At 72.9% G+C, this 56,869-nt stretch carries 51 protein-coding genes and 1 tRNA gene (1 of these 52 cut by a window edge); 34 read left to right on the forward strand and 18 right to left on the reverse strand.

All coding sequences use genetic code 11. The annotated features are described in order from the left end of the window. Positions 1-116 precede the first annotated feature (116 nt). Both ABD385_RS33010 and ABD385_RS33015 read right to left on the reverse strand, forming a co-directional pair. Complete coding sequence (locus ABD385_RS33010; RefSeq protein WP_344582909.1) at positions 117-1,301, reverse strand: hypothetical protein; 1,185 nt, start codon at positions 1,299-1,301, stop codon at positions 117-119. 10 nt (positions 1,302-1,311) lie between these two features. Further along, entirely contained in the window at positions 1,312-1,557 is a 246-nt protein-coding gene (locus tag ABD385_RS33015) for a MoaD/ThiS family protein (RefSeq protein ID WP_344583004.1), read from the reverse strand. Between the two features lie 186 nt (positions 1,558-1,743). Here ABD385_RS33015 and ABD385_RS33020 point away from each other — a divergent pair, with 186 nt between their 5' ends. The 7 genes from ABD385_RS33020 (at position 1,744) to ABD385_RS33050 (ending at position 12,150) form a co-directional block, all read left to right on the forward strand. Continuing rightward, positions 1,744-3,477: an ABC transporter ATP-binding protein gene (locus ABD385_RS33020; RefSeq protein WP_344582911.1), complete on the forward strand. Its 1,734-nt coding sequence runs from the start codon at positions 1,744-1,746 to the stop codon at positions 3,475-3,477. Next, on the forward strand, positions 3,474-5,507 hold the full coding sequence (locus ABD385_RS33025; protein ID WP_425585532.1) for an ABC transporter ATP-binding protein: 2,034 nt from the start codon (positions 3,474-3,476) through the stop codon (positions 5,505-5,507). Before ABD385_RS33020 ends, ABD385_RS33025 begins: the two co-directional genes overlap by 4 nt. An 887-nt stretch (positions 5,508-6,394) precedes the next feature. Then, positions 6,395-7,204 carry a response regulator transcription factor gene (locus tag ABD385_RS33030; RefSeq protein ID WP_344582913.1) on the forward strand — a complete coding sequence of 270 codons (810 nt, stop codon included), beginning with the start codon at positions 6,395-6,397 and terminating at the stop codon, positions 7,202-7,204. Between the two features lie 39 nt (positions 7,205-7,243). Next, complete coding sequence (locus ABD385_RS33035) at positions 7,244-8,269, forward strand: LacI family DNA-binding transcriptional regulator (protein WP_344582915.1); 1,026 nt, start codon at positions 7,244-7,246, stop codon at positions 8,267-8,269. Positions 8,270-8,433: 164 nt separating this feature from the next. Beyond that, on the forward strand, positions 8,434-9,561 hold the full coding sequence (locus tag ABD385_RS33040) for a S1C family serine protease (protein ID WP_344582917.1): 1,128 nt from the start codon (positions 8,434-8,436) through the stop codon (positions 9,559-9,561). A gap of 250 nt (positions 9,562-9,811) precedes the next feature. Further along, a complete protein-coding gene (locus tag ABD385_RS33045; protein WP_344582919.1) occupies positions 9,812-10,552 on the forward strand; it encodes a response regulator transcription factor in 741 nt (246 codons plus the stop codon). Continuing rightward, on the forward strand, positions 10,549-12,150 hold the full coding sequence (locus tag ABD385_RS33050; RefSeq protein WP_344582921.1) for a HAMP domain-containing sensor histidine kinase: 1,602 nt from the start codon (positions 10,549-10,551) through the stop codon (positions 12,148-12,150). Before ABD385_RS33045 ends, ABD385_RS33050 begins: the two co-directional genes overlap by 4 nt. Positions 12,151-12,217: 67 nt before the next feature. Here ABD385_RS33050 and ABD385_RS33055 read toward each other — a convergent pair whose 3' ends face one another. Together ABD385_RS33055 and ABD385_RS33060 are read right to left on the reverse strand one after the other, a co-directional pair. Continuing rightward, complete coding sequence (locus ABD385_RS33055) at positions 12,218-13,627, reverse strand: LmeA family phospholipid-binding protein (RefSeq protein WP_344582923.1); 1,410 nt, start codon at positions 13,625-13,627, stop codon at positions 12,218-12,220. A 266-nt stretch (positions 13,628-13,893) separates the two neighbouring features. Beyond that, complete coding sequence (locus ABD385_RS33060; RefSeq protein ID WP_344582925.1) at positions 13,894-15,705, reverse strand: bifunctional metallophosphatase/5'-nucleotidase; 1,812 nt, start codon at positions 15,703-15,705, stop codon at positions 13,894-13,896. A gap of 186 nt (positions 15,706-15,891) precedes the next feature. Here ABD385_RS33060 and mshD point away from each other — a divergent pair, with 186 nt between their 5' ends. Next, entirely contained in the window at positions 15,892-16,809 is a 918-nt protein-coding gene (mshD, locus tag ABD385_RS33065) for a mycothiol synthase (protein WP_425585534.1), read from the forward strand. Between the two features lie 77 nt (positions 16,810-16,886). Here mshD and ABD385_RS33070 read toward each other — a convergent pair whose 3' ends face one another. Continuing rightward, complete coding sequence (locus ABD385_RS33070; RefSeq protein ID WP_344582929.1) at positions 16,887-17,510, reverse strand: GNAT family N-acetyltransferase; 624 nt, start codon at positions 17,508-17,510, stop codon at positions 16,887-16,889. A gap of 318 nt (positions 17,511-17,828) precedes the next feature. On the opposite strand from ABD385_RS33070, the gene ABD385_RS33075 reads away from it, so the two are divergent. From ABD385_RS33075 to ABD385_RS33090, 4 genes are all read left to right on the forward strand, one after another. After that, positions 17,829-20,126 (forward strand): RNA degradosome polyphosphate kinase, encoded by a 2,298-nt coding sequence (locus ABD385_RS33075; protein WP_344582931.1) that lies wholly within the window; start codon positions 17,829-17,831, stop codon positions 20,124-20,126. A 73-nt stretch (positions 20,127-20,199) separates the two neighbouring features. Next, the gene (locus tag ABD385_RS33080) at positions 20,200-21,507 is read left to right on the forward strand and encodes a CHAD domain-containing protein (protein WP_344582932.1); all 1,308 of its coding nucleotides are present in this window, start codon (positions 20,200-20,202) and stop codon (positions 21,505-21,507) included. Positions 21,508-21,522: 15 nt separating this feature from the next. Then, positions 21,523-22,008 (forward strand): NUDIX hydrolase, encoded by a 486-nt coding sequence (locus ABD385_RS33085; RefSeq protein ID WP_344582933.1) that lies wholly within the window; start codon positions 21,523-21,525, stop codon positions 22,006-22,008. Positions 22,009-22,053: 45 nt separating this feature from the next. Next, on the forward strand, positions 22,054-22,929 hold the full coding sequence (locus ABD385_RS33090) for a helix-turn-helix transcriptional regulator (RefSeq protein ID WP_344582934.1): 876 nt from the start codon (positions 22,054-22,056) through the stop codon (positions 22,927-22,929). 52 nt (positions 22,930-22,981) lie between these two features. On the opposite strand, the gene ABD385_RS33095 is transcribed toward ABD385_RS33090, so the two are convergent. Next, the gene (locus ABD385_RS33095; RefSeq protein WP_344582935.1) at positions 22,982-23,833 is read right to left on the reverse strand and encodes a class I SAM-dependent methyltransferase; all 852 of its coding nucleotides are present in this window, start codon (positions 23,831-23,833) and stop codon (positions 22,982-22,984) included. Between the two features lie 242 nt (positions 23,834-24,075). Here ABD385_RS33095 and mshA point away from each other — a divergent pair, with 242 nt between their 5' ends. Both mshA and ABD385_RS33105 read left to right on the forward strand, forming a co-directional pair. Beyond that, positions 24,076-25,473, forward strand: a complete 1,398-nt coding sequence (gene mshA, locus ABD385_RS33100) for a D-inositol-3-phosphate glycosyltransferase (RefSeq protein ID WP_344582936.1) — start codon at positions 24,076-24,078, stop codon at positions 25,471-25,473. Further along, complete coding sequence (locus ABD385_RS33105; RefSeq protein WP_344582937.1) at positions 25,466-25,996, forward strand: type III secretion system chaperone family protein; 531 nt, start codon at positions 25,466-25,468, stop codon at positions 25,994-25,996. Before mshA ends, ABD385_RS33105 begins: the two co-directional genes overlap by 8 nt. Before the next feature lie 160 nt (positions 25,997-26,156). On the opposite strand, the gene ABD385_RS33110 is transcribed toward ABD385_RS33105, so the two are convergent. Then, complete coding sequence (locus ABD385_RS33110; protein WP_344582938.1) at positions 26,157-27,542, reverse strand: MDR family MFS transporter; 1,386 nt, start codon at positions 27,540-27,542, stop codon at positions 26,157-26,159. A gap of 245 nt (positions 27,543-27,787) precedes the next feature. On the opposite strand from ABD385_RS33110, the gene ABD385_RS33115 reads away from it, so the two are divergent. Continuing rightward, positions 27,788-28,549, forward strand: coding sequence for a phosphoglyceromutase (locus ABD385_RS33115; protein WP_344582939.1), 762 nt, complete (start codon positions 27,788-27,790; stop codon positions 28,547-28,549). 99 nt (positions 28,550-28,648) lie between these two features. Here ABD385_RS33115 and ABD385_RS33120 read toward each other — a convergent pair whose 3' ends face one another. Next, entirely contained in the window at positions 28,649-28,807 is a 159-nt protein-coding gene (locus tag ABD385_RS33120) for a hypothetical protein (RefSeq protein ID WP_344582940.1), read from the reverse strand. A 78-nt stretch (positions 28,808-28,885) separates the two neighbouring features. Then, positions 28,886-29,563 (reverse strand): phosphate signaling complex protein PhoU, encoded by a 678-nt coding sequence (gene phoU / locus ABD385_RS33125; protein WP_344582941.1) that lies wholly within the window; start codon positions 29,561-29,563, stop codon positions 28,886-28,888. A gap of 378 nt (positions 29,564-29,941) precedes the next feature. Between phoU and phoR the strand changes: the two genes are divergently transcribed. Both phoR and phoP read left to right on the forward strand, forming a co-directional pair. Further along, positions 29,942-31,210, forward strand: coding sequence for a two-component system sensor histidine kinase PhoR (gene phoR, locus ABD385_RS33130; RefSeq protein ID WP_344582943.1), 1,269 nt, complete (start codon positions 29,942-29,944; stop codon positions 31,208-31,210). Between the two features lie 5 nt (positions 31,211-31,215). Then, positions 31,216-31,887: a two-component system response regulator PhoP gene (gene phoP / locus ABD385_RS33135; RefSeq protein WP_466869767.1), complete on the forward strand. Its 672-nt coding sequence runs from the start codon at positions 31,216-31,218 to the stop codon at positions 31,885-31,887. Between the two features lie 82 nt (positions 31,888-31,969). Here the strand turns inward: phoP and ABD385_RS33140 are convergent, their stop codons facing one another. Further along, a complete protein-coding gene (locus ABD385_RS33140) occupies positions 31,970-32,578 on the reverse strand; it encodes a copper chaperone PCu(A)C domain-containing protein (protein ID WP_344582945.1) in 609 nt (202 codons plus the stop codon). Positions 32,579-33,324: 746 nt separating this feature from the next. Here ABD385_RS33140 and ABD385_RS33145 point away from each other — a divergent pair. The 7 genes from ABD385_RS33145 to ABD385_RS33175 all read left to right on the forward strand — a co-directional run bounded on the left by ABD385_RS33145 (position 33,325) and on the right by ABD385_RS33175 (position 40,382). After that, complete coding sequence (locus ABD385_RS33145) at positions 33,325-33,807, forward strand: CarD family transcriptional regulator (protein ID WP_003953493.1); 483 nt, start codon at positions 33,325-33,327, stop codon at positions 33,805-33,807. A gap of 363 nt (positions 33,808-34,170) precedes the next feature. Then, positions 34,171-34,917, forward strand: a complete 747-nt coding sequence (ispD, locus tag ABD385_RS33150; protein WP_344582947.1) for a 2-C-methyl-D-erythritol 4-phosphate cytidylyltransferase — start codon at positions 34,171-34,173, stop codon at positions 34,915-34,917. After that, on the forward strand, positions 34,904-35,431 hold the full coding sequence (ispF, locus tag ABD385_RS33155) for a 2-C-methyl-D-erythritol 2,4-cyclodiphosphate synthase (protein ID WP_344582949.1): 528 nt from the start codon (positions 34,904-34,906) through the stop codon (positions 35,429-35,431). Before ispD ends, ispF begins: the two co-directional genes overlap by 14 nt. Before the next feature lie 146 nt (positions 35,432-35,577). Beyond that, complete coding sequence (locus ABD385_RS33160; RefSeq protein WP_344582951.1) at positions 35,578-35,982, forward strand: PPOX class F420-dependent oxidoreductase; 405 nt, start codon at positions 35,578-35,580, stop codon at positions 35,980-35,982. A gap of 140 nt (positions 35,983-36,122) precedes the next feature. Further along, on the forward strand, positions 36,123-37,517 hold the full coding sequence (gene cysS, locus ABD385_RS33165; protein WP_344582953.1) for a cysteine--tRNA ligase: 1,395 nt from the start codon (positions 36,123-36,125) through the stop codon (positions 37,515-37,517). 152 nt (positions 37,518-37,669) lie between these two features. After that, complete coding sequence (gene rlmB / locus ABD385_RS33170; protein WP_344582955.1) at positions 37,670-38,623, forward strand: 23S rRNA (guanosine(2251)-2'-O)-methyltransferase RlmB; 954 nt, start codon at positions 37,670-37,672, stop codon at positions 38,621-38,623. A 178-nt stretch (positions 38,624-38,801) separates the two neighbouring features. Then, positions 38,802-40,382 carry a DoxX family protein gene (locus tag ABD385_RS33175; protein WP_344582957.1) on the forward strand — a complete coding sequence of 527 codons (1,581 nt, stop codon included), beginning with the start codon at positions 38,802-38,804 and terminating at the stop codon, positions 40,380-40,382. 182 nt (positions 40,383-40,564) lie between these two features. On the opposite strand, the gene ABD385_RS33180 is transcribed toward ABD385_RS33175, so the two are convergent. From ABD385_RS33180 to ABD385_RS33190, 3 genes are all read right to left on the reverse strand, one after another. Beyond that, positions 40,565-41,293, reverse strand: a complete 729-nt coding sequence (locus ABD385_RS33180; RefSeq protein WP_344582959.1) for a nucleotidyltransferase family protein — start codon at positions 41,291-41,293, stop codon at positions 40,565-40,567. Between the two features lie 30 nt (positions 41,294-41,323). Next, positions 41,324-41,740 carry a hypothetical protein gene (locus ABD385_RS33185; protein ID WP_344582961.1) on the reverse strand — a complete coding sequence of 139 codons (417 nt, stop codon included), beginning with the start codon at positions 41,738-41,740 and terminating at the stop codon, positions 41,324-41,326. Between the two features lie 327 nt (positions 41,741-42,067). After that, positions 42,068-43,198, reverse strand: coding sequence for an ABC transporter ATP-binding protein (locus ABD385_RS33190; RefSeq protein ID WP_344582962.1), 1,131 nt, complete (start codon positions 43,196-43,198; stop codon positions 42,068-42,070). 260 nt (positions 43,199-43,458) lie between these two features. Here ABD385_RS33190 and ABD385_RS33195 point away from each other — a divergent pair. From ABD385_RS33195 to ABD385_RS33215, 5 genes are all read left to right on the forward strand, one after another. Next, positions 43,459-43,532 (forward strand) — tRNA-Thr (locus tag ABD385_RS33195). 823 nt (positions 43,533-44,355) lie between these two features. Continuing rightward, positions 44,356-44,997 carry a GNAT family N-acetyltransferase gene (locus ABD385_RS33200; protein WP_344582963.1) on the forward strand — a complete coding sequence of 214 codons (642 nt, stop codon included), beginning with the start codon at positions 44,356-44,358 and terminating at the stop codon, positions 44,995-44,997. A 277-nt stretch (positions 44,998-45,274) separates the two neighbouring features. Further along, on the forward strand, positions 45,275-45,544 hold the full coding sequence (locus ABD385_RS33205; RefSeq protein WP_344582965.1) for a hypothetical protein: 270 nt from the start codon (positions 45,275-45,277) through the stop codon (positions 45,542-45,544). A 268-nt stretch (positions 45,545-45,812) separates the two neighbouring features. After that, positions 45,813-46,811 carry a cytochrome P450 gene (locus ABD385_RS33210; RefSeq protein ID WP_344582967.1) on the forward strand — a complete coding sequence of 333 codons (999 nt, stop codon included), beginning with the start codon at positions 45,813-45,815 and terminating at the stop codon, positions 46,809-46,811. A gap of 237 nt (positions 46,812-47,048) precedes the next feature. Beyond that, on the forward strand, positions 47,049-48,152 hold the full coding sequence (locus ABD385_RS33215; RefSeq protein WP_344582969.1) for a M24 family metallopeptidase: 1,104 nt from the start codon (positions 47,049-47,051) through the stop codon (positions 48,150-48,152). 223 nt (positions 48,153-48,375) lie between these two features. Here ABD385_RS33215 and ABD385_RS33220 read toward each other — a convergent pair whose 3' ends face one another. Next, the gene (locus ABD385_RS33220; RefSeq protein WP_344582970.1) at positions 48,376-49,389 is read right to left on the reverse strand and encodes a zinc-binding dehydrogenase; all 1,014 of its coding nucleotides are present in this window, start codon (positions 49,387-49,389) and stop codon (positions 48,376-48,378) included. 446 nt (positions 49,390-49,835) lie between these two features. On the opposite strand from ABD385_RS33220, the gene ABD385_RS33225 reads away from it, so the two are divergent. Further along, the gene (locus tag ABD385_RS33225; protein ID WP_344583008.1) at positions 49,836-50,480 is read left to right on the forward strand and encodes a pentapeptide repeat-containing protein; all 645 of its coding nucleotides are present in this window, start codon (positions 49,836-49,838) and stop codon (positions 50,478-50,480) included. A gap of 10 nt (positions 50,481-50,490) precedes the next feature. On the opposite strand, the gene ABD385_RS33230 is transcribed toward ABD385_RS33225, so the two are convergent. After that, positions 50,491-50,988 carry a hypothetical protein gene (locus tag ABD385_RS33230; RefSeq protein ID WP_344582971.1) on the reverse strand — a complete coding sequence of 166 codons (498 nt, stop codon included), beginning with the start codon at positions 50,986-50,988 and terminating at the stop codon, positions 50,491-50,493. A 210-nt stretch (positions 50,989-51,198) separates the two neighbouring features. Here ABD385_RS33230 and ABD385_RS33235 point away from each other — a divergent pair, with 210 nt between their 5' ends. Next, positions 51,199-52,539, forward strand: coding sequence for an SGNH/GDSL hydrolase family protein (locus ABD385_RS33235; protein ID WP_344583010.1), 1,341 nt, complete (start codon positions 51,199-51,201; stop codon positions 52,537-52,539). Between the two features lie 42 nt (positions 52,540-52,581). Here the strand turns inward: ABD385_RS33235 and map are convergent, their stop codons facing one another. Continuing rightward, complete coding sequence (map, locus tag ABD385_RS33240; RefSeq protein ID WP_344582973.1) at positions 52,582-53,349, reverse strand: type I methionyl aminopeptidase; 768 nt, start codon at positions 53,347-53,349, stop codon at positions 52,582-52,584. Between the two features lie 143 nt (positions 53,350-53,492). On the opposite strand from map, the gene ABD385_RS33245 reads away from it, so the two are divergent. After that, positions 53,493-53,780: a helix-turn-helix domain-containing protein gene (locus tag ABD385_RS33245; protein WP_344582975.1), complete on the forward strand. Its 288-nt coding sequence runs from the start codon at positions 53,493-53,495 to the stop codon at positions 53,778-53,780. A 94-nt stretch (positions 53,781-53,874) separates the two neighbouring features. Here ABD385_RS33245 and ABD385_RS33250 read toward each other — a convergent pair whose 3' ends face one another. After that, positions 53,875-54,450, reverse strand: a complete 576-nt coding sequence (locus ABD385_RS33250) for a TerD family protein (protein WP_344582976.1) — start codon at positions 54,448-54,450, stop codon at positions 53,875-53,877. 276 nt (positions 54,451-54,726) lie between these two features. Here ABD385_RS33250 and arfB point away from each other — a divergent pair, with 276 nt between their 5' ends. Next, positions 54,727-55,155 carry an alternative ribosome rescue aminoacyl-tRNA hydrolase ArfB gene (arfB, locus tag ABD385_RS33255; RefSeq protein WP_344582977.1) on the forward strand — a complete coding sequence of 143 codons (429 nt, stop codon included), beginning with the start codon at positions 54,727-54,729 and terminating at the stop codon, positions 55,153-55,155. A gap of 36 nt (positions 55,156-55,191) precedes the next feature. On the opposite strand, the gene ABD385_RS33260 is transcribed toward arfB, so the two are convergent. Next, a complete protein-coding gene (locus ABD385_RS33260) occupies positions 55,192-55,806 on the reverse strand; it encodes a flavin reductase family protein (protein ID WP_344582978.1) in 615 nt (204 codons plus the stop codon). A gap of 365 nt (positions 55,807-56,171) precedes the next feature. Between ABD385_RS33260 and cdgB the strand changes: the two genes are divergently transcribed. Next, a protein-coding gene (gene cdgB / locus ABD385_RS33265) for a diguanylate cyclase CdgB (RefSeq protein ID WP_344582980.1) crosses the window boundary here: on the forward strand, positions 56,172-56,869 show its 5' portion. 994 nt of this gene lie beyond the right edge of the window; 698 of the gene's 1,692 nt are visible here — the first part of the coding sequence; its start codon is at positions 56,172-56,174; the stop codon falls past the right edge of the window.

Below are 56,869 nucleotides of genomic sequence, written 5' to 3' on the forward strand. Positions count from 1 at the left end.
AGGATCCGCTCGCCCCAGTAGTGCGGATCGCCGGCGGCTGGTGCCCCGAGTGCCTGCAGAAGGCGTTCGGGGTCGGTACGGCCGCCGCCGCTGCGTGCCGGACCCGTGGGCCGGGGCTACCCCAGGGCCCGGCCCAGGACGTAGACGGCCGGGGCGGCCAGGGCCAGCGGCAGGGCGACGCCCGCCGTCAGGTGCACGAAGCGGGAGGGGTAGTCGTAGCTGGCCACCCGCAGGCCGATCAGGGCGCAGCCGCCGGCGACCAGGCCGAGCAGTGCGCCGGTGGTCCCCATGCCGGTCAGCTGGCCGGCCGCGATGCCGGCGCCGGCGCCGGCCAGCAGGCCGAGCACCAGCGAGAGCGGGCCGGGCAGCGGCAGCGCGCGGGCCAGCGTCGCCAGCGCGACCGCGGCCGCGCCGACCACCACCGCGTCCGGGTCGGCGGCCAGGTGCCCGGCGGCGAGCACCGCCAGCGCGGACGAGGTCAGCCCCGCGGTCAGCGCGTACATCCGCTCGTCGGCGCTGCTGCGGTTGCGCAGCTGGAGGACGATCACCAGCAGGCACCACACGCCCAGCGTGCCGATGGCGACCAGCGGCGCGTCCTCGTGCGGGGTGGCGAGCAGCCCGGCGTCGGTGGCCAGGCCGCCCAGGAAGGCCAGGGCGATGCCCTGACGGGCCGGCCACATCCCGTTCAGCCGGAACCAGCCGGCGGCGGTGACGGCCTGGAGCAGCACCACCGGGACCACCAGGAGCGGGCGGGCGACCGGCGCGGCCAGCGCCAGCAACAGGGCGAGCAACGCGGTCAGCGCGGCCGGCTGGAGGCCGGGCGGGATGATCGGCGAACGGCCCTCGGCGCGGGCGAGCTGGTTCGGCTTGAGGGGCGCGGCGGGGGCCGCGGCGGTGTCGGCGCTGGTATCGGCGGGGGCCGCGGCGACCGGGTCGACCGGCACCGGCTCGGCGGTGGCGGTGGTGCCGTGCGCGGGCCCGTAGGAGCCCTGCTGGCCGCCCTGGTGGCCGTCGTAAGGGTGGTGGGCGTCCTGGTGCGGCGCGGGGGCCGGGTAGCCGTCCGGCGCGTAGGGGGCGGCGGCCGGGGGCTGCGGCTGCTGCTGCCCGTACGCGTCGTACTCGTACCCGTAGGGCTGCTGCGGGTGCTGCGCGTGCGACGGCTGTTGCTGGTGGGGCTGCTGCTGCATATAGGGGTCGTAGGGCTGCTGCCCGTACGGGGTGCCGTAGGCCGCCTGCTGGTCGGGCGACGGGTCGGGGTACGCGTCGTACGGGTGGTGGTGCTGCGGCTGGTTGTCGCTCATGACCCTCTGCTCATCCTCCGGCGAACGGCGGCAGGACCTCGACGGTGCCGCCCTGGGTCAGCGGCACCCCCGCGTGGTCGCGGGAGCCGACCTGGACGCCGTCCACCAGGAAGGAGGAGCGCAGCAGGACGCGGGCGAACTCCGGGTTCGCGGCGTGCGCGGTGCGTGCCGCTTCCAGTGCCTCGGCGAGCGTCGCCGCCGCGTACGGCTCCTCTGCCGCGCCGGCGGCGGCCTTGGCCGCGGCCCAGTAGCGCACGGTGCCAGTTGTTGTCACGGCGGCCTCTTCGTCTCGGGGGCTCTTGCCGCCTCCATGATGGCGTACGCGGCGGCCGGTCCGAATCCGGGCAAGTCTGGGTAAAGACTTGTGGTGATCCGGGATGATTCCTGCACCGTTCGAAGAAATTCGATTGCCGGAGGCAAGCAGTCGCATAGGCTCCGGCCTGTGTTGGTCCGACTCGCGCGGGCGCATCTGCGGCCCTATAGGCGCTCCATATCCCTGATCGTCCTGCTCCAGTTGATCCAGACGCTGGCGACCCTCTACCTCCCGACCCTCAACGCGGACATCATCGACAACGGTGTCGTGAAGGGGGACAGCGGCTACATCTTCGGCGTCGGCGGCTTCATGGTCGCGGTGACGCTGCTCCAGATCGTCTGCGCGATCGGCGCGGTCTACTTCGGTGCCCGCACGGCCATGGCGCTCGGTCGGGACGTCCGGGCCGCGGTCTTCGACCGGGTCCAGTCGTTCTCCGCCCGGGAGATGGGCGGCTTCGGCGCGCCGTCGCTGATCACCCGGACCACCAACGACGTCCAGCAGGTCCAGATGCTGGTCCTGATGACGTTCACGATGATGGTCTCGGCGCCGATCATGTGCATCGGCGGCGTCATCATGGCGCTCAACCAGGACGTGCCGCTCTCGGCGCTCCTGCTGGTCATCGTCCCGGTCCTCGGGATCCTCGTCTCCCTCATCGTGCGCCGGATGCGGCCGCTGTTCCGCGGGGTGCAGGAGCGCATCGACACCGTCAACCGCGTGCTGCGCGAGCAGATCACCGGCATCCGCGTCATCCGCGCCTTCGTCCGGGACCGGCACGAGCGCGAGCGGTTCGCCGGGGCCAACACCGACCTGTACGACATCTCGATCCGCGCCGGCCGGCTGATGTCGATGATGTTCCCGCTGGTCATGTTGATCGTGAACCTCTCCAGCGTGGCCGTGGTCTGGTTCGGCGGGCTGCGCATCGACGCCGAGCAGATGCAGATCGGCGCGCTGACGGCCTTCCTCAGCTACCTGATGTACATCCTGATGTCGATCATGATGGCGACGTTCATGGTGATGATGCTGCCGCGCGCCGAGGTCTGCGCGGAGCGGATCCAGGAGGTGCTGACCACCGAGTCCAGCGTCACCCCGCCCGCCGAGCCGGTCACCGCACTGCACCGGCACGGCGAACTGGAGCTACAGCACGTGGAGTTCCGCTTCCCCGGTGCCGAGCAGCCGGTCCTCAAGGACATCTCGCTGCGCGCCCGCCCGGGCGAGACCACCGCCGTCATCGGCTCCACCGGCGCCGGCAAGTCCACCCTCCTCGGGCTGGTGCCCCGACTCTTCGACGCCACCGGCGGCACGGTCCTGGTCGACGGCGCGGACGTGCGCACCCTCGCCCCGGAGACGCTCGCCGCCGTCATCGGCCTGGTGCCGCAGAAGCCCTACCTCTTCTCCGGCACGGTCGCCAGCAACCTGCGGTACGGCAACCCCGACGCCACCGACGAGGAGCTGTGGCAGGCGCTGCGGACCGCCCAGGCCGAGGACTTCGTGACCCGGATGGAGGGCGGCCTCCAGGCGCCGATCGCGCAGGGCGGGTCCAACGTCTCCGGTGGGCAGCGGCAGCGGCTGGCGATCGCCCGCGTCCTGGTCCGCAAGCCGGAGATCTACCTCTTCGACGACTCCTTCTCGGCTCTGGACTACGCCACCGACGCGGCACTGCGCGCCGCACTGGCCCAGGAGACCGACCGGGCCACCGTGGTGATCGTCGCCCAGCGGGTCTCCACGATCCGCGGCGCGGACCGGATCGTGGTCCTCGACGAGGGCCGCGTCGTGGGCACCGGCACCCACCAGGAGCTGATGGCCGGCAACGAGACCTACCGGGAGATCGTGCTCTCCCAGCTCACCGAGCAGGAGGCGGCATGACCACCGCGGACAAGCAGGGCCCGGCCGCCGACCGGGCCCCCGAGGAGGCGCCCGCCGACGCCGGCGCGGACGCCCCCGCCGCGGCGCCCCGCCGCGGCCCGGCCCCCGGCGCCGGCCCGATGGGCCGCATGATGGGCGGCCCGATCGACAAGTCCCTGAACTTCAAGGGCTCCGGCAAGCGGCTGCTGGCCCAGATGCGGCCGGAGCGCGGCGTCATCGCCGTCGCGCTGCTGCTCGGCGTGGTGAGCGTGGCCCTGACCGTCGTCGGCCCCAAGGTGCTGGGCCGGGCCACCGACCTGATCGTGGCCGGCATCGTCGGCCGCCACCTGCCCGCGGGCCTGACCAAGGCGCAGGCCGCCGCACAGCTGCGGGCGCACGGCCAGGGCGGCCTGGCGGACCTGGTCGCCAGCATGCCGGTGGCCCCCGGCCCGCACATCGACTTCGGCGCCGTCGGCACGGTCCTGCTCTGGGTCACCGTGATCTACGCCGGGTCCGCCGTCTTCGGGTTCGTCCAGGCCCGGATCGCCACCCGGGTCGTCCAGCGCACCGTCTACCGGCTGCGCGAGCAGGTCGAGGAGAAGCTGGCCCGGCTGCCGCTGAGCTACTTCGACAAGCAGCAGCGCGGCGAGGTGCTCTCCCGCGCCACCAACGACATCGACAACATCCAGCAGACGCTCCAGCAGACCCTCAGCCAGATCGTGTCCTCGCTGCTGACCATCGTGGGCGTGCTGGGCATGATGTTCTGGATCTCGCCGCTGCTGGCGCTGGTCGCGCTGATCACCGTGCCGGTCTCGGTCCTGGTCGCCACCAAGGTCGGCAAGCGGGCCCAGCCGCAGTTCGTCCAGCAGTGGCGGACCACCGGCAAGCTGAACGCGCACATCGAGGAGATGTACACCGGCCACTCCCTGGTCAAGGTCTTCGGCCGGCAGAAGGAGTCCGCCGCGCTCTTCCGCGAGCAGAACGAGGCGCTCTACTCCGCGGGCTTCAAGGCGCAGTTCATCTCCGGCATCATCCAGCCCGCGATGATGTTCATCGGCAACCTCAACTACGTCCTGGTGGCGGTGGTCGGCGGGCTGCGCGTCGCGTCCGGCGCGCTGTCGATCGGCGACGTCCAGGCGTTCGTCCAGTACAGCCGCCAGTTCAGCCAGCCGCTGACGCAGGTCGCCTCGATGGCCAACCTCGTCCAGTCCGGCGTCGCCTCCGCCGAGCGGGTCTTCGAACTCCTCGACGCCGCGGAGCAGGACCCCGACCCGGCGCGGCCGGCCCGCCCGGAGCAGGTCACCGGCCGGGTCGCCTTCGAGGACGTCTCCTTCCGCTACGACGAGAACAAGCCGCTCATCGACGGCCTCTCGCTCGCCGTCCACCCCGGCCAGACCGTCGCCATCGTCGGCCCCACCGGCGCCGGCAAGACCACCCTGGTCAACCTCCTCATGCGGTTCTACGAGGTCCGCGGCGGCCGGATCACCCTCGACGGCGTGGACATCGCCCGGATGTCCCGCGAGGAGCTGCGCGGCAACATCGGCATGGTCCTCCAGGACACCTGGCTCTTCGGCGGCACCATCGCCGAGAACATCGCCTACGGCGCCCCCGAGGGCACCACCCTCGACAAGGTCGTCGCGGCCGCCAAGGCCACCCACGTCGACCGTTTCGTCCGCACCCTCCCCGACGGCTACGACACCGTCCTCGACGAGGAGGGCGGCAACGTCTCGGTGGGCGAGAAGCAGCTCATCACCATCGCCCGCGCCTTCCTCGCGGAACCGGCGATCCTGGTCCTGGACGAGGCCACCAGCTCGGTCGACACCCGCACCGAGGTCCTCATCCAGCACGCCATGGCGCAACTCCGCACCGGCCGCACCAGCTTCGTGATCGCGCACCGCCTCTCCACCATCCGCGACGCCGACGTCATCCTGGTGATGGAGGACGGCTCGATCGTCGAACAGGGCGGCCACGACGCGCTCCTGGCCGCCGACGGCGCCTACGCCCGCCTGTACGCGGCCCAGTTCGCCGAGGCGGTCACGGAGGCGGAGTAACCCGCCGCCCGCCGCGGGCCGGGTGCCCTCGGGGGCGCACGGCGGCCGGCCACGGGGGCCGTGCTGCCGCCGTCGTGCCCCGGTCGTACCACCGGCCCGGAGCACTGAGCGCGACCGCGACATCGGGGCACGCACCCGTGCGCTCCCCGTGCTCCCCCGGCCGTGCCGCACCCGCCGGTTGCCCGGCCCGGCCGGTCGGGCGGCGGACCGTCGGGCCGCCCGCGCGGCGGCCGGCGGGCGGGAGTCGGTGGCGCCTTGCGGGGCGGGCCGGGCGGCCGGTCGGGGACCGCTAGGGGAGCCCGCGAGCGCCGACCGCGACACGGTCGCCGGAGCCGTCCGGCCGCCGTCCCGGAGATGTGATCATGTCCGCATGCTGGGACGACGTGGTGTCGGGGCGGCGGGGCGCGGACCGTTCGGGGGAGCCGCCGCGGCCGTCCGCGGGCCGGCCCGCGAGGCCGGCCCAGAGGGTGGCGCGGGGCCCGGGCGGGAGCGCCGCAGCCGCGTCGGGAAGCGGATTTTGCGGAGTGCGGGTGGCCCCGGCGCGGTGGTCATCACCCGTCAACGACGTTCCCCGGCGACCACTCGAAGTGACCGACGGAACACAAGAACGCGCAAAATCGGCCTCGGGTCCGCAACTCATCTGAGCTATTCTGCTGGGCAAGAAGGATCCGGGCAGCGTCGCCCCCGGATCCTTTTGTGCTTTCACGCACGCAAAGTGCGTGCGCGGGAGCACTCCGTACGAAGCAGTGCCGCAGCCCCCCGGCCGAGCCGGGTGGTGCCCCCGTCGCAGGGACCGAGGAGGAACCAGACGTCATGGGCAAGCGAAGCGTGCAGGACAGTGAGCCGCACAGGACGAAGCTCGCCGGAAACCGGGTAGGTGGTCGGAAGTGAGTTCGCTTCTGCTGCTGACCAATGCTCTCCAGCCGTCGACGGAGGTGCTTCCGGCGCTCGGCTTGCTGCTGCACAGCGTCCGGGTCGCCCCCGCCGAGGGCCCGGCCCTGATCGACACCCCCGGGGCCGACGTCATACTGATCGACGGCCGCCGAGACCTTCCGCACGTCCGGTCCCTGTGCCAGCTGCTGCGGTCCACCGGGCCCGGCTGTCCGCTGGTGCTGGTGGTGACCGAGGGCGGACTGGCCGCCGTCACCGCCGACTGGGGCGTCGACGACGTGCTGCTGGACACCGCAGGGCCGGCCGAGGTGGAGGCGCGGCTGAGGCTGGCGATGGGCCGCCAGCAGATCACCACCGACAACGGCCCCACGGAGATCCGCACCGGTGACCTCTCGGTGGACGAGGCCACCTACAGCGCCAAGCTCAAGGGCCGGGTCCTGGACCTGACCTTCAAGGAGTTCGAGCTGCTGAAGTACCTGGCGCAGCATCCGGGCCGGGTCTTCACCCGCGCCCAGCTCCTCCAGGAGGTGTGGGGCTACGACTACTTCGGCGGGACGCGGACCGTGGACGTGCACGTCCGGCGGCTGCGCGCCAAGCTCGGCCCCGAGCACGAGTCGCTCATCGGCACGGTCCGCAACGTCGGCTACCGCTTCGTGGTGCCGGAGAAGGTGGAGCGGGCGGCCGCGGAGGCCAAGGCGCAGGAGGACACCGCGAGGGCGGCCAAGGACGGCGGACGGGCCAAGCGGGCCGACGGGCGGGCGCCCGCCCGGGCCGCCTCGTCGGGCGCGGGATCGGCGCCCGCGTAGCCTGCCGACCGGTAGGACCACCCGCGTAGACTGCCGCGCGTGGCCAAGGTGACGCGGGATGATGTGGCAAAGCTGGCGGGGACGTCCACCGCCGTGGTCAGTTACGTCATCAACAACGGACCGAGGCCGGTCGCCCCGGCCACGCGCGAGCGGGTGCTCGCCGCGATCAAGGAGCTCGGCTACCGGCCCGACCGGGTCGCGCAGGCGATGGCGTCCCGTCGCACGGACCTCATAGGCCTGATCGTGCCGGACACCCGGCAGCCGTTCTTCGCGGAGATGGCGCACGCCGTCGAACAGGCCGCCTCCGAGCGCGGCAAGATGGTGCTCGTCGGCAACGCCAACTATCTCGACGAGCGCGAGGTGCACTACCTCCGCGCGTTCCTCGGGATGCGGGTGGCCGGGCTGATCCTGATCAGCCAGGGCCCCAGCGAGCACGCCGCCGCGGAGATCGACGCCTGGGACGCCCGGGTGGTGCTGCTGCACCGCCGGCCGGACGCCATCGACGACGTCGCGGTGATGACCGACGACATCTGGGGCGCCCAGCTGGCGACCCGGCACCTCCTGGAGCACGGCCACGCGTACGTCGCCTTCCTGGGCGGCACCGAGGAGACCCCGAAGTCCGGCGACCCGGTCACCGACCACGTGGAGGGGTGGCGACGGGCCATGCTGGAGTCCGGGCGGTCCCCCGCGGGGCACTACTTCCAGGCGCCCTACAACCGCTACGACGCCTACCGGGTGGCGCTGGAGGTGCTGGCCGGTCCGGACCGGCCGCCGGCCATCATGTGCGCCACCGACGACCAGGCGATCGGCGTGCTGCGGGCCGCCCGCGAGCTGCGGATCGACGTGCCGGGCGAGTTGGCGGTGGCCGGCTTCGACGACGTGAAGGAGGCGGGGCTCACCGATCCGCCGCTGACCACGGTCGCCTCGGACCGGCAGGCGATGGCCCGGGCGGCCGTCGACCTGGTGCTGGACGACGGCCTGCGGGTGGTCGGTTCGCGCCGCGAGCGGCTACGGCAGTTCCCGTCGCGGCTGGTGGTGCGGCGGTCCTGCGGGTGCGGGGGCTGAGGGCCGCACGTCCGGCGGGCGCGCGCCGGGGACCGCGCGGGGCGGAGCACGACGGCGCGGCGGCGTCGGAGCGGGGGCTTCCTTATACCGGGCATACCCACTTCTGTTGGGTCTCTCAGGACGTTCTCAGACGGTTCTCATGCAGCGACCGCAGAGTCATGGCTATGACCGAGAGCTACCGCCGCAGCGGCGAAGAGATGCCCCAGGACCGGCCGTACGCCTACGGCACCGCGCACGGCAGCGACCACGGCGCCTACGGGGGCGGCGACGTACCGCCGCCGCCTCCGTACACGCCGGGCGCGGCGGACCAGGGTGGAGCCGGTGCGCCGGAGCCGCGGCGCCGAGCCCGCCGGCCGATCGCGCTGATCGCGGCGGTGGCACTGGCCTCGGGTCTGATCGGTGGTGGCAGCGCGGCCCTGATCGCCGGCGCCACCCAGCAGGGCAGCACCTCCGGCGGCATCTCGACCCCGCTCGTCAACGCCGGGCAGAACACCGGCAACGGCTCCGGGGTCGCCGGGGTCGCCAAGGCGGTCAGCCCGGCCATCGTGGAGATCCAGGCACGGACGCAGGGCGGCCAGTCCACCGGCTCCGGCGTGGTCATCACCAGCAACGGCGAGATCGTCACCAACAACCACGTGGTGGCCGGCGCCCGCACGGTGAGCGTCACCTTCAGCGACGGCAGCAAGAAGACCGCGACGGTCGTCGGCACCGACCCGGACAAGGACCTGGCGCTGATCAAGGTCAACGGCGGCAAGGGGCTGACCCACGCGGTGCTCGGCGACTCCAGCAAGCTCGTGGTCGGCGACCCGGTCGTCGCGATCGGCTCGCCCGAGGGCCTCTCCGGCTCGGTGACCAGCGGCATCGTCTCCGCGCTCAACCGCGACGTCTCGGTCCCCAAGGAGGACGGCCAGAGCCAGGGGCAGGACCAGGGCCAGGGCCAGGGACAGGACCAGGGGCAGGGCCGCGGCTTCTTCGGCGGCGGTGGCGGCGGCGGTGGCTGGCCGTTCGAGTTCGGCGGCAACCAGTACAACGGCGACACCGGCTCGTCCAAGACCACCTACAAGGCGATACAGACCGACGCCGCGCTCAACCCGGGCAACTCCGGTGGCGCCCTGATCAACATGCAGGGCCAGATCATCGGCATCAACTCGGCCATGTACGCGCCGGGTTCGTCGGACAGCAGCCAGGCGGGCAGCGTCGGCCTCGGCTTCGCGATACCGATCAACACCGTCAAGGCCGACCTCGACGCACTGCGCGGCGGGGGCAGCGGGGGCAGCAACAGCGGGGTCTGACCGGGCCCGCGCGCGGGCCCGGCGGGCGGCGGCCGTCCTGCGGGCGGGACCCGGGCGGCCGCCCGAACGGGGCCTTGGGACGGGCCTTCAGGCACGCCTTCGGTCGCGCCTTCGGGCGGGGCCGGCGCCGGGCGGCGGATATCCACAGGCGGTTGTCCACAGGGCGTCCGCCGGTGCGACATCCGTGTCAGGCTGAAGCAGGAAAGGCCCAGTCCCTCGTCCGTCACGCACATCCGAGGTAGTCACGCACATGAGCCCCGCCGAGCACGGTGATCACCCCGCCCGCATCCTGATCGTCGACGACGAGCCCGCGGTCCGCGAGGCACTGCAGCGTTCGCTCGCCTTCGAGGGGTACGGAACCGAGCAGGCCGTCGACGGGCTGGACGCGGTGGAGAAGGTCGCCGCCTACGATCCCGAACTGATCGTGCTGGACGTGCTGATGCCGCGGATGGACGGCCTGACCGCCGCCCGCCGGCTGCGGGCGTCCGGGGTCACCGTCCCGATCCTGATGCTGACCGCCCGGGACACCGTCGGCGACCGGGTCACCGGCCTGGACGCCGGCGCCGACGACTACCTCGTCAAACCCTTCGAGCTGGACGAACTGCTGGCCCGGATCCGCGCCCTGCTGCGCCGCAGCTCGTACGCCGCGGCGGCCGGCGCCGTCCCGCCCGACGACAGCGAGCTGCTGACCTTCGCCGACCTGCGGATGAACCTCGCCACCCGCGAGGTCACCCGCGGCCACCGCCCGGTCGAGCTGACCCGCACGGAGTTCACGCTGCTGGAGATGTTCCTGGCCCACCCGCGGCAGGTCCTCACCCGCGAGCAGATCCTCAAGGCCGTCTGGGGCTTCGACTTCGAGCCGACCTCGAACTCCCTCGACGTGTACGTGATGTACCTCCGCCGCAAGACGGAGTCGGGCGGCGAGCCGCGACTGGTCCACACCGTGCGCGGGGTGGGCTACGTCCTGCGCCTGGAAGGCGGTGCGGAATGAGCGCCCCCGGCGACGACCCCGCGCGCCCCGCCCCCGAGCCGCCGGCGTCCGGCGCGGCCTCCGGCCTGACCAGGTTCCACCAGCTGCCGCTGCGCTCCCGGCTGGCGCTGCTCATCGCGGTCGCGGTCGCCTTCGCGGTGGCGCTGTCGGCGGCCGCCTGCTGGTTGATCACCCGCGACCGGCTCACCGAGCAGCTCGACACCAGCCTGAGCACCGTCGAGGTGAACTCCGACTACGTCCAGGCGATCAGCGCCCGCTGCGCCGGCAGCCCGCTGAACGTCCGCTTCCAGCCCACGCCGTACACCATCCAGCTGGTGTCGCCCAGCGGCTACGTCTGCACCTCGCCCAACAAGGCGTCCATTCCCGCGCAGCGGGTGGACCAGGCGGTCGCCGACGGGCGGCTGGCCAGCGCCGTGCACACCACCAAGGACGAGAACGGCGCCTCGATGCGGGTCTCGACCGTCCCCTACCGCGGCCCGATCGCCGACGCCCAGGGCAACCGGCTGGCGATCTCCGTCGCCGCACCGATGGACCAGGTCACCGACCCGCTCAACCAGCTCGCCCTGGTGCTGCTGGTGGTCGCCGGGGTGGGGGTGCTGGGCGCGGCGACCGCCGGTCTGTGGGTGGCCCGGGCGGCCCTGAAGCCCGTCGACCGGCTGACCGCCGCCGTCGAGCACGTCGCCCGCACCCAGGACCTCACCATCCGCATCCCCACCGACGGCGAGGACGAGATCGCCCGGCTGTCCCGGTCGTTCAACGCGATGACCGCCGCGCTGGCCGCCTCCCGCGACCTCCAGCAGCAGCTCATCGCCGACGCCGGACACGAGCTCCGCACGCCCCTGACGTCGCTGCGGACCAACATCGACCTGCTGGAGCGCAGCGAGCGCTCCGGCCGCCCGATCCCGGCCGCCGACAAGGAGGCCCTGCTCACCTCGGTGAAGGCCCAGATGGGCGAGTTGGCGGCGCTGATCGGCGATCTCCAGGTGCTCTCCCGCACGCCGGAGACGGGCGCCGGCGGCGCGTCGGACCTGCGGGTGGTCGCCCTCCACGACACCGTCGGCACCGCTCTCGAACGGGCCCGGTTGCGCGGTCCGTCCCTCACCATCACCGCCGAGCTCGCCCCCTGGTACGTCCGGGCCGAGCCCGCCGCCCTGGAGCGCGCGGTGGTCAACCTCCTCGACAACGCGGTGAAGTTCAGCCCGTCCGGCGGCACGGTCGAGGTGCGGTTGGCCGGTGGCGCGCTGACCGTCCGGGACCACGGCCCCGGCATCCCGTCGGACGAACTCCCGCACGTCTTCGAGCGCTTCTGGCGTTCGCCCTCCGCCCGCAGCCTTCCCGGCAGCGGACTGGGCCTGTCCATCGTGGCCCGCACCGCCGAGCAGTCCGGCGGCGGCGTGCGCCTGCGGAACGCCTCCGGCGGCGGCACCGAGGCCCTGTTGACCCTGCCGGGCGCGGCCACGCCGCCCCCGGACGTACCGGCGGGCGCGGCCGGTACGGCCGGTGCGGCCGGTGCGGCGGACCGGTCGGCGGCGCCGGGGGAGGCCGGGAAGGACGGCACGCCCGGGCAGCCGGGGGAGCCGGGGGAGCCGGAGGCGTAGGCCCCCTCGGCGCCCCCGGGGGACCTACCCGCCCCGCCGGCCCCGTAGGTCCCGCCGCCCCGCCGGTCTACTGTCCCTTCGCCGCGTCGCCGAACGGCAGGTTCGCGCCGGTCAGGTCGGCGTGGATGCCGTCGCTCTCCACGGTGACGTTGCGCAGCCGCACGTCCCCCGGGGTCTTGGGGAGTTGGAAGGAGAGCGACAGCCGGTCCGCGAGCTGAGGCTTCGTCAGGTCGGTGAGTGCGCCGAGCACCTTCGCGTCGATACCGACCTTCTGGAGCAGCCAGGGGTGGTCCATCACCACGTCGACGAGGTTCACGTTCATCAGCTGGTGGACGAAGCGCGGTGAACCGATCAGCTCGTGCAGCTTGTCGTCGCTGCGCAGGGCGTCGTCGAGGTACTCCTTGGGGATGCCGATCCGCTCGGCGATGGCCGGGATGCTGAGCATCGACCTGACCTTGGCGGCCTGCCGGCTGAGTTCCGCCGCGCCCTTCCGGGTGAGCCGCAGGCCCTCCTCCTTGCCGGTGCCCGGGCGGTAGATCGCGACGTCGCCGATGTCCAACTGCATCTGCCCGATGTCGGTGGAGATGCCCCGCTCGCCGTTGCGCTGGATGCGCGCCTCGGCCCGGACCCGCAGGGTGTGCCCGGCGATCGGCAGCTCGCCGACCGCGCGCACCCCGTTGTTTCCCACTCCGCTGAACTTGACCTGGGAGGCGCCGAGTTCGCGGTTCATGTCGTCGAAGGCGAGCAGCACGCTGCCGTGCACCTGGCCGATGGTGGCGCCCTTGATGGCGGACGGCAGGTCGCCGTCGAGCCGGATGTTCCGGGCGGTGGCCGCCACCTTGGCCAGCGAGACCCGGTCCGCGGCGACGTCCGGGATCACCACGTCCACCCGGTCGAGCCGCTTGTCGAAGACCTGGGTGAGGAACGGGAAGCCGTGGATGTCCACCTCGGGGCGGGCGTGCAGGTGCAGGGCGGTCTTCACCTGCTCCTCGGCCTTGTTCTGCGCGTACAGCACGGCGAACCGGTCGGCGAGCGCCAGCGTCCCCGCGCAGGCCGCCAGGGCGACCAGCGCCTTGATCGTGCGCGGCACGGCCGCGAAGCGGCTGATGCCCCGTCGCATCTTCCGGTGGTTCGGCGGCGCCCAGGCGTCCTCGTCGTCCTCGTCCGAGCGCAGGCCCAGGCCCAGCGGATCGTCGGTGTCGTCCCGCTCGTTGAGGTAGCCGCGGCGCACCGGTGGCGGGGCGTGCTCCGCCTCCGCCGGTGCGGCGTCGCGGCCGTCGGCGGCCGGCTCCGGATCGGCGAGCGAGGCCAGGTCCGCGTACGGATTGCCGGCGTCGAGCGACGGGAGCTCTCTGGTGTCGCCCTGCGGATCGTCCGGGCGGCCGGCTATGTGGGGCCGGTCGCCGGCCTCGGGAGCGGAGCCGGTCGGACGGGCGGGCGGGGACGAGGGTGAAGCTATGCGTGTGGGGGTTCGCATCCGCACATCCCACCACGAGCGGGACCCGGCGGCGCAAGTCCCGCCCGCGGAATGTGAGGAACGCGAAAGACGTCCCGTCGTCCTTGGCGAAATCTTGCCGAGCCCTTGGACGCCGCTGAACCACCGTCAGACGCCCTGGTGGGCTCCCGCCGCCCCGTTGGCGAGCCCCGGCGCGCGGCGCCGCGCGCCTGGTCAACTCCCCACGGCGACGCCCCCGTACGCGGTACGGGGGCGTCGCCGGACGCGGGCCGTCGGCCGCGCGGGCGTCACTTCACGAGCGTGATCCGGTCCGCCTTGGGCGGCGCCAGCGGGCTGGTCGGGGTGGAGTGCGCCGTGAGGTAGGCGGTGAGGGCGTCCAGGTCGGACGGGCCGACGTACTTGTGGGTGCCCTGCTTCAGGGCGGGGAAGCCGTCGCCGCCGCCGGCCAGGAACTCGTTCATGGCGGCCCGGTAGGTCTTGGCGGGGTCGAGCGGGGCGCCGCTGACCTTCACGGAGTCGGCGACGACGCGGGCGGCGCCCTGCTGCGTCATGTCGAGCGTGTAGGTGAGGCCCTGCGAGATCTGGAGGATCTTGGGGGACGCCTCGTTGGGGCCGCTGACCTGCTGTTGGAGGGCGGCCAGCAGTTGGGCGCCGGTCAGGTCGACGACGTTGGTCATGTTGGTGAACGGCTGGACGGTGAACGCCTCCGCGTAGGTGACGACGCCGTCGCCCTCGCCGCCCGACGCCTTGTAGGCGAGGTCGGAGCGGATGCCGCCGGGGTTCATCAGGGCGAGCTGGGCGCCGCCCTTGCCGGGGTCCTGGGTGGCCGCCAACTGGGCGTCGGCGATGAGGTCGCCCAGGGGTTGCTCGGGGGTGCCGGCGCCGCGGCCGTTGATGTCGGCGGAGAGGTAGCCGACGGGCTTGTCGGCCACCGGCGCGGCCAGCTTGTTCCAGCGGCCGATCAGGGACGTCATGTCCGGCGCCTTCGGCTGGGTGCGGTCGACCACGTGGTTGACCGCGCGCGGGCCGTGCACCGCGGTGCGCACGATGTCGTGGCTGCGGCGGTCGTAGGTGAGCGTGGTGTCGGTGTAGAGGCGGCCGTAGGACGCGGCCGAGGTGACCGTGCGGGGGTGGCCGGCCGGGTCGGGGACGGTGCAGGCGTAGGACTGGTGGGTGTGGCCGGTGACCAGGGCGTCCACGGCGGGGGTGACGTGCTTGGCGATGTCGACGATCGGGCCCGAGATGCCGGCGCCCGGGCCGGGGCTGTCGCAGTCGTAGTCGTACGACGTGGAGGCGGGCAGCCCGCCCTCGTGGAGGAGGGCGACGATCGCCTTGACGCCCTGGCGCTCCAGGACCTTGGCGTACTTGTTGATCGTCTCGACCTCGCCGTGGAAGGTCAGGCCCTTGACGCCGTCGGCGTTGACGATGTCCGGGGTGCCCTTGAGCGTCACGCCGATGAAGCCGATCTTGACGCCGTTGTGCTGCCAGACGGTGTACGGCTTGAGGAGCGGCTTGCCGGTCCTGTCGTCGGTGACGTTCGCCGCCAGGTAGGGGAAGTCCGCGCCCCGGAAGGTCTTGCCCTTCTCGTAGCAGCCGTCCTTGGGGTGGCAGCCGCCGCGCTGCATCCGCGCCAACTCGGCCCGGCCCTCGTCGAATTCGTGGTTGCCGACGGAGGTGACGTCGAGGCCGAGCCCGTTCATCGCCTCGATGGTCGGCTCGTCGTGGAAGAGGCCGGAGAGCAGCGGGCTGGCGCCGATCATGTCGCCGGCCGCCGCGGTGACGGAGTACGGGTGGCCCTTGCGGGCAGTGCGCAGGGACTGCGCCAGGTACTCGACGCCGCCGGCCGGGACGGTCTTCTTGGTGCCGTCGGCCTGACGCTCCTCGACGCTGCCGGACGAGCCCTGCGGCGGTTCGAGGTTGCCGTGGAAGTCGTTGAAGGAGAGCAACTGGACGTCGACCGTGCCGGCGGGGCGGCGGGTGCCGTCGGCGCCGGCGGGCGGCGCGGTGGCGGTCAGGGCGAGGCCCGCGGCGGCGGCGAGCACGGCTGCGGCGGCCGCCAATCTGCGGGCCAGGCGGCCCCGTTGAGCTGTCGGTGACATGGTTCCCCTCCGTGGATGGTGCCGAGCGGACGGCAGCATATTGTCGACGCGCGTAGCGGGACAGGGGTCCGTGGTGACGGCTCGGTGGCCGTCCGGTGGCCGGGCGGATCGCGCCGGCGTCCGCGGCACCCGCGTGCGGCCGCGACCGCGTCGTACGCTTCAGGCATGACTGACGCTGCACAGGAGATGGGCCGGACCGGCCGCAGGATCCAGGTCGTCGACGAGCTCGCGCCGGACGGGGCCGCGGCCGTCCTGGAGCTGATCGAACGGGCCGCGCGGACGGACGGGCAACCGGCCGTGTCCGAGCAGGGCCGGCTCCAACTGCGGGGCGGCCGGCGGGACGGCGTGCGGCATCTGCTGGTGTTCGCGCCGGGGGAGGGCGGCGAGGAACTGGTCGGGTACGGGCAGCTGGAGGACACCGACCCGGTGGAGGCGCCCGCCGCCGAGCTGGTCGTCCATCCGGGGCACCGCGGCCGTGGGCACGGCCGGGCGTTGGGCGGCGAACTGCTGGTGCAGTCCGGGCGCCGGTTGCGGGTGTGGGCGCACGGCGGGCACCCGGCCGCCCGGCACCTGGCGCAGACGCTGGGGCTGTCGATGTTCCGGGAGCTGCGGCAGATGCGCCGCCCGCTCGCGGATCTGGACCTGCCGGAGCCGGCGCTGGCGGAGGGCGTGACGGTGCGGACCTTCCAGCCGGACACCGACGACGCGGCCTGGTTGGAGGTCAACGCGGAGGCCTTCGCCCACCACCCGGAGCAGGGCGCGCTGACCCAGCGTGACCTCGACGACCGCAAGGGCGAGCCCTGGTTCGACCCGAAGGGCTTCTTCCTCGCGGAGCGGGACGGCCGGCTGGTCGGCTTCCACTGGACGAAGGCGCACGCCGAGGAGGGCCTGGGCGAGGTCTACGTCCTCGGGGTGCGGCCGGGCGCGCAGGGCGGCGGCCTGGGCAAGGCGCTGACCGCGATCGGGCTGCGGCACCTGTCGGCGCAGGGACTGGCGACCGCGATGCTCTACGTGGACGCGGACAACACCGCCGCGGTGACGGTGTACGAGCGGCTCGGGTTCGTCACGCACGAGACGGACCTGATGTACCGGTCGGAGACGTGACCGGCGCGGCGGGAGCGCGCGGCGGCCGGTGAGCGGTGTGCGGCGGGGTGGGCCTCGGGCCCGCCCCGCCGTCGTCGTCACGCCTCGGGGCGCCGCTCCTTCAGGGCGCGCCACTCGCGCGCCAGCATCGCGTAGACCACCTCGTCGGCCCACTCGCCGTCGAGGAACTCGTTCTCCCGCAGGTGGGCCTCGCGCCGCATGCCCAGGCGCTCCAGCAGCCTGGCGGAGGCGGTGTTGCGGGCGTCCAACTCGGCCTGGATGCGGTGCAGTCCGAGTTCTTCGAAGCCCAGCGCCAGCAGCGCGCGGGAGGCTTCGGTGGCGTAGCCGTGGCCGGCGTGGTCGGGGTGGAAGACGTAGCCGATGCTGGCCTGGCGGTGCTCGCGGCGGGTGTAGGCGAAGGTCACGTCGCCGACCAGGACGCCGCTCTCGTGGTGGACGACGGCGAGCTGGAGGAAGTCGCCGGACTCCCGGAGCGTCGTGCGGGTCGCCTTGTCGGCGACCGAGGCGCGCGAGCCGGCCTCGTCGTGCGGGCCCCAGTAGAGGTAACGGCAGACCTCGGGCCGACGCTGGTAGGCGTAGACGGCGTCGAAGTCGTCGTGGCGCACCGGACGGAGGTCCAGCCGCTCGGTCCGCAGTGGGTAGTCGGGCGTGTACGGGAGCGGGGGCAGGGGCGGTATGGGTGGCGCGGAAGGTCTGAGCACGCGCTTAGCGTAGGGAGCGGGGGCGGGCCGTGCAGCGGACTTTCGCGGACGCGGCGGCGGCGCCGGCCCGGCTTCGGACGCTTCGCCCGGGTTGGCGGTCGTGAAGATCGGCGGCGGTGCGGCGCCGGTGCAACGCCCGGGGGTGGTTTCCCGCTTGCCTGGCCGCCATGTCCCCGTTACCGGCGATTCAATATCGCTTGCAAGCATCACTGAATGCAGCCCGCTGTGCCGAACGTCCCGAACCCGCGGCTCGAAATCGCTCTCGCGCCGCCGCCTCCTGACGCGCCTGGAAGCGCCCGGGCGCGGAAGAATAAGGACATGAACCAGCAGCGCAGCGCTCAGGCCCCGGCCCAGCCCGAGATGCCGCCCCAGGAAACGCCGAGGGTGGCAGGTTCCTCGGTGCAGCAGCCCTCGGTGCAGCCGTCGGTGGGCTCGATCGCCGCGCACCGCCCGCACGCCGTCCGCCGCGCCGTCTCCGGGCTGGAGCCCGACCTGGACGCCGATCCGGACGCCTACGAGGACCGCGGCGTCCCGGGTGCGAACGGCGAGGAGCTGCCCAGCGGGCGCTTCCTGGACCGGGAGCGCAGCTGGCTGGGGTTCAACGAGCGGGTGCTGGAGCTGGCCGAGGACCCGGCCACCCCGCTCCTCGAACGGGCGAACTTCCTTGCGATCTTCGCCAGCAACCTGGACGAGTTCTTCATGGTCCGGGTCGCCGGCCTCAAGCGACGGATCGCCACCGGGGTCGCCACCCGCTCCGCGTCCGGCCTCCAGCCCCGGGAGGTGTTGGACCAGATCTGGACCCGGTCCCGGGAGCTGATGGCGCGGCACGCCGCCTGCTTCCAGCAGGACATCGCTCCGGAACTCGCTGACCAGGGCATTCACCTGATCCGTTGGCCGGAGCTGACCGAGAAGGAGCAGGCCCGGCTGTTCACCCTGTTCCGGCAGCAGATCTTCCCGGTGCTGACGCCGCTGGCGGTCGACCCGGCACACCCCTTCCCGTACATCTCCGGGCTGTCGCTGAACCTCGCCGTGGTCGTGCGCAACCCGGTCAGCGGCCACGACCACTTCGCGCGCGTCAAGGTGCCCCCGCTGCTCTCGCGCTTCCTGGAGGCGTCCCCGCAGCGGTACGTGCCCATCGAGGACGTGATCGCCGCCCACCTGGAGGAGCTGTTCCCGGGGATGGAGGTGCGGGCGCACCACATGTTCCGGGTGACCCGCAACGAGGATCTGGAGGTGGAGGAGGACGACGCCGAGAACCTCCTCCAGGCCCTGGAGAAGGAGCTGATGCGGCGGCGCTTCGGGCCGCCGGTCCGCCTGGAGGTCGAGGAGACCATCGACCCGGCCGTCCTGGACCTGCTGGTCCAGGAGCTGAAGGTCTCCGAGGCCGAGGTCTACCCGCTGCCCGGCCCGCTCGACCTGACCGGACTGTTCGGCATAGGGGCACTGGACCGGCCGGAGCTGAAGTACCCCAAGTTCGTGGCGGGCACCCACCGTGACCTGGCGGAGGTGGAGTCGGCGTCCGCGCCCGACGTCTTCGCCGCCCTGCGCGCCCGCGACGTGCTGCTGCACCACCCCTACGACTCGTTCTCCACCTCCGTGCAGGCGTTCCTGGAGCAGGCCGCCGCCGACCCGAACGTGCTCGCCATCAAGCAGACCCTCTACCGCACCTCCGACCACTCGCCGATCGTGGACGCCCTGATAGACGCCGCGGAGTCCGGCAAGCAGGTCCTGGTCCTGGTGGAGATCAAGGCGCGCTTCGACGAGCAGGCCAACATCAAGTGGGCCCGCAAGCTGGAGGAGGCCGGCTGTCACGTCGTCTACGGCCTGGTGGGGCTCAAGACGCACTGCAAGCTGTCCCTGGTGGTCCGCCAGGAGGGCGAGACCCTGCGCCGGTACTCCCACGTGGGGACCGGCAACTACCACCCCAAGACGGCCAGGTTGTACGAGGACCTGGGGCTGCTGACCGCGGACCCCCAGGTGGGAGCCGACCTCTCCGACCTCTTCAACCGGCTCAGCGGCTACTCCCGGCGGGAGACCTACCGCCGACTGCTGGTGGCGCCCACCTCGCTGCGCGACGGGCTGATCCAGCGGATCAACAAGGAGGCCGCGCACCACCGGGCGGGCCGCCCCGCCTACGTCCGCATCAAGGTCAACTCGATGGTCGACGAGGCGGTCATCGACGCGCTCTACCGGGCCTCGCAGGCCGGGGTCCCGGTCGACGTCTGGGTGCGCGGCATCTGTGCGCTGCGCCCCGGAGTCCAGGGGCTGAGCGAGCACATCCGGGTCCGCAGCATCCTCGGCCGCTTCCTGGAGCACTCCCGGGTCTTCGCCTTCGGCAACGGCGGCGAACCCGAGGTGTGGCTGGGCAGCGCCGACATGATGCACCGCAACCTCGACCGGCGGATCGAGGCGCTGGTGCGGGTCACCGACCCGGCCCACCGGGCGGCCCTGAACCGGCTGCTGGAAACGGGGACGTCGGACTCCACCTCGTCCTGGCACCTGGGCCCGGACGGCGACTGGACCCGGCACGCGGTGGACGCGGACGGCACACCGCTGCGGAACGTACAGGAAATGCTCATCGACGCCCGGAGGCGCCGGCGTGGCCCAGCGACATGACCAGCCGGCCGGGGGGCCGTGGCCCGGTCTCCTCGGAACCGGCACGGGAAGCGGAAGCGGAAGCGGGATCGGAATGGGACACGAGCCCGGCCGGACGCCGGGGGCCCGCGCAGCAGTGGTCGACGGGCCGGGGGACGGTGTGTACGGGTACGGGTACGGGGCGTACGGCGACGGTGCGTACGGGGACGGGACCTACGGCGACGGTGCGTACGGGGAGACGCCGCACCGCGGGGCGGACGACGGGATCCCCCGGGGTGAGCGCCACGCCGCCGGGGTGCCGTACGGGCCCGGGGACGGCACCGCAGCCGGGCCCGTGGGGCGGACCGCCGAGGAGGTGCTCGCCGGCTACCTGCACTGGCACGCCGCGGAGTTCCTGCGCAGCCTGCGGCTCCACCGCGAGGCCGGCCCGGACGCGGCCGGCGCCGACGAGGCGGCCCGGCAACTGCGCCGCGCCGCCCGCCGGATCAGCGCCACCCTGCACACCTTCCGGCCGCTGACCGAAGAGGTCTGGGCCGACCAACTCCGCGCCGAACTCGGCTGGTTGAGCGGCACCCTGGCCCGCGAGCAGGCGTGCACGGCGCGCCGCGACCGGCTCATGGGGGCGTTGCAGCGGCTCACCGGACGGGCCGAGCGCATCGAGCGGCCGGCGGAGCGCGGCGGCCGCGGCGGACGGGGCGCCCGCAGCGCCCGGGACGGCCGCCCGGCCGCGACCGGCAGCGTCGCCACGGCCACCGTCCCGGCCGCCGCCACCGAGCCGGACGCCGAGAGCGCGCTGGCCGCCGGGGCCGCCCGGGCCGGCGCGCTGCTCGACCGGCAACTCACCCTGGCCCGCACCCGCGCGCACTCCGCGGCCCTCCAGGCGCTGGGCTCGTCCCGCTTCCACGCCGTCGCGGACGCCGTCGCGGTGCTCGCCTCCGAAGCGCAACTGGCCCGCCGGGCCGGCGAGGCGTCCGCCGGGGAGGTGCTGCCGCCGCTCGCCGAACAGGCCCACCGACGGCTCGCCGAGGCCGTCGCCACCCTGCCGCTGGCCCGCGCCGGCCACCCGTACAACGCCGCCGGACTCACCGCGGGCCACCACCAGGACGCGCCCTGGCACCAGGTGCGGCTGCTGGTCCGGCTGAGCCACTACGCCCAGGAGGTGATCGCCCCCGAGGCGATCGACCCGCGGCTGACCGCGTCCGGCCGGGCCCTGGAACACCACCGGGACGCCGCCGAGGCCGCCGCCGCGGCCGCCTCGGCGGCCCGCACCCCGCGGATCGCGCCGGCCACCGCCTACGCGCTGGGCGTGCTCCACGCGGACCAGCGCCACGAGGTCGAGGCGGCACGGTACGCCTTCGGCCGCGCGTGGCTGCCCGGCCCGACCACCGAACGCACCGGCTGAGCGGGGCGGCCGGCGATGGGCAGGACGACGAGCGGCAGGGGCGGCGCCGCGACCGGCGCGCGGACCCCGGTGGCCGGGCCGATCCGGGCCGCGGGCTGCGTGCTGTGGCGCCGGGCGGCGACCGGCGGGATCGAGCTGGCCCTGGTGCACCGGCCGAAGTGGAACGACTGGTCGCACCCCAAGGGCAAGCTGAAGCCCCGGGAGGACGCGCTGCGGGGCGCGCTGCGCGAGGTGCTGGAGGAGACCGGGATGACCTGCGCGCCCGGCCCGGAGCTGCCGACCGTCCACTACCGGGTCGGCGGTCGCCCCAAGGAGGTCCGCTACTGGGCCGCCGAGGCCACCGGCGGCGGGTTCCTGCCCAACCGCGAGGTGGACCGGATGCTGTGGCTGCCGCCCGACGCGGCCCGCGACGTGCTCACCCAGGACCGCGACAAGGACCTGGTGCCGGCCCTGCTGGGCGCGGTGCCCCCGCCCGGCACGGAGCCCGGCGGGGCGGGCTGACCGCCGCCGCGTCACCCACCGCGCCGACCGGCGCATACTGGAGTGATGCTGCACGGGGAAATCGAGATCAGTGCCTTCCTCAAGGCGCGCCGTGCCGCGCTCGACCCGGGCGAGGTCGGCCTGCCCGACGGGTTCGGCCGGCGCCGGGTGCGCGGCCTGCGGCGCGAGGAGGTCGCCCAGCTCGCCGGAATCAGCGTGGACTACTACACCCGCGTCGAGCAGGGCCGGGCGCCCGCCGTCTCCGACTCCGTCCTGGACGCCATCGCGCGGGCGCTGCGACTGTCGGACGGCGAAGTGACGTACCTGCGGAACGTCGCGGTGCCGCGCCGGCGCCCCGCCGGGGGACCGCCCCGCTGCGTGCCGGGACCGGCCCAGACCGTGCGGCCGGAGATCCGCCAGCTGCTGGCCGCCATGGACCCCGCGGTCGCCGCCGTGGTGCTGGGGCGCGGGCTGGACGTCCTGGCGTGGAACGACGCCGGCGGCCGGCTCTCCTTCGACCTCGACGCACTGGACCCCGCGCGGCGCAACACCGCCCTGTTGGTCTTCCTCGAACCGACGGCCCGGGAGGTCTACCCGGACTGGGAGAACAAGGCCGAGGAGGTCGTCGGCAACCTGCGCGCCGACAGCGGGCGGCACCCGGACGACCCCCGGATCTGCGAGGTGGTCAACGAACTCCTCGCCGGCAGCCCGGAGTTCCGCCGGATGTGGGCGGCGCAGGGCGTCCGCGAGTGCCTGCGCGGCACCAAGCGGATGCGGCACCCGGCGGCCGGCGAGCTGACCGTCACCTTCGAGAGCTTCCGGCTGGGCGCGGACCCGGACCAGGTGCTGGTGACGTACACCGCGTCGCCCGGTTCGCCGTCCGAGGCCGGGTTGCGCCGGCTGGCGGCCGGCGCGGCGGTCGTGGCGGGCAGCGTCTCTTAGAGGCCGGCCGCCGGGGCGCACGGTGCGCCGCCGGTCAGCCGCCGCGCACCGGTCAGCCGCCGCGCGGCGCCAGCGCCTCCCACCGCACCGTGACCTCGCCCTGGCGCCGGCGGCGCGGGTCCCCGGCCAGTGGCCAGTCCGTCGCCAGGGCGGCGACCGCGGCCCGCCACCGCTGCTTGGCGCCCAGCGCACCGAGCGGCGCGGCGCTCGCCCAGGCCCGGTCGAAGTCGCGCAGGAAGGCGTGCACCGGCTCGCCCGGCACATTGCGGTGGATCAACGCCTTGGGAAGGCGTTCGGCCAGGTCGGACGGGGTGTCGAGGGAGCCGAGACGGGTCGCGAAGGTGACCGTGCGGGGGCCCTCGGGGCCGAGCGCGACCCAGACGTGGCGCCGCCCGATCTCATCGCAGGTGCCCTCGACCAGCAGCCCGCCGGGCGCCAGCCGCGCGCACAGCCGCGCCCAGACGGCGGCGACCTCGTCCTCGTCGTACTGGCGCAGCACGTTCGCGGCCCGGATGAGGACCGGGGCGCGGCCGGGCCGACCGGGCAGCGGCACCTCGAAGCCGCCGTGGACGAAGTCCAGCCCGGCGCGGGCGTACGGCAGGGCGGCGGTGACCCGGGCCGGCTCGATCTCGACGCCGACGACCCGGGCGTCGGGCCGCACCGTGCGCAGCCGCCCGAGCAGTTCCAGCGCGGTCCACGGCGCGGCGCCGTAGCCCAGGTCGACCGCGACCGGGTCGGCGGCGCGGCGCAGCTGTGCACCGTGCTCGGCGGCGATCCAGCGGTCCATGCGGCGCAGCCGGTTGGGGTTGGTGGTGCCGCGGGTGGCGTTTCCGACCGGGCGGGACGGCGCGGGGGCCGGCACGGCGGCGGTGCGGGAGGCGGAAACGGGGGAGCGGCGGGCCATGCATCGAGGGTATGGGGTCCCGGGTCGGGGCCGGCCGGCTGCCCTGACCCGGGCCGCTCCGCGGAACGCGGCCGCGCTGCGACGACGTACGACGGCCACCGCGAAGGCCACCACGAAGGAGAACCGAAGAAAAAACCGAAGAAAACCCGAAGACGGCGGCCCGGACGGAAATGGATGGCGGTCCGACATTGTTGGAGGGGGGCGGAGGCGCGTCACCCGCCCCGCCTAGGAGGTAGCTCGCAGTGAGCCAATACGTGTCCAGGCTCCGCAGCCGGCAGGGGGGTCCCCCCGCACCGTCCAGGTCGTTCGCGGGCCCGTCGCGGCTGCGCCTGCCCGGCGCCCGCCGGCCCCGCCGCGTGGCGATGCTCAGCGTGCACACCTCCCCGCTCCACCAGCCGGGCACCGGCGACGCCGGCGGGATGAACGTCTACATCGTCGAGCTGGCCCGCAAGCTCGCCGCGCTCGGCATCGAGGTGGAGATCTTCACCCGGGCCACCACCGCGGCCCTGCCGCCCGCCGTGGAGCTGGCCCCCGGCGTGCTGGTCCGGCACGTCGCCGCTGGCCCGTACGAGGGGCTCGCCAAGGAGGAGCTGCCGGCCCAGCTGTGCGCCTTCACGCACGGCGTGATGCAGGCGTGGGCGGGCCACCGCCCCGGCTACTACGACCTGGTGCACTCCCACTACTGGCTCTCCGGCCACGTCGGCTGGCTGGCCGCGGACCGCTGGCGGGTCCCGCTGGTGCACGCCATGCACACCATGGCGAAGGTGAAGAACGCCGCGCTGGCCGTCGGCGACACCCCCGAGCCGGCCGCCCGGGTGATCGGCGAGACCCAGATCGTCGAGGCCGCCGACCGCCTGATCGCCAACACCGCCGAGGAGGCCGACGAGCTGGTCCGGCACTACGACGCCGATCCCGGCAAGGTCGCGGTGGTCCACCCCGGCGTCAACCTCGACCGCTTCCGGCCGCTGACGGACCACGGTGCGGGCGACGTCGCGGCCAGCCGGGCCGCCGCCCGGGACCGCCTCGGACTGCCGCAGGACGCGGTCATCCCGCTCTTCGCCGGCCGCATACAGCCGCTGAAGGCCCCCGACATCCTGCTGCGCGCCACCGCCGTGCTGGTCGACGCGGACCCCTCGCTGCGCTCCCGGCTGGTGGTACCGGTCGTCGGCGGGCCCAGCGGCAGCGGCCTGGCCAAGCCCGAGGGCCTGCAGAAGCTGGCGGCCCGGCTGGGCATCGCCGATCTGGTCCGGTTCCGCCCGCCGGTCGGCCAGGAGCAGCTCGCCGACTGGTACCGCGCCGCGTCCGTGCTGGTCATGCCGTCGTACAGCGAGTCGTTCGGACTGGTGGCGATCGAGGCGCAGGCGTGCGGCACCCCGGTCGTCGCGGCCTCCGTCGGCGGGCTGCCGGTGGCGGTGCGGGACGGCGTCAGCGGCTTCCTGGTCGCCGGCCACGACCCGGCCGACTACGCCCGGGCGCTGCGCCGCTTCCTCGACGACCCGTCGCTGGCCGCCCGGATGGGCGCCGCCGCGGCCCGGCACGCCCAGTCCTTCGGCTGGGGCACCGCCGCCGCCGCGACCGCCGACGTCTACACCGCCGCGATGCAGGAGCGCCGCCGTCACCTACGATCACTGCATGGGTGAGGAACAGCCCCCCGCGGGCGAGCGGCAGGCGGCCACCGCCGGTGCGGTGATCGAGCGCACCCTCAAGGACGCGGGCCTGGAATGGGAGTCGCCGGCCGCCGGCACGTACGTCGTCAAGCTGCCCGGCACCCGCAAGCTCGCCACCACCTGCTCGCTGGTCGTGGGCCGCCACTCGCTCTCCCTCAACGCCTTCGTCGTCCGCCGGCCGGACGAGAACCACGAGGCCGTCCACCGGTGGCTGCTGGAGCGCAACACCCGCCTCTACGGCGTCAGTTACGCGCTCGACGCGCTCGGTGACGTCTACCTCGTCGGCAAGTTCCCGCTGGCCGCCGTCACCCCCGACGAGCTGGACCGACTCCTCGGCACCGTCCTGGAGAACGCCGACGGCAGCTTCAACACCCTCCTGGAGATGGGCTTCGCCTCGGCGATCCGCAAGGAGTACGCCTGGCGGGTGGCGCGCGGCGAGTCCACCCGCAACCTCGCGGCCTTCGAACGACTGACGCGCGGCGACGCGGACGCCTAGGGCGCTTCTGACGGATCTCCGCGGCGTCGCGGCGTCTGGCACGCCCGCTCGCGGCGTTGCCGAAATGTCTCCGTAGCTCCGCTATGGAGACATCCCGGCGCCTTGCGATCGCACGCACCAGACGCCGCTCCTTCCTCCACGGAGATCCGTCAGAAACGCCCTAGCAGTTCGACGGGACGCAGGCCCGCCCGCCGTCCGCCCGCCCGCCGTCCGCCCGCTCGTCGCCGTCGGGGAGTGCACCGGTGGGGGCCGGCGCGGGGACCGCGGCCTTCGGGCCGGCGCCGTCGACCACGGCCGTTCGCTCCGGCAGGTTCCGCAGCAGCAGCCCGTACCCCACCGCGGCCACCATGCCGACGACCGCGCAGCCGGCCCAGAGCACGTCGGCGCCGAAGCGGTCGATGACCGTGCCGCCCAGCAGCGGGGCGACCAGCGAGGCGACGGACCAGGACAGCGCGTACATGCCCTGGTAGCGGCCGCGGCCGTGCAGCGGGGACAGCCGGACCACCAACCCCATCTGCGTGGGCGAGTTGACGATCTCGCCGAGGGTCCACACGGTGACCGCGACCGCGTACATGGCCACCGAGCCGGCCAGCGCCGTCAACCCCAAGCCGTAGCCGGCCAGCAGCGCCGAACCGATCAGCAGCGCCGCCGGGCTGCGGTGCTCGATGAAGCGGGTGACCGGGATCTGCAACAGCACGATCAGCACTCCGTTCACCGCGATCACCATCCCGAAGTCGACGCTGGAGAAGCCCTCTTGACCCATCGCAACCGGCAGTGAGACGTCGGCCTGTTGGAACAGCAGCGCCAGGAGGAAGTTCAGTCCGACGACGGTCATGAACCGGCCGTCGCGCAGCACGGTCAGCATCGACACGGGCTCCGCCCCGGCCGCGCCCGCCGGGGCGCCCGCGGCCCCGGCCGCCTGCGGACGGGACTCCGGCAGCTTGTAGAAGACCACCAGCGCACAGGCCAGCACCAGCCCGGCCTCGCCCAAGAAGAGCGCCAGGTAGCCGTGTTCGGCGATCAGGCCGGCGGCGGTGGAGGACACCGCGAAGCCGAGGTTGATCGCCCAGTAGTTCAGGGCGAAGGCGCGGACCCGGTCCTCGGGCGCGACGATGTCCGCCATCATCGCCTGCACCGCGGGCCGCGAGGCGTTGGTCGCCATGCCGACCAGGCCGGCCACCACGGCGATCGCCACCGGATCGGTCATGAAGCCCAGCAGCGCCACCGAAGCCGCCGTGGCCACCTGCGCGACGAGCATCGTCGGTCGCCGCCCGAGCCGGTCGGTGAGCACCCCCGCGCCCACCGACGAGACCACCCCGCCCAGCCCGTACAGGGCGCCGATCAGCCCCGCGTACGAGGCCGAGTAGCCGCGCTCGACGGTGAGGTAGAGGGCCAGGAAGGTGGCGACGAACGAGCCCAGCCGGTTGACCAGCGTGCTGGTCCACAGCCACCAGAACTGCCGGGGCAGCCCGGAGACGCTCGCCACGGCGGCCCGCCGGACCCGGGCCAGCCCCCGGGGTGAGGATTCGACACTGGACGCAGACATGACATTCCCCCTGAGTGCCGTCCGCCACCGAAGGACGGCTCGGTGCGGTGACGGGACGACGCGGTGACCGGACGACGCGATAAGCGGCACCAGCGTCATGCGCACACTACGAACCGGACGGCCGGCCAACCACTCGATTGACCGGAAGCGTCAAACGTCGCCACCCGCCCCGCCCCCGCCCCCGCGTCCGTGCAGGTGACGGCCGCGCACCGGCCCACTCCCCGGCGTCGATTACGCTCGACGGCATGGCCACCGCACCGTACAAGCTGATCCTGCTCCGCCACGGCGAGAGTGAGTGGAACGCGAAGAACCTGTTCACCGGCTGGGTGGACGTCAACCTCAACGAGAAGGGCGAGAAGGAGGCGGTCCGCGGCGGAGAGCTCCTCCAGGAGGCCGGCCTGCTCCCCGACGTCGTCCACACCTCCCTCCAGAAGCGCGCCATCCGCACCGCGCAGCTGGCCCTGGAGTCCGCCGACCGGCACTGGATCCCCGTCCACCGCAGCTGGCGGCTGAACGAGCGCCACTACGGCGCGCTCCAGGGCAAGGACAAGGCGCAGACCCTGGCCGAGTTCGGCGAGGAGCAGTTCATGCTCTGGCGCCGCTCGTACGACACCCCGCCGCCCCCGCTGGCGGACGGCGCCGAGTTCTCCCAGTCCGGCGACGCGCGCTACGCGTCGATCCCGCCGGAGCTCCGCCCGACGACGGAGTGCCTCAAGGACGTCGTCACCCGCATGCTGCCGTACTGGTACGACGGCATCGTCCCGGACCTGCTCGCCGGCCGCACGGTGCTGGTCGCCGCCCACGGCAACAGCCTCCGCGCCCTGGTCAAGCACCTCGACCAGATCTCGGACGCCGACATCGCCGGCCTGAACATCCCCACCGGCATCCCGCTCTCCTACGAGCTCGACGCCGACTTCCGCCCGCTCACCCCCGGCGGCACCTACCTCGACCCGGAGGCAGCCAAGGCCGCCATCGAGGCCGTGAAGAACCAGGGCAAGAAGAAGTAAGCCCGCACGCACAAGCCCCCCACCTGCGATTTTGTCGCGGGTGGGGGGCTTCGCCGTGCCGTTGCCGTGCTGTTGTCGTGCCGTGGCGCGAGCCGCTGGTCAGCAGTTGCCGCCGCACTGGCACGGGCCGCCGGACTGGCAGCCGCAGCCGCAGCCGGAGCCGCAGCCGCACGCGCCGAGGAGCGGGAGCCGCGGCCGGTCGACGGCCGTCGGCACGTCCTGGGACGCGGGGTTCGGGGAGTCCGCCGTGAGTGCCATGTATTCGCCTCCTAGGGGTCACCTGGTGCCTATTGCAAACCCGGGTGCACAGGCGCGTCAACGGCGCGTGGGCGCACGCTACGCGCCCTCCACCGCCGTCTGCGGGGCGAGCTCGTCCGCGTGCTCGCCGGTCACGAGGTAGACGACGCGCTTGGCCACAGAGACCGCGTGGTCCGCGAAGCGCTCGTAGTAGCGGCCCAGCAGCGTCACGTCCACGGCCGTCTCGATGCCGTGCTTCCACCGGTCGTCCATCAGGTGCTGGAACAGGGTGCGGTGCAGCATGTCCATCGCGTCGTCGTCCTGCTCCAGCTGGAGCGCGAGGTCGACGTCCTTGGTGATGATGACCTCGCCGGCCTTGGCCATCAGGCGCTGCGCCAGCTGCCCCATCTCCAAGATGGTGGCGTGCAGGTCGAGCGGCACCGCCCGCTGTGGGAAGCGCAGCCGGGCCAGCTTGGCCACGTGCTGGGCCAGGTCGCCGGAGCGCTCCAGGTCGGCGCTCATCCGCAGGGAGGTGACGACGATCCGCAGGTCGGTGGCGACCGGCTGCTGGCGGGCCAGCAGGGCGATGGCCCGCGCCTCCAGGTCGCGCTGGAGGTCGTCGACCTTCTCGTCGGCGGCGATGACGTTTTCGGCCAGCTTCAGGTCCGCGTCGAGTATCGCCGTGGTGGCGCGCCCGATCGCGGAGCCGACGAGCCGGGCCATCTCGACCAGGCCCTCGCCGATCGAATCCAGCTCCTCGTGGTACGCGTCCCGCATCAGTGACCTTCTCTCGCTTCGAGGGGATTCCGGTTGCGCCCGGAGTGATCCGGGGAGTGTGGGGGATGGTGCGTGGTGATGAGTGGGAGGTGGCCGTTGGGCCTACGCTCCCACGACCGGCCGCCGGTGGGCCCCCGCACCCTCAATGTGCGGCCGGATCACGACCTGCGGGGCCATCCGGGGTGAACCACCACCGACCTGAAGGTGAACTCTGGGAAACGCCGGGAAGCCCGGAGGCGACCGGGGCGGCGCCGACCCGGCCTCGCCGGCGCGGAGAGTGAATCGCCACTGACGCCTCGGTGAACTCTGGGCGAAGGGTGTCCGAGCAGCAGCTCCGAGCGCTGGGGAAGTGTCCGAACCGGCACATACTCTGGATTCATGAACGTGGACGCGGCCGTCGCCGCAATGGCAGCGATCGCCGGGCTCTGCACCGGCGTCTTCGCCATGCTGGCGTTCCGCTGGAGCGAGCGGGACCAGGCCAAGCCCACCCGCACCTCCCTGCACACCGAGGCGGTCCTGCCACCCGGTGTCGACACCGTCCTGTCGGTCCTGCGTTCCTCCGCCGTCGTCCTCGACGAGGCGGACACGGTGGTCAAGGCCAGCTCCGCGGCGTACGCCCTCGGACTGGTCCGGGGCGGTCGGCTCGCCGTCGAGCCGATGCTCCAGATGGCCCGCGACACCCGCCGCGACGGCGAGATACGTCAGGTGGAGCTGGACCTGCCGCGCCGCGGCACGGGCCGCGGGGACGCCCTCGCGGTCTCCGCCCGGGTCGCCCCGCTCGGCTCCCGGCTGGTCCTGCTGCTGGTCGAGGACCTCACGGAGGCCCGCCGCATCGAGGCGGTCCGCCGGGACTTCGTGGCCAACGTCAGCCACGAGCTCAAGACGCCCGTCGGCGCCCTCTCGCTCCTCTCCGAGGCCGTGATGGACGCCAGCGACGACCCCGAGGCGGTCACCCGCTTCGCCGGCCGGATGCAGAATGAGGCCACCCGCCTGACCAACCTCGTCCAGGAACTCATCGACCTCTCCCGGGTGCAGAACGACGACCCGCTGGAGGACTCCGAGCCCGTCCTGGTCGACGAGCTGGTCGCCGAGGCGGTCGACCGCTGCCGCCAGCAGGCCGGCACCAAGCAGATCACCATCGCCGCCGGCGGCACCGCCGACCTGCACGTCTGGGGCAACCGCGGCCAGCTCGCCGCCGCCCTGGGCAACCTCGTCGAGAACGCCGTCAACTACTCCCCGGCGCGCACCCGCGTCGGGATCGCGGGCCGCCGGGTCTCGGTACCCGGCGGCGACCTGATCGAGATCGCCGTGACCGACCAGGGCCTCGGGATATCCGAGAAGGACCGGGACCGCATCTTCGAGCGGTTCTACCGCGTCGACCCGGCGCGCTCGCGCGCCACCGGCGGGACCGGCCTCGGCCTCGCCATCGTCAAGCACGTGGCCGCCTCGCACGGCGGGGAGGTCACGGTGTGGAGCGCTGAGGGACAGGGCTCCACCTTCACCCTGCGTCTCCCGGAAGCCGGGACCGTCCGCGACCGCGAACGGCCCTCGGACCTCACCGCGGAGGGCCTCGACGACGAGGACCGTCCGTACGAGACCTTCAACGATCCGCTCCCAGCTCACCCAGCCCCGGAGGTCCTTCCGTGACCCGAGTGCTCGTCGTCGAGGACGAGGAATCGTTCAGCGACGCACTGTCGTACATGCTCCGCAAGGAGGGCTTCGAGGTCGCCGTGGCGGCCACCGGCCCCGACGGCCTGGACGAGTTCGAGCGCAACGGCGCCGACCTCGTTCTGCTCGACCTGATGCTGCCGGGCCTGCCCGGCACCGAGGTCTGCCGCCAGCTGCGCGGCCGCTCCAACGTCCCGGTCATCATGGTGACCGCCAAGGACAGCGAGATCGACAAGGTTGTGGGTCTCGAAATAGGGGCCGACGACTACGTCACCAAGCCGTTCTCGTCCCGCGAACTGGTCGCCCGGATCCGCGCGGTGCTGCGCCGCCGCGGCGAGCCGGAGGAGGTCGCCCCGCAGGCCCTGGAGGCCGGCCCGGTCCGGATGGACGTGGACCGCCACGTCGTCACGGTCTCCGGCGGCAAGGTCGACCTGCCGCTCAAGGAGTTCGACCTCCTGGAGATGCTGCTGCGCAACGCCGGCCGGGTGCTGACCCGGATGCAGCTGATCGACCGCGTCTGGGGCGCCGACTACGTGGGCGACACCAAGACCCTCGACGTCCACGTGAAGCGGCTGCGCGCCAAGATCGAGCCCGACCCGGGCGCCCCGCGCTACCTGGTGACGGTCCGCGGCCTCGGCTACAAGTTCGAGCCGTAGGCCGCCGGCGCCGGCCATGCGTGAAGGGGCGCTCCTCCCGGCCGGGAGGAGCGCCCCTTCACGTGGTGCGGGTGAGCGGGCCTCAGTGGCCGGCGTGCGCCGTCTCCGAGGGCTTGCCGGAGCCGCTCGGGGCGCTCGGGCTGCCCGACTCGGAGGGCTTGCCGCTCGCGGAGGTGGACGGCTGCGGCGTCACCGACGGGCCGTAGCTCTCGAAGACGTTCTTCGCGGGCACGACGTAGGCGTTGATCTTGATCTTGCCGGCGGCGCTGAAGGTGAAGGTCAGCGACTGGGCGTTGCCGTCCTGGACGGCCTCCCGGCCGCTCTGAAGGATGGCGCTGGCGTTGCCCTTGCCGCCGATGACCGCGGAACCGCCGGCCGGCACGTCGATCTTCACGGGCGACAGCTTGGCCGACTGGCCGGTGCCGTCGACCGCGATGCCGGTCAGCTGCTGGTCCTTGGTGCCGCTGTTGAACACTGTGGCGGTGATCGCGGCCGGGCCCTTGGCGTTCGCCTCGGGCTGGGTGACGACGTTGACGTTCTGGACCTTGATGTCGCCGACGCTGGTCTCGGCGTTGTCCGGCTTGACCTCCAGCGTCTGGGCGTCGTTCCCGGCGGCGCACGCGGAAAGCGTGACGACGGAGAGCGTAAGGACGGTGGCGGCGAGGACGCCGCGTCGAAGGCTGCGGCTCACGGCGGCGGCATCTCCTTGACGAACTACGGCGGCCGAACGTTCGTGCCCGGTCGCGGATGGACGGCTGGGACGGCGTTGCGCACACGTCATGACGACGGGCACGTAAAGCCGCCCTAAGGGTGGGTCAGCGCCGCTAGGTTACCGAGCCGCCCTCGCGGTGCCGCACCCGACCCGCCCCCTAGGCGATCACGCACCTCCCGGTCGCGCCGGTCCGCCCGCGGTCGGGGTGTCGGCCGAACGGTCCGCGCACCCCCTGGTGGGGATTTCCGGAACCCGATCTCGGACCGATCTCGGTGGCGATCTCCGGAGAACTGGTTGGCATATTCGGCGGCCGGCTGTTCGTGTGGTGGCCGTGGTGTTTCCCCCGGTGAAAAGCGGTATTCACAAGGAATGCACATGCCGCCGGAATTGATCACACGAGGCGGTGTCGGACCGTTGATCAATTCCGGGATTCCGACCCGGGCCGCGGGCAAGCCTCCGAACGGAGTAGCGGAACTCGCTCATGTGGATCGGTGCAAACCGGGACGTTCGGCCCGTTGATCATTGCGATTCCGGTGTGCCGCGGGTGGCTTTCCGTGCGCCCGGGAAGCCCCTCCGACCTGCGAATACCTGCACCACGAGGCCCCTCGCAGCACGTTCCGGTCGCTGTTGTCAAGCCCCGAGATATGCCCTGACCTGCGAAAACGCCATTCAGAACGGCCCGTTCCCGTGTTAGCATGGATAGCCACGGAAGGGGTACCTGTCACATGACGTTCAAGGTTGGCGACACCGTGGTCTATCCCCATCACGGGGCCGCGCTGATCGAGGCCATCGAAACTCGCCAGATCAAAGGCGTGGACAAGACCTACTTGGTGCTGAAGGTCGCCCAGGGCGACTTGACTGTTCGTGTCCCAGCGGACAACGCGGAGTTCGTCGGCGTACGCGATGTGGTCGGTCAGGACGGGCTGGACCGGGTCTTCGAGGTGCTGCGCGCACCGTATGCCGAAGAGCCGACGAACTGGTCCCGTCGTTACAAGGCAAATCTTGAGAAGCTCGCCTCGGGCGATGTGATCAAGGTCGCCGAGGTCGTGCGTGACCTGTGGCGACGTGAGCGTGAGCGCGGACTCTCCGCCGGTGAGAAGAGGATGCTCGCCAAGGCCCGCCAGATCCTGGTGAGCGAGCTGGCCCTCGCGGAGAACACCAACGAAGACAAGGCCGAGGCCCTGCTCGACGAGGTCCTCGCGTCCTGACGACGCACGGCTGACTGTGCCGGCGCGAGGTGACGACACAGCAGCGACGTAGCAATGCCGCGGTGCCCGAGTGACGACCCCCTAAGCGGAGGGTCTGTTGCCGGGCGCTGCGGCATATCTGCGGGTGGCGTGCGGAACGGCCGGACACGGGGCCGGCGGCGGCTTCCTCGGCGAAGCCCGCCGGGGGTGAAGCCCGCCGGGCCCGGTGGTGGCGTGCCGGGCTCGGGCTGCTGCCCCGACCGCTGTCACGGAAGGGTTCCGGTCAAGGCATAACGCCCGGCACTCCCAGGCCATACCCACCTCGCCCGAGGAAACAAACCTGTCTGCCCCAATTCCGGGTTCGCCCGGACTCCGGAGCCATCGATGTCAGATCCCTCCCGCCCGGTCCGCACCGCCGCGGTCATCCCCGCCGCCGGCCGCGGCGTCCGGCTCGGTCCCGGCACCCCCAAGGCGCTGCGCACCCTGGGCGGCACCCCGATGCTGGTGCACGCCGTGCGCGCAATGGCCGCCTCCCGGGCCGTCACGCACATCGTCGTGGTCGCCCCGCCGGACGGCCCCGACGAGGTCCGGCGCCTGCTGGACGCCCATCCGCTGGCCGACCGCACCGAGCTGACCGTGGTCCCCGGCGGCACCACCCGCCAGGAGTCCGTCCGGCTCGGGCTGGCCGCCCTGCCCGACGGCATCGACGTGGTGCTGGTCCACGACGCGGCCCGGCCGCTGGTGCCGGTGGAGACCGTGGACGCGGTGATCGCTGCGGTCCGCGGCGGCGCCCCGGCCGTGGTCCCCGCGCTGCCGCTGGCCGACACCGTCAAGCAGGTCGAGCCGCGTCCCCAGGGCACCCCGGAACCGGTGGTCGGCACCCCGGAGCGGGCCCTGCTGCGCGCGGTGCAGACCCCGCAGGGCTTCGACCTGCCGACGCTGCGCAAGGCGCACGAGGTCGTCGTGGAGGGCGAGGGCGCCACCGACGACGCCGGGCTGGTGGAGCGGCTCGGGGAGGGCGTGGTGCTCGTCCCCGGCCACGAGGAAGCGTTCAAGGTGACCCGGCCGCTGGACCTCGTCCTGGCCGAGGCCGTACTCGCCCGCAGGAGGGCCACCGATGGCTACGTCTGATGCGTCCGCGCAGGTTCCCGCGCTGCCCGGCCTGCCCCTCGTCGGGGTCGGGACCGACGTGCACGCCTTCGAGCAGGGGCGCCCGCTGTGGTGCGCCGGCCTGCTCTGGGACGCCGCGGAGAGCGACGGGTACGGCCTGGCCGGACACAGCGACGGCGACGTGGCGGCGCACGCCGCCTGCGACGCGCTGTTCTCCGCGGCCGGCGTCGGTGACCTCGGTGCGCACTTCGGCACCTCCCGCCCCGAGTGGTCCGGCGCGTCCGGCGTGACGCTGCTGGCCGAGGCGGCGCGGATCGTCCGGGCCGAGGGCTTCGCCATCGGCAACGTCGCGGTGCAGGTCATCGGCGTCCGACCGAAGATCGGCAAGCGCCGGGACGAGGCCCAGCGGGCGCTGTCGGCGGCGGTCGGGGCGCCGGTGGCGATCTCCGGCACCACGACCGACGGGCTGGGGCTGACCGGCCGCGCCGAGGGGCTGGCCGCGATCGCCACCGCCCTGGTGGTGCGCACCGGCTGAGCCGGCCCGCGGGCCGGAGCGCGGCGTTCCGCCGATCGGAGTCGTACCGCGGAGGAATGCCCGGCGCCGCAAGGGGCGTTGGGGGAGAATCCGGGGTAGTGGTGTCCATCGGAAGTCGTCGGTTCGGCCTGTAGGAAGGATCCTTCGTGACTGCAACGCTCTCCGACCAGCTCAAGGAGCTGCTCGACTCGCCGGTCTTCGTGATGGTGGGGACGGTCCAGCCGGACGGCAGCCCCCAGCTCTCCCCGGTGTGGGTGAAGCGCGACGGCAACGACCTGCTGATCTCGACGACCGTCGGCCGCCGCAAGGAGCTGAACCTCCGCCGCGACCCGCGGGTGTCGGTCGTCCTCCAGCCGTTCGACGCCCCGTACACCTACGCCGAGATCCGCGGCGAGGCCAGCCTCACCACCGAGGGCGGGCAGGAGCTGATCGACGAGCTGTCGCTGAAGTACACCGGCAAGCGCTACGCGGAGTTCAACCCGACCTCGGTCGACGACGACCAGCGGGTCGTGGTCCGGATCACCCCGCGCAAGGTGGTCGGCCGCGTCTGAGCGCCACCCCCGGGCGGCGGGGCGCCTCCGCCCGGGCAAAACGGGACGGAATTACTGGCCAACGGGGCGGCGGTGAACCATCCGTGTCCCCGTGCTCAAGGGAGCACGGGGCACTCCCGCGTTCCGACTACCCTTGTCCCGTGACGATTCGCCTGTACGACACCAGCGCCCGGCAGATCCGTGACTTCACCCCGATCAAGCCGGGCTGTGTCTCGATCTACCTCTGTGGTGCGACCGTGCAGGCCGCCCCGCACATCGGACACATCCGGTCGGGACTCAACTTCGACATCATGCGCCGCTGGTTCGCCCACCGCGGCTACGACGTGACGTTCGTCCGCAACGTCACGGACATCGACGACAAGATCATCCAGAAGTCGGCCGAGCAGGGCCGCCCGTGGTGGGCGATCGGCTACGAGAACGAGGTCGCCTTCAACGCGGCCTACGACGCCCTCGGCTGCCTGCGCCCCACCTACGAGCCGCGCGCCACCGGCCACATCCCCGAGATGATCGAGATGATGCGGGGCCTGATCGAGCGCGGCCACGCCTACGCCGCCGACGGCAACGTCTACTTCGACGTCCGCTCCTTCCCGGAGTACCTCCAGCTCTCCAACCAGGAGTTGGACAACCTCCGCCAGCCGTCCGGCGAGGGCGAGACCGGCAAGCGCGACCCGCGCGACTTCGCCATGTGGAAGGCCGCCAAGGAGGGCGAGCCCAGCTGGGACACCCCCTGGGGCCGCGGCCGGCCGGGCTGGCACCTGGAGTGCTCGGCGATGGCCCACAAGTACCTGGGCTCCGCCTTCGACGTCCACGGCGGCGGCGTCGACCTGGTCTTCCCGCACCACGAGAACGAGATCGCGCAGGCCAAGGCGTACGGCGACGACTTCGCCCGGTACTGGTCGCACAACGCCTGGGTGACCATGAGCGGCGAGAAGATGTCCAAGTCGCTGGGCAACTCCGTGCTGGTCTCGGAGATGGTCAAGCGCTGGCGGCCGATCGTGCTGCGCTACTACCTCGGCACCCCGCACTACCGCTCGATGATCGAGTACAGCGAGGAGGCGCTGCGCGAGGCCGAGTCGTCGTTCGCGCGCATCGAGGGCTTCGTCCAGCGCGTCGTGGAGAAGGCCGGGACCGTCGAGCCGGCGGCCGAGGTGCCGCTGGCGTTCGCCGAGGCGATGGACGACGACCTGGGCGTCCCGCAGGCGCTGGCGATCGTGCACACCACCGTCCGGCAGGGCAATTCGGCGCTGACCGCGGACGACAAGGACGCCGCGGTCGCCCGGCTCGCCGAGGTGCGGGCGATGCTCGGGGTGCTCGGCCTGGACCCGCTCGACGAGCGGTGGTCGGGCGGCGGCGCGGACCGCGGCGAGGACCTGCACGGGGTCGTGGACTCCCTCGTCCGGCTGGTCCTGGAGCAGCGGCAGGGCGCCCGGGCCCGCAAGGACTACGCCACCGCCGACGCCATCCGCGACCAGCTCCAGCAGTCCGGCCTGACCATCGAGGACACCCCTTCGGGCCCGCGCTGGTCGCTGACCTGAGCCCGTCCCCGCCGGTCGTCCCGGGGACCGGCCACACCCCCGGCCACCAGCCGGATTCGCCCTTCCCGGTGACCGCGGGCGACACTCAATCCATACGTACGTACCCACTCCACGTCGCGAGACGTCGAGAGCAGTGAAGAAACAGGTGACCCATGGCCGGCAACAGCCAGCGCAGGAACCGCCGCATGTCGAACAAGAAGGGCGCTCAGGTCGGCAGTGGCGGTAAGCGGCGCCGGTCCCTCGAGGGCAAGGGCCCGACCCCGCCGGCCTCCGCGCGCAAGGGGCACGTCAAGAACCGCGTCGCCAACGCCAAGGCCAAGCAGGCCTCCAGCCACCGGCCGGCACCGCGGCGCGGCGGCGCCAAGGGCACCGCGGAGCTGGTCGTGGGCCGCAACCCGGTCGTCGAGGCGCTGCGCGAGGGCGTGCCGGCGACCACCCTGTACGTCCAGCAGTTCATCGACAACGACGAGCGGGTGCGCGAGGCGCTCCAGCTCGCCAACGAGCTGGGGCTGAACCTCATGGAGGCGCCGCGCCCCGAGCTCGACCGGATGACGAACGGCCTCAACCACCAGGGCCTGGTCGCCCAGATCCCGCCGTACGAGTACGCGCACCCCGAGGACCTCGCCGCGGCCGCCTTCGACGACGGCGAGGACCCGCTGATCGTCGCGCTGGACGGCGTCACCGACCCGCGCAACCTCGGTGCCGTGGTCCGGTCCGTGTCGGCCTTCGGCGGCCACGGCGTGGTCGTCCCGGAGCGCCGGGCGGCCGGGATGACCGCCGGTGCCTGGAAGACCTCGGCGGGCACCGCGGCCCGCACGCCGGTGGCCCGCGCCACCAACCTGACCCGGGCGCTGGAGGCGTACCAGAAGGCCGGGATGACGGTCGTCGGCCTGGCCGCGGACGGGGAAGTGGAGCTCCAGGACCTGGAGGTGCTGGACGGTCCGGTCGTCATCGTCGTCGGCAGCGAGGGCAAGGGCCTGTCGCGGCTCGTCGGCGAGACCTGCGACGTGCGCGTGCGGATCCCGATGCCGGGCGGCGCGGAGTCGCTGAACGCCGGTGTCGCGGCCGGTGTGGTGCTGTGGGAGGCGGCGCGCCGCCGCGGCTGATCGTGCCGCCGCCGGGCTTGCCCCGGCCGTTCCCGGGCCGGGCGGGACCGCGTTCCCGCCCGGCCCGGGGCATGACATGACGCTCCGTGCGTCCTCGCCGCATCACGTGATCTTTTGACGGGTCTCGGACAGCTCGGGCCGGTCAAGGCAGTGTCTTAACCGCGGGTCACTCGGTTAGATGAGCGTGGACACCAGAACACCCCGCACACCGGGGGGACGCTCGTCGTCGAACTTCGACGACGAGCCGGTCCTGAGCTCGGTCAAGGTGCCGTGCGATCCCGCGCAGGTCATCGTCAACCACGCCAGCTTCCGCGTGCAGCTCGCCGCTCCGGTGGCCACGCGCATCCTGGCCGAGACCCCGCGCGTCCCCTCCCTCCGGGGTTCGCCGCCCAGACGCCGCACGCCCGTGGTCTGGAGCGGCCGCACCGAACCGGGCGGCGCGGCCGGCGCCACCACCCAACTCCTGCACGCGGTGCGCGACGCGGGCGTCGGCCTGGACCCCGGCCCGGCCGAGGACGTCGGCACGACCCAGGTCCTGCCCCGGGTCCGGCTCGGCGAGTCCCCCGCCTCCACCGTGGTCGGCCAGCGCGGCCCCGCCGACGACGAGGACACCCTGCCGCGCGGCACCCGCGCCCTGCCCGGCCCGTTCCCCGGCCCGCGGTACGCCGGCGGCGCGCACGGCGGCGGCGACGAGCCCTTCGAGGCGCGCGACCTCCTCGACACCGGGACCAGGCGGCGCGCCGGCGACGGCGTGCGGCACGCGTACTACCCCGGCCGCCGGATGAACCTCGGCGTCGTCCTGCTGCCGCTGCGGATCTTCCTCGGCCTGATCTCCGTCTACGCCGGGATGGGCAAGCTCTGCGACCCGGTGTACTTCGACGGCGGCCAGCGCGGCTCGATGGTCACCTGGCTGCTCTCCCTGCACCCCTGGGAACTGGCCGTGCCGCTGCGGGACTTCGCGGTCGCGCACCCGGTCGGCGCCGGGCTGACGGTGGCCTTCCTCCAGGTCGTCGTCGGCGTGCTGACCATCTGCGGACTGTGGCAGCGGGTCGCCGCTTCGTTCGGCGCGCTGCTCTCCGCGGCGCTGCTGATGACCGTCAGCTGGCGCACCCTCCCCGCCTACGACGCCCCCGACATCATCTACCTCGCCGCCTGGAGCCCGCTGATCATCGCGGGTGCCCCGGTCTACTCCATGGACGCCCGGCTCGCCGGTGAGGCGTGGCGGCGGCTCGGCCCGCGCGTCGAGGTCGGTGCGCTGCGCCGCCGGGTGCTGCGCCGCGGCGCCATGATGACCGCGGTGGTGGCCGGTCTGACCCTGCTCATCGGTTCCCTGCTCGGCGGCGCCGTACGGACCGCCCGGGTGCCCACCGTGCCCCGGCCCGGCGAGCCCGCGATCAACAACCTCCCCGGCTCGCCCCTGCCCCGCCCGGGCCACGGTGGCTCGCGGCCCGGCCACCACCTCCCCCGCCACCCCGGTGCGCCCTCGACGGGCGCCTCCCACAAGGCCCACACGCCGGGCCTGCCGACCGCCTCGGCCCCCGGCGCCCCGTCGGCCGGCGGCCGCACCGGCGCCGCGACCCGCCGGCCCGGCGCGACCACCAGCGCCCCGCAGCACTCGGCCCCGGCCCACGTCCCGTCCCGCACCCAGTCGCCGGGCGGTTCGGGCGGTACCGGCGGCGGTACGACCGGCAGCTCCAGCAGCGGCACCCCCGGAGGCGACTCCGGCCGCGGCAGCACCCTCGGTGGTCTGCTGGGCTGATCGCCCGCGGGCCCGCCGGTCCGTGCGCGCCCACTCGTCCCCGATCGCTCCGATCCCTCAAGCCCCCTGGGCCGGGGGTGGCGGGCGGTCGGGGACGACTGCGTTCGGGGGAGGGCGGGGCGGCGGGAGGCGGCTCGACGGCCCCGGCGGCGGACGCGCGTCATCCGGGGCCGGGAGAGGGCTCAACGGGACTGTGCGGCGAGCTCCTCGGCGGCCTCGGTGAGGTCCTTGGCGGTGTCGATGGCGCGCCAGTAGGCGCCCTGGGGGAGCGGGTAGCCGGCGAGTCTGCGTTCCCGGGCGAGGCGCGGGAAGGTGGTGCGCTCGTGGTCGCCCCGGGCGGGCAGCAGCTCGGTGAAGGCCGCGGAGAAGACGTAGACGCCCGCGTTGATCAGATACGGGGACGGCGGGGCCTCGACGAAGTCCAGCACGTGTCCGAAGGCGTCGGTTTCGACGGCGCCCCAGGGGATGCGCGGACGGGCCAGCGCCAAGGTGGCCACGGCGTCGCGCTCGTGGTGGAAGGCGGCCATCTCGCGGAGCGGGAAGCGGGTCCAGATGTCGCCGTTGGTGGCGTACCAGGGCTCGTCCGGGCGGGGCAGGGAGCCGGCGGCGTGTTTCAGGCCGCCGCCGCGGCCCAGCGGCTCGTCCTCGACGACGGTCGTGACGCGCAGGGGGAGTTGGGCCCGGTCCAGCCAGTCCTGGAGGACCGCGGCGAGGTGCCCGCAGGAGACGACGGCGTCGGTGACGCCCTCCTCGGCGAGCCAGTTCAGCTGATGGCCGATGATCGGGGTCCCGGTGCCGGGAATCTCGACCATCGGCTTGGGTCGGTCGTCGGTGTACGGGCGGAGACGGGAGCCCTGGCCACCGGCCAGGACCACGGCCTGCGTGGGGAACGGATGCGGGGCGCCGGTCATGGTTCGCACCCTAAGCGGTGCGAGCAACGGTCACTGGGCAGCGGCCACGCCGGTGGCGAAGGAGGTGTCGCAGACCGGGCGGGAGAACGCCTGGGCGCGGTGTGCGGCACCGTACTTGGCGACCGCGGCGCGGCCGAGGGCACGGGCGATGGAGGCGCAGTGCTTGGCCAGCGACGGCCGGGCGGTGGTGGCCTCCTGGAGGTGCGTCAGGGCGACACCGGGGTCCTTCTCCTGGAGTTCCACCAGGAGGCGGTCCCGGAGGACGTCCTGGGCGGCACGGGGGCCGGCCTGGGTGGAGACCTTCCCGGAGGACGCGGCGAGCACCTGCGACTCGGAGGTCTTCGAGGCCCAGGGGACGCGGGTGACCGCGAGGGTCCCGGACAGGACGAGGACGACGGGCAGGACGAGGGCGAGAGTTCGGCCGATTCGGCGGGCTGCGGAGTTCACGGTCGTGATGGTAGCGAGGGGTGATGATTTGGCGACATTCGGTCACCTTATTGGGGGACGGAATGGCTCGTCGGTGCGGTTGTTGGGTTGACGCACTGGTACGAAAAGCCGCTTCCAGGGCGGCAATTGCGGCGAGTTGCCGGGAGTGCGAAGGAACCGTCGCGCGCTTGTGGGCGCGGGCCCCGCCCGGTCCGGACGTGCCGCGGCGGCGGTGCGGGGTCGCGCACTACCCCACACCGCCGCCGCGGTAAACCCGTCCGGGTCGGGACCGGTGGCCCCGGCCGGTGCGTCCGCCGGCCGCCGGACGCATTTGTCGGGCCGGGCCGGTCAGTCGGTGAGCCGCTTGCCGTTCGAGGTGGAGAAGACGTGCGTCTCGCCGGGCTGCGGGACCACGTGCAACTGGGTTCCCTTGGCCGGGACCTGGCGGCCGTTGACCCGCACGACGAGGTCCTTGACGGTCCCGCCGACCTCGGCCGTTCCGTAGACGTAGCCGTCGGCGCCCAGTTCCTCGACGACGTTGACCGTCACTGCCAGGCCGGCCGGGGCGTTCGAGGACTCCTTGGACAGCGACTGGGCGGCCGCGCCGTTCTGCTCGACGATGTCGAAGTGCTCGGGCCGGATGCCGACCGTCACCGTCTTGTCGCCCTCGGCGCCGGCGAGCGCCTCTCGGCTGACCGGCACCACGCTGTTGCCGAACTTCACCCCGCCGTCGGTGATCGGCACCTCGACGAGGTTCATGGCGGGCGAGCCGATGAAGCCGGCCACGAAGAGGTTGGCCGGCCGGTCGTACATGTTGCGCGGCGAGTCGACCTGCTGGAGCAGCCCGTCCTTGAGCACCGCGACCCGGTCGCCCATCGTCATGGCCTCGACCTGGTCGTGGGTGACGTAGACGGTGGTGATGCCCAGGCGGCGCTGGAGCCCGGCGATCTGGGTGCGGGTCTGCACGCGCAGCTTGGCGTCCAGGTTGGACAGCGGCTCGTCCATGAGGAACACCTGGGGCTCGCGGACGATGGCGCGCCCCATCGCGACCCGCTGCCGCTGGCCGCCGGAGAGCGCCTTCGGCTTGCGCCCCAGGTACTCCGTGAGGTCGAGGATCTTCGCCGCGTCCTCGACCTTCTGCCGGATCTCGGCCTTCGGCACGCCGGCGATCTTGAGGGCGAAGCCCATGTTGTCGGCGACCGTCATGTGCGGGTAGAGCGCGTAGTTCTGGAACACCATGGCGATGTCCCGGTCCTTGGGCGGCAGGTGCGTGACGTCCCGGTCGCCGATGCGGATGACCCCCTCGTTGACGTCCTCCAGCCCCGCCAGCATCCGCAGCGAGGTGGACTTTCCGCATCCGGAGGGGCCGACGAGGACGAGGAACTCGCCGTCCTCGATGGTGATGTCGAGCTTGTCGACGGCGGGCTTGTCGGAACCCGGGTAGATCCGGGTCGCCTGGTCGTACGTGACCGTTGCCATGGTGTGTCCCTTCACCGGCAGGAACGTGCCGGACGATCCGAGTAAAGGAGTGGGCGGCCCGCCACCGGGGACGTGCGCCACGCGAAGTGGTGTAGTCCACAGCGGCAAACCGCTGGTGACGCTACCGGCGCGGGAGCCGGGTGTCAGTAGCTCCGCGGTCACGAAATGCCCTCGGTCGGCGGGGCCGGGGCGGGGTGGCACGGCGCTGACCGCATAAGGCAACCGGCACCGGGCACGCCTGGGTACACTGCATCCGGTACGCCTCCTTAGCTCAGCTGGCCAGAGCACCGCTCTTGTAAAGCGAAGGTCGTCGGTTCGAATCCGACAGGGGGCTCTTGTTCTGAGCAGGGAAGAAGCCCCGGGCCACGGCTGGCCTGGGGCTTCTGACATTCAGGGGTGACATCAACGGGGGCGGTCGGTCCCGGTTGGGGCGAGCGTGGTGGCCCGCTTCCCTACCTCGTGCGCCTGGCGGAGCCGGTGCCGTCGGAGAGTGGCAAGGCGGATGAGCGGCAGCGGAACGGGGCGGATCTTCGCTGCCTTGGTTGAGTCCTGGCGCAACTTGCCGCTGGTGCGCCCTACTTGGCCGCTGATCCTGTTCACGCCGTCTTCCAGGGCCAGGTCCGACCGCCGCATGCCGAGGGCTTCGCCGCGGCGCAGGCCCATTGCGATGGCGAGATCGTCGCAGCGATCCGGATATGGCTTTGAACGTGATTCGCCGAATGGAAATCGATTCCGACTCCACGGTGATGTCTACGTAGGAGAGCGTCCCCAGTTCCGTCACGCGCCCGGAGTTGGGGCACTCACGGGACGCTGGAGTCGCGGCGCTGCCCGATGCTGCACCGTGCCGGTGCCGTTGCCAGGGCCTGGTGCCCCGACGTAGTCGAGGGCCGGGGGGCAAGCCACCGCCAACAAATCTGCAGACGTTGTGGTGGAGGAGATCGCTTACGTACAAGACGCGCGAATGCGCCCCGACCGTGCCACTATCGAAAAGAGCCCCGATTCGGTGCGGAGAATTGTCGATACCACGCTTCGAGGAGAGTACGACTGCAGCTCGCTGAGCTGGGACGGAAAACGAGGCGCGGTCAGCGCGGGCGAAAACCGAGGAATGCGCTGCCTGTCGCGTAGAGCCGAATTCAAGGTGAGCGAGGAGCCGCCGTATGACGCGCTCACACAATGTCATCCTGTGTGACCGGGAAGTCACCCTCAGATCGCTTTCTTCCCGTGATCAGCAATCATGGTGCGAGCTGAATGATCGGGACCGGGACTGGTTCCGCCCGTGGGAGGGAACGGATCCCAACTATCCCTCCCAGCGGATCAACCCCGACCCGGCCACCTACCGGAAAATGTTCCGCTACTTCATGGCCGAGGCGCGGGCGGGCAGGATGCTGCCCTTCGCCATCGAGCACCAGGGCAGCTTCGTCGGACAGTTGCTGGTGTCAGGCATCGTCCGCGGTTCCATGCGGTGTGCGCAGCTCGGCGTATGGCTTTCCAAGCAACATGCGGGCCAGGGCATTGCCGTGACGTCCGTCGCGCTGGCCACCGATCACTGCCTGGGGCCCCTTGGCCTGTACCGAATCGAATGCTTCACGCGGACGGAGAACACGCCGGCACGCCGGATCATGGAGAAACTGGGTTTCTGCGAACACGGTGTTATCCCCGGGTACATGCACGTGGACGGGAAATGGCGGGATCACGTGATGTACGGGATCACCTCGGATGAGATTCCGGCAGGCGGACTCGTGGAGTACTGGCGAAACCTCCAGGAAGTAGAGCCGACGACGAGCGACTCAACGACGTGAACGCTGCGCTGAGTCGAGTCACGTGCTCGCCCCATGACGTACCCCACCATCGACCACGATCGCTCAATCCGACGCAATCGCTCGATCCGACACAACGGGTCGCTTGACGGATCTGGCTGAACGCCAGCCAGGAGCGGTGCGTGGAGGAGCGGACAGATTGTGGGGCCAGGACGCCAAAGGCTTTGAAGCTTTCGGCAGCCGTATGAGATAAGGCGGTTTCCGGAATTCCGGCCCGAACTTCGGGTTGGCAACGCCCCCAGAAAGGAAGGCGAGAACGGTGTCGAAGATCATGGTCAAAGAGGTCAGTGCCGTTGAGGCGGTCCGGCTCAAGGCGGGCTTCGCCGCCCGCAGGGCTGCAGCCGCTGTGCTCAGGCGCCCGGCTCCCGTGTGGGAGCACGAACGGATCGAAGGCCCCGTAGGCGTGTCACGTCTCAAGGCTGACCACCTGGTCCGGACCCTCGTTGCGCGCCGCACCAAGAAGCCGTTGCCCACCTGGGAGTACGGCGTCATCGGGACCAACGGCGAACACCACAAGCCCTGGATCTGAGGAACCTCCGATGTTCCCGCTCGGCAGGACCCGGCCGCCCTCCCTTGCGCCCTGCGCTTCGCTGGGAAGGCCCACCCCCCACGCCGCCGCGTGGTGGCACGCACCCGGCACCCTCGTTGTGGCCACACCGGAGTTGGCGCGCCGGGTTCTTGCCGAGTCTCCTCAGGACTTCTGCGTCCCCGAGGTCTTCTCCTCCGGTACGACTGCCACCGTCATCAACGACCCACGCTCAGTCCGCACCGAGCGGAACAGCGCGGCCAAGAACGCCATGAGTGGCCCATGGGTCGATCAACGGACGCCGCAACTGGTCGAATTCATTGACCGTTACCTTGACGAGCACCCGATCCCGCGGCGCTGGGCGGTCCTGCCCACCCTCTATGACCTGACCTCCGCCCTGGCCACCTTCCTGTGCCTGGGCCTGGCCTGCCCGATGTGGCAGGAGATTGCCGCATCACTGCGGCAGGCGACCCCGGGTGCTGTGGCAACCGACCGCGCGGGCCTTCGGCAAGGCCGGAGGCTGCGGGAGTTCGACGTTCAAGCACAGCGCGTCACTGACGCCCTCCACCAACTCCTCCAGCGACGCCGCACCCAACCGAACAGCACCAAGGGCAGCGTGCTGGACCTCCTGGCCCATGGGGGCGAGCCGGACGGGCAGCCCAGCGGTTGGAGCGACGAGGCGCGCGTGGAGACGCTGTGGTTCATGCTGTACACCGCCCAGACCGCGCCGGCCATGGCGACCTCCTGGCTGCTGTACCTGCTGGCCCACCACCCAGAGGTGCAGCAAGGACTGCGTCACGAAGCGCATCAACCGGCCTCCCAGACCGCCGCTTCTCACCTGATCCGGACCAGAGAAGCCGGTAGCGAATCGCTGCGCCTGTACCCGCCGACCTGGCTACTCGGCCGTACCGTCCGCCAAGACACCAAGATCGACGGACATCTTGTCCAGCCCGGCGACCAGGTGCGCGTCGCGGTCCAGCTCATCCAGCGTGACGAACGCTTCTTCCCCGACCCCCACCGCTTCCACCCCGCCCGCTGGGAGCCCGGAGGACCAGCCGGCCAGGCGCCCCGAGGCGCCTACCTCCCCTTCGGCCTGGGCACCCACTTCTGCCGGGGCACCGCCTGGGTGCACGCCCTCACCGGCCTGACCGTCGCCGCGCTCCTGCGCCGTTACGAGTTCACCACCCCCCGCCGTCCCCAAGTCCGGCCACGACTGGCCGGCCACCTCGAACCCACCCACCTCACTCTCCTGTGCTCCCGGACTTCGTAGGCCATGCCTGAGCGGTGCGTGAGCGGACGTCGTGCGACAGGGGCTCGGTGTGCGAGCAGGGACGAAGCCCCGGGTCGGTGATGGCCTGGGGCTTTTGGTGTATGTGGGTGACGTCTGCGGGGGTGGCGGCGCAGGTGTGCCGGGCGTCGCGCAGGTGGATGCGGCGGCTGCGGGAGGTGGCGTTTTCGGGGGGTTCGGAGGAAGGGGGCGGCGTAGATTCGCGGCATGGTGAGTTCGATGACGCGGGATGAGTACGCGCGGCGGATGGTGCGGGCGGGGCGGGCCGCGGCGGAGGCCGGGCTGGCCGGGTTGATCGTTACGCCGGGGCCGGATCTGGTGTGGTTGTGCGGGTACCGGCCGACGGCCGTCACCGAGCGGCTGACGGCCTTGGTGATCGAGCCGGGGCGGGCGGCGCGGCTGCTGGTGCCCGTACTGGAGCGGCCGGATGCGGAGCGGGCCGCGGGGGCCGGTGCGTTGACGGTGGAGGGGTGGTCCGATGGGGCGGATCCGTACGTCGAGTTGGGCAAGTGGCTGGCGCCGCAGGGGCGTTACGGGGTGTCGGACGGGATGTGGGCGCTGCACCTGCTCGGCGTGCAGCGGTCGGTGCCGGGGGGCGGCTACGCGGCGCTGACCGAGGTGCTGCCGATGTTGCGGGCGGTCAAGGACGCGTACGAGGTGGAGCGGCTGGCGGCGGCGGGGGCGGCGGCGGACGCCGCGTACGGGGACGTCCTGGGGGTGCGGTTCGCCGGGCGGCGGGAGTGCGACGTGGCCGGGGACCTGGCGCGGTTGCTGACCGAACACGGGCACAGCCAGGTGGACTTCACGGTCGTCGGATCCGGGCCCAACGGGGCCAACCCGCACCACGAGGCGGGGGAGCGGGTCATCCAGGACGGCGACATGGTGGTGCTGGACTTCGGGGGGCTGAAGGACGGGTACGGCTCGGACACCTCGCGGACCGTGCACGTGGGAGAGCCGGGCGCGGAGGAGCGGACGGTGCACGAGGTCGTGCGCGAGGCCCAGCAGGCGGCGTTCGAGGCGGTGCGGCCCGGGATCGCGTGCCAGGACGTCGACCGGGTGGCCCGGCGGGTGATCAAGTCGGCGGGCTACGGCGAGTACTTCATCCACCGGACCGGGCACGGCATCGGAGTCACCACGCACGAGCCGCCCTATCTGGTGGAGGGCGAGCACCTGCCGCTGGTGCCGGGGATGTGCTTCTCGATCGAGCCGGGGATCTACCTGCCGGGGCGGTTCGGGGTGCGGATCGAGGACATCGTGGTCTGCACGGAGAGCGGCGGGCGGCGGTTGAACGTGACCGGGCGGGAGCTGGCGGTGGTGGCGTAGCGGGAGGTGACTTCGGTTCCGGGAGAAGGGGCGGCGGGGCGGAGGGGCGTCGGTCCCGGTGCGCCGGTGGTGCCGGGTTCCGCCTTTCTGTCGGGGTGAGGGTGGCTGTTGGACCGACGCGGGTCGTGGCCCGTCACTCGTCCTGGTGGGGGCGGTGTCGACGGCGGTGACGGGCCGGAACGGGAGTGACGGGATGGGGGAATGGGGGGCGGCGGCGGCCGGGCTACGGCACCAGGACGACCTTGCCGATCGTGCCGCGGGTTTCCAGGGCCCGGTGGGCGGCCGCCGCCTCGGCGAGGGGGAAGCGCTGCACGGTGGGGACGAGGCGGCCGGCGGCGGCCTCGGCCAGCGCGGCGGTCTCCAGGGTGCGGAGCGGATCGAGGCCGCCGACCCGGGCCAGCATCGTCGGGCCGAGGACGGATTCCGAGGTGATGCCGCGCGCCGCGCGTTCGGCGTCCGTGAACTCCAGCGGGCCGCCGGTGAGCGGGCCGCCGGAGGACCAGCCGAAGACCAGGTGGCGGCCGCCGCGGGCGAGGAGGTCCACCGCCGCGCGGCCCGGGGCGCCGCCGACCGAGTCGAAGACGACGGTGGCCCCGGCCGCGCCGCGTTCGGCGAGGAACTCCCGGACGCGGTGCGGCCAGTCGGCGACGGTGTAGTCGAGGGCCAGGTCGGCGCCGAGCGCGCGGACGTGGGCCACCTTCGTCGGGCCGCCGGCCAGGCCGACGACCGTGGCGCCGACGTTCCGGGCGTACTGGACGAGCAGCGAGCCGATGCCGCCGGCGGCCGCGGGGACGATCGCGAGGTCGTCGGCGGTGAGCCGGGCGCAGAGCAGGATGCCCATGGTGGTACGGCCGGTGCCGATCATGGCGACGGCCTGGGCCGGGTCCAGGCCGTCCGGGACGGCGTGCAGCCGGTCGGCGGCGGTGACGGCGAGTTCGGCGTAGCCGCCCGGGACCATGCCGAGGTGGGCGACGACCGGCCGGCCGAGCCAGCTGGGGTCGGTGCCCGCGCCGACGGCGTCCACGGTGCCGGCCACCTCCCGCCCCGGCACGGTGGGGAGCGCGGGAAGCGGGGCGGGGCCGCCCTCCTGGCCCGCGCGCAGGGCGGTGTCCAAGAGGTGGACGCCCGCGGCGGCCACGGCGATGCGGACCTCGCCGGGGCCCGGCGACGGGTCGTCGAGGGTCTCGCAGACGAGGTTTTCCGCGGGGCCGAAGGTGTGCAGCCGTATTGCGCGCATGGCGGAGTCGTCTCCTTGTGGCGGGCGGACGGATGGCAGCGGTCGCCGGTGCGGGCGACCGCTGCCGCCGAGTCGAGCGGATGGTCAACTGCCGTCACTCTGGTACCTCAAGCTGAGTTGAGGTCAAGGGCGGGTCGGACGGGGCGCGGTGGTGGTGAACGACGCCTCGCACCGCACGCCGGGCGCCGCCGGGTGGTCGTCGGTCAGGGGGCGGACGAGGGGCGGACGAGGGGCGAACGAGGGCGGCCGGGACCTGTCGTGCCGCCGGGGGAGCCAGGGTTCGTGCAGGTCAGTGGGGATTGTCAGTGGTGTGGTCCAGCATGGGAGGTGGGCGTGGAGCGGTCTGTCGGATGTGGGCCGCGCCGGCCCGCGGCAGAGCGAGGCACCGGCCCTGGGGCCGGACGGACGGAGGCGGTGGGCGCGTGGCAGGGCGCGACGAGGAGACGGTGCGGGCGGTACGGCGGCCGGAGGTCCGGTTGCCGGAGTTGCGGGCGTACGACGGCGGCGCGTGGGAGCCCGAAGGGGACTACGACGGGCTGGAGTTCACCGACGTGGACTGTGCGGGGCAGGTGGCGCGCGGCGCCCGGTTCATGGACTGCGCGCTGCGCCGGTGCGCGCTGGACGAGACGGTGCTGAGCCGGGCGCGGATCATCGACAGCGTGTGGAGCGGCGTGCGCGGGGTGGGCACGGACCTGTCCCAGGCGTCGTTGCGCGACGTGGAGGTGGTGGACGGCCGGCTCGGCGGGCTCCAGCTCCACGGGGCGGTGCTGGAGCGGGTGGTGGTGCGCGGCGGGAAGATCGACTTCGCCAATCTGCGCCGGGCCAAGCTGCGGGACGTCGCCTTCGAGGGGTGCGTGCTGGTGGAGGCGGACTTCGGGGGCGCGGTGCTGGAGCGGGTGTCGTTCGACGACTGCACCCTGACCCGGGTGGACTTCTCCGCGGCGCGGATGACGGACGTCGACCTGCGCGGGGTGGCCTGGCTGGACATCGCGCGGGGGATCGACTGCCTCGGCGGCGCGGTGATCAGCGCGGCCCAACTGATGGACCTGGCACCGGCGTTCGCGGCCCAGCTGGGCGTACGGGTGGAGTGAGCCGGCGGGGTCAGACGCGGGGGAAGCGGGCCTGGAGCGCCCAGACGGAGGGGTTGTCGCCGAGGCCCTCGTGCAGGTCGGCGAGGTCGGCGATCAGATCGTGCAGGAAGTCGCGGGCCTCGCGGCGCAGCGCGGCGTGGTTGAAGGTGAGGGGGGCTTCCTCAACGGGCATCCAGTCGGCGACGATGTCGACCCAGCCGAAGCGCCGCTCGAAGAGCATCCGGTCGGTGGATTCGGTGAAGTCCAGCTCGGCGTGGACGGGGCGGGCCGAGCGGCTCCCGCGGGGGTCGGTGTCGAGCTGCTCGATGATGTCGCACAGTGCCCAGGCGAAGTCGAGCACCGGCACCCAGCCCCAGGCGGTGGACAGCTCGCGGTCGGACTCGGTGTCCGCGAGGTAGACGTCGCCGCAGAAGAGGTCGTGGCGCAGCGCGTGCACGTCCGCGGTCCGGTAGTCGGTCTGCGGAGGATCCGGGAAGCGACGGGAGAGGGAGTAGCCGAGGTCGATCACCTCTTGATGGTGTCACGCGCCCCGAGCCACCGGCGCGGCGGAGGGCCCGACGGCCGCCCGCGCGCGGCGGGTGGCGGAAGGGCGCGGTCACGCGCACCGGCACGGCAGCCACACGCGACGGCACGACGGCACGGCAGTCACGCACGACGGCACGGCGGTCATGCGCAACGGCGGACAGCCAGAGGGTGGGGAGTGATCGTGTCCGGTTCCTTGGTGAGACGTGCGAAGGTCGCGCTGGTGGCGGCGGCCCTACTGGGAGCGTTGTCGGTGCTGCCGGGCGGTCCGGCGACGGGCCCGGTGGGCGCGGCCGGCACGGCCCACGCGGCGGATCGGGTGGACGGCGCGGCGGATCGGGTGGACGGCGCGCCACGCGCGGCCGGTGCGCCGGATCGCGGGCCGTGGCGCGGCGGGTGGGCCGCCGCGCCGCAGCGGCCGACCGAGGTGTTCGGGAAGAACTGGTCCGTCGGCGGGTTCGCGCGGCAGACCGTCCGGCAGGTCGTCCGGATCAGCACGGGCGGCCAGCAGGTCCGGATCAAGCTGTCGAACCGCTACGGCACGGCGCCGCTCGTCCTCGCCGGGGCGACCGTGGCACGGACCGACCGGGGCGCCGCGGTGCGGTCCGGCTCGGTGCGCCGACTCACCTTCGGGCACCGGGAGTCGGCGACCGTCGGGGCCGGCGGCGAGCTGCTCAGCGACGGGGCGGGGCTCCCGGTGCGCCCCCTGGAGTCGGTCACCGTGACGCTGTACTTCCACGCGCCGACCGGCCCCACCACCTTCCACGCGAAGGCGACCGCCACCAGCTACCGCGCGGGGGGTGACCACCGGGCCGACGTCGGCGCGGCGGCGTTCACCGAGACCTCGACGTCCTGGTACTACCTCACGGGCGTCGAGGTGGCCGGCGGTGCGGGCGCCCGGCGGGACGCCGTCGTCGCCTTCGGGGACTCCATAACCGACGGCTACGGCTCCACGGTCGACGCCGACCGCCGCTATCCGGACGTCCTGGCCGAGCGGTGCGTCGCCGCGGGGCGGCCGCGCGGCATCCTCAACGAGGGCATCACCGGCAACCAACTGACCCGGACCACGCCCGACTTCGGCGAGAAGGCGGTGGACCGCTTCTCGAAGGACGCGCTGAACGACCCGCACGTGGGCACCGTGATCCTGCTGGAGGGCATCAACGACATCGGGATGAACGGGCCGACGGCCCGGCCCGGCGCGCCGACCCCCGCGGTGTCGGTGCAGCAACTCATCGCCGCGCAACGGGAGTTGATCCGGCAGGCGCATCGCAAGGGCGTCAAGGTGATCGGCGCGACCCTGACGCCGTTCAAGGGCGCGGCCTACTACACCGAGCGCGGCGAGGCCACGCGGGTGGCGCTCAACCGCTGGATGCGCACCTCCGGCGCGTTCGACGGGGTGGTCGACCTGGACCGGGCGGTGGCCGACCCCGCGGACCGGACGCGGTTGGCCGCGGCGTACGACAGCGGGGACCACCTGCACCCGAGCGACGCCGGCTACCGCGCGCTGGCCGGGGCGCTCGACCTCGACGCGCTCTGAGCCGCGGCGCGCCCGCCGGTCCGCCCCGCCGCCGCGCATCGGCTACGGCAGGGTGAGGACGCGCGGCCCCTCGTCCGTCACCGCGACGGTGTGTTCGAAGTGGGCCGCGCGGCTGCCGTCGCTGGTGCGCAGGGTCCAGCCGTCGGGGTCGGTGGCGTAGTGGTTGCTGCCGCCGGCCAGGAACATCGGCTCGATGGCGATGACCAGACCGGGGCGGAGCACGAGGCCGCGGCCCGGCCGCCCGTCGTTGGGCACCGGCGGGTCCTCGTGCATCGCCCGGCCGATGCCGTGGCCGCCGAAGTCCTCGGGGATGCCGTAGCCGGCCGCGCGGCCGATGCTGCCGATGGCGTGCGCGACGTCGCCGATGCGGGCGCCGACCACGGCGGCCGCGATGCCCGCGTCCAGGGCCCGTCGGGTCGCGTCCATCAGGTCGCGGTCCGCGGGGCGGGCGGCGCCGACGGCGAAGCTGGTGGCCGCGTCGCCGGCCCAGCCGTCGACGACCGCGCCGCAGTCGATGCTCACCAGGTCGCCGTCGCGCAGCCGGTAGTCGTTCGGGATGCCGTGCACGATCGCGTCGTTGACGGAGGTGCAGAGCACCGCGGGGAAGGGGGTGGGGGCGAACGAGGGGCGGTAGCCGAGGAAGGGGGAGGTGGCGCCGGCCTCGCGCAGCACCGTGCGGGCCGCCTCGTCCAGGTCGGTCAGGCGCACGCCGGGGGCGGCCGCGGCCCGGGCCGCGGCCAGCGCGTCCGCGACCACCCGGCCGGCCACGCGCATCGCGTCCAGCGCCGCGTCCGTCTTGATCTCCACCATGCGATCTCCCCAATCCGCCGCCGGCCCGGCGCGGGTGCGCGGGGTGCGGGCGGCATGTCGTCACCGGCCCGCGGCTCGACGTTCCGTCAGCCCGGCCGGTATTTGTTTACCGGTATTTATTTACCGGTATTAGTATCACGGGCATGGTGCGAACTCCACTGACCCCTTGGGAACGCGAGCGCGGTGAGCGGCTGGGCGCGCTGCTGCGCGCGGCGCGCGGCGAACGGAGCATGGTCGAGGTCGCCGCGGCGGCCGGACTGTCCGCGGAGACGTTGCGGAAGATCGAGACCGGTCGGGCGCCGACCCCGGCGTTCTTCACGGTCGCCGCGCTGGTCGGGACGCTCGGACTGTCGCTGGACGAGGTGGCCGCGTTGGCCGCGCCGCCCGCGGCGGAGCCCACGGCCGGTACGTCCGGCGGTGCGGCGGCGTAGTGCCGACGCGCCGAGGGCCGGCCCCCTCTTCGGGAGCCGGCCCTCGTTGCCGGTGCGCTGTGCGGCGGTGTCGCGCCGCGGGCGGTGCCGTGACTCAGACGTTGACGCCGAAGTCCTGGGCGATGCCGCGCAGGCCGGAGGCGTACCCCTGGCCCACCGCGCGGAACTTCCACTCCGCGCCGTTGCGGTACAGCTCGCCGAAGACCATGGCGGTCTCGGTGGCGGCGTCCTCGCTCAGGTCGTAGCGCGCGATCTCGGCGCCGCCGGCCTGGTTGATGATGCGGATGAAGGCGTTCCGCACCTGGCCGAAGTTCTGGCTGCGGTTCTCGGCGTCGTAGATCGAGACCGGGAAGACGATCTTGTCGATGTCGGCCGGCAGCGCGCCGAGGTTGACGTTGATCGACTCGTCGTCGCCCTCGCCCTGGCCGGTGGTGTTGTCGCCGGTGTGGACGATGGTCTGGTCCGGCGTCGCCTTGTTGTTGAAGAAGATGAAGTGCTGGTCGGAGAAGACCTTGCCGGTCGTGTTGACCGCGATGGCGCTGGCGTCGAGGTCGAAGTCGGTGCCGGTGGTGGTGCGGACGTCCCAGCCGAGGCCGACCGTGACGGCGGTCAGGCCCGGGGCCTCCTTGGTGAGCGAGACGTTGCCGCCCTTGGACAGGCTTACAGCCATGGGAAGTCCCTTTCCTCGTCGAACCGCGCCGACCCGGGGTCGGTGGTGCCGCTGGTGCGGCCGCGGTGTGTGTCGGTGATACCACGGCGGTTCCGCCCGGGAGCGGAGCCGCCGTCATCCACCTCAACGTGGCCGGGCCACCGGGTGGTTCCAGCCCGCTTTACTTTCTTTGCTGAATCCTGATGGCGGTCCGGGGCGCGCTCCCGAAGGCGACGGGCCGTTCCGAGCGGGGAAACCGAGGTGACGGGCGGCCGTGGGCGCGGGATCATGGGGGGCATGTCCGGACCCCACGTCATCCGCGGTGCGGTCGCCCTCCCGGAGGCCGAGCTGGTCTGGCGGTTCTCACGCTCCTCCGGCCCGGGCGGCCAGCACGTCAACACCAGCGACAGCCAGGTCGAGTTGCGCTTCGACCTGGCGCGGACGAAGGCGCTGCCCCCGGTGTGGCAGGAGCGCGCCCTGGAGCGGCTGGCCGGCCGGCTGGTCGACGGCGTCCTCACCGTCCGGGCCTCCGAGCACCGTTCCCAGTGGCGCAACCGCGAGGCCGCGAGCGTCCGGCTCGCGGCGCTGCTCGCCGAGGCCACCGCACCGCCGCCCGCACCGCGCAAGAAGTCGCGCATCCCGCGCGGCATCAACGAGCGGCGGCTGCGCGAGAAGAAGCAGCGCGGTCAGACCAAGCGGGGCCGCACCGGGCGCGATTGGGGCTGACGCCCGCCCCGGGCCGGCCGCCCGCCCGGCCCCGGCTCACCCCAGCTGCCGGTACTTCCCCCGGAAGTACGTCAGCGGCCCGTCCTGCGCGTCCGACGTGGTCGAGGCCAGCACCCGGCCGATCACGAGGGTGTGGTCGCCGGCCACCACCCGCTGCTCGGTCCGGCACTCCAGCGTCGCCAGCGCGCCCCCGATGAGCGGCGCACCGGACGCTTCGCCCCGTTCGGAGGGGATGTCCTGGAAGAGCAGTCGGTCGCTGATCCGGCCCTTCATCGCGAATCGTGCCGCTACGTGTCGTTGGTCGCCCGACAGCACCGAAACCGCCCACAGCGGCTGTTGCGCGAGCAGGTCGTCCATCCGGGAGTCGTTGCGAACGCTCACCATCACCAAGGGTGGGTCGAGGGACACGGAGAGAAACGCCGTGGCGGTCATGCCGGCGTCCTCGCCGCGCGGCCCCGCGTCCTCGTCGCGGGCGGTGATCAGCACCACTCCGGCGGCGAGGCGGGACAGCGCGGCACGGAACTCGTCGTCACTCACCCCAACAGCATGCGCGATCGGCCCGTCGCCCGGCACGGAGGCGAGGGTGACGGTGGATGCGGCGGAGGCGGTGGGGCCGGCGGCCGGGGCGGTGGCAGGAGTCTTCGTGAACACGCCACGAACGCTAACGTCGTCCGGTCCCGGCACGCATCGGGCCCCGGGACCACCCGCGTCCTAGGTCCCGCGGCGGAGGTCGCGACCGGTGCGCGGTGCGGCAATGGTCCGGACCTGTCGTCGTAAATGGCTGGAATTTGCGTTCAGGAAGTTTTCAGGGGCCGTCCCGACGGCGTTCGCCCGCGTGGACGACTCCCTGGTCGGCGGCCCGTAACCGCCCGTCACTGATTGTGACTTGAGTCACATGGGCCGCTAATTGTTGACCCTGTGTACCGAGTGAACAGCTCACTGTGATTCAGTGAGCGTGGAATCGGACGACAAAGAAATCGGTGGAGTTGCTGTCGAGGTCTCAGGGAGAGCGAGCGATGGAGACCGAGTCGGAGCCCTATGTCCGTCTTGCGACCCTGCGGCAGCTGCACCAAGTGGTCGCCGAACTGAACACCGCGCGCAGCCTCGCGGAGACCTTGCAGTCCGTCGCCGACGGGGCGATCGTCGGGCTCGGCTACGAGCTCGCCGCGGTCAACCTCGTGCGGCAGGACGGCGACCTCGTGGTGGCCGCGGTGGCCGGCAGCGCGGGCGCGGAGGCGCTGATGGCCGGGCGGGTCGGCTCGCGCGCCTCGTGGGAGCGCCGGCTGGCCATGGGCGAGCGCTGGGGCGAGCTGTGCTTCATCCCGTACACCGAGGGCTGGGTGCTGGACGACGACGACGTGCCGCAGTGGCACACCGCCGGACCGGCGCCGCGCTTCCCCGACGAGTGGCACCCGATGGACCGGCTCTTCGCGCCCATGTACACCGCGGCCGGCGGCAAGGGCGAACTGCTCGGCGTGCTCTCCGTGGACCGACCGCGCAACGGCCGGCGCCCCGGCCCCTGGGGCCAGGAGGCGCTCCAGATGTACGCGTTCCAGTCCGCCATCGCGATCAGCAACGCCCGGCTGCGGGCCAACATGCAGCGGGCACTGGTCCGCCTGGAGCGCGAACAGCAGGCGCTGCGGGCGAGCGAGGAAAGCTTCCGGCAGGCATTCGAGTACGCGCCGAGCGGGATGGCCGTCGCCGAGATGGGCGG

Source organism: Streptomyces lunalinharesii, assembly GCF_039532155.1.
In the GTDB taxonomy this organism is placed as follows: Bacteria; Actinomycetota; Actinomycetes; order Streptomycetales; family Streptomycetaceae; genus Streptomyces; species Streptomyces lunalinharesii.

Bases quoted from the DNA above. Each gene is read 5' to 3' on its own strand.
- ABD385_RS33190 (WP_344582962.1), bottom strand. From the start codon at position 43,198: ATGGCAACGGTCACGTACGACCAGGCGACCCGGATCTACCCGGGTTCC.
- arfB (WP_344582977.1), top strand. From the start codon at position 54,727: ATGTCCGGACCCCACGTCATCCGCGGTGCGGTCGCCCTCCCGGAGGCC.
- ABD385_RS33010 (WP_344582909.1), bottom strand. From the start codon at position 1,301: ATGAGCGACAACCAGCCGCAGCACCACCACCCGTACGACGCGTACCCC.
- ABD385_RS33085 (WP_344582933.1), top strand. From the start codon at position 21,523: ATGGGCAGGACGACGAGCGGCAGGGGCGGCGCCGCGACCGGCGCGCGG.
- ABD385_RS33110 (WP_344582938.1), bottom strand. From the start codon at position 27,542: ATGTCTGCGTCCAGTGTCGAATCCTCACCCCGGGGGCTGGCCCGGGTC.
- ABD385_RS33050 (WP_344582921.1), top strand. From the start codon at position 10,549: ATGAGCGCCCCCGGCGACGACCCCGCGCGCCCCGCCCCCGAGCCGCCG.
- ABD385_RS33210 (WP_344582967.1), top strand. From the start codon at position 45,813: ATGAGTGGCCCATGGGTCGATCAACGGACGCCGCAACTGGTCGAATTC.
- mshD (WP_425585534.1), top strand. From the start codon at position 15,892: ATGGGCCGGACCGGCCGCAGGATCCAGGTCGTCGACGAGCTCGCGCCG.
- ABD385_RS33075 (WP_344582931.1), top strand. From the start codon at position 17,829: ATGAACCAGCAGCGCAGCGCTCAGGCCCCGGCCCAGCCCGAGATGCCG.
- ispF (WP_344582949.1), top strand. From the start codon at position 34,904: ATGGCTACGTCTGATGCGTCCGCGCAGGTTCCCGCGCTGCCCGGCCTG.
- ABD385_RS33145 (WP_003953493.1), top strand. From the start codon at position 33,325: ATGACGTTCAAGGTTGGCGACACCGTGGTCTATCCCCATCACGGGGCC.
- ispD (WP_344582947.1), top strand. From the start codon at position 34,171: ATGTCAGATCCCTCCCGCCCGGTCCGCACCGCCGCGGTCATCCCCGCC.
- rlmB (WP_344582955.1), top strand. From the start codon at position 37,670: ATGGCCGGCAACAGCCAGCGCAGGAACCGCCGCATGTCGAACAAGAAG.
- ABD385_RS33245 (WP_344582975.1), top strand. From the start codon at position 53,493: ATGGTGCGAACTCCACTGACCCCTTGGGAACGCGAGCGCGGTGAGCGG.
- phoU (WP_344582941.1), bottom strand. From the start codon at position 29,563: ATGCGGGACGCGTACCACGAGGAGCTGGATTCGATCGGCGAGGGCCTG.
- ABD385_RS33250 (WP_344582976.1), bottom strand. From the start codon at position 54,450: ATGGCTGTAAGCCTGTCCAAGGGCGGCAACGTCTCGCTCACCAAGGAG.
- ABD385_RS33215 (WP_344582969.1), top strand. From the start codon at position 47,049: ATGACGCGGGATGAGTACGCGCGGCGGATGGTGCGGGCGGGGCGGGCC.
- map (WP_344582973.1), bottom strand. From the start codon at position 53,349: ATGGTGGAGATCAAGACGGACGCGGCGCTGGACGCGATGCGCGTGGCC.
- ABD385_RS33025 (WP_425585532.1), top strand. From the start codon at position 3,474: ATGACCACCGCGGACAAGCAGGGCCCGGCCGCCGACCGGGCCCCCGAG.
- ABD385_RS33115 (WP_344582939.1), top strand. From the start codon at position 27,788: ATGGCCACCGCACCGTACAAGCTGATCCTGCTCCGCCACGGCGAGAGT.
- ABD385_RS33200 (WP_344582963.1), top strand. From the start codon at position 44,356: ATGACGCGCTCACACAATGTCATCCTGTGTGACCGGGAAGTCACCCTC.
- ABD385_RS33220 (WP_344582970.1), bottom strand. From the start codon at position 49,389: ATGCGCGCAATACGGCTGCACACCTTCGGCCCCGCGGAAAACCTCGTC.
- phoR (WP_344582943.1), top strand. From the start codon at position 29,942: ATGAACGTGGACGCGGCCGTCGCCGCAATGGCAGCGATCGCCGGGCTC.
- ABD385_RS33040 (WP_344582917.1), top strand. From the start codon at position 8,434: ATGACCGAGAGCTACCGCCGCAGCGGCGAAGAGATGCCCCAGGACCGG.
- ABD385_RS33120 (WP_344582940.1), bottom strand. From the start codon at position 28,807: ATGGCACTCACGGCGGACTCCCCGAACCCCGCGTCCCAGGACGTGCCG.
- ABD385_RS33090 (WP_344582934.1), top strand. From the start codon at position 22,054: ATGCTGCACGGGGAAATCGAGATCAGTGCCTTCCTCAAGGCGCGCCGT.
- ABD385_RS33105 (WP_344582937.1), top strand. From the start codon at position 25,466: ATGGGTGAGGAACAGCCCCCCGCGGGCGAGCGGCAGGCGGCCACCGCC.
- ABD385_RS33095 (WP_344582935.1), bottom strand. From the start codon at position 23,833: ATGGCCCGCCGCTCCCCCGTTTCCGCCTCCCGCACCGCCGCCGTGCCG.
- ABD385_RS33175 (WP_344582957.1), top strand. From the start codon at position 38,802: ATGAGCGTGGACACCAGAACACCCCGCACACCGGGGGGACGCTCGTCG.
- ABD385_RS33080 (WP_344582932.1), top strand. From the start codon at position 20,200: ATGGGACACGAGCCCGGCCGGACGCCGGGGGCCCGCGCAGCAGTGGTC.
- ABD385_RS33045 (WP_344582919.1), top strand. From the start codon at position 9,812: ATGAGCCCCGCCGAGCACGGTGATCACCCCGCCCGCATCCTGATCGTC.
- ABD385_RS33180 (WP_344582959.1), bottom strand. From the start codon at position 41,293: ATGACCGGCGCCCCGCATCCGTTCCCCACGCAGGCCGTGGTCCTGGCC.
- ABD385_RS33060 (WP_344582925.1), bottom strand. From the start codon at position 15,705: ATGTCACCGACAGCTCAACGGGGCCGCCTGGCCCGCAGATTGGCGGCC.
- ABD385_RS33055 (WP_344582923.1), bottom strand. From the start codon at position 13,627: ATGCGAACCCCCACACGCATAGCTTCACCCTCGTCCCCGCCCGCCCGT.